Raw genomic sequence first — 57,671 nt, forward strand, 5'->3', positions numbered from 1 at the left:
GTCAGGAATGAATAATTAGATGAATTATATTAAAGGTTTAACGCAGCAAAAGCTGTCCCTTTTGCTTGCGCTCTATCTCGGCATCTTGTTGAATTTGCCGATTTTTTATCGCCGTTTTGACGGCTTCTTAACGAAATCCTCGCTCTCTGATTGGTTGTCTGCGGTCGCAGAAGTGACGGCGGCAGTGCTGCTGACCTTCTTCCTGATGCGCTTGTTGTCGCTAGGGGGGAAGTGGGCCTATCGCGTTTTGGCCAGCTTGTGTGTGGTGATTTCTGTCGCTGCGGCCTATTACATGGCCTTCTTTAACGTCGTGATTGGCTATGGCATCGTCGCTTCGGTGATGACGACTGACGTTGACCTCTCTAAAGAGGTGATTGGTGTCCATTTTGTGTTGTGGATGGTGCTGGTCAGTGCTCTCCCGTTGCTGATGATTTGGCGCAATAATTTGAGCCAAACCTTGATTGAACAGCTGAAAACGCCGGGTCAGCGTCTAAAACCTACCGTGATTTTATTGTTGAGCGTGGCGCTGGTGTGGCTGCCAATTCGCTATTTCGACAAGCTGCAGAAGGTCAATGAAGAGATCACCAATATTGATCTGCCGAGTTATGGCGGGGTGGTGGCGCACTCTTATTTGCCTTCCAACTGGATTGCCGCATTAGGGCTGTTTGCCTGGACCAAAGTCGATGAAGAGATGGATGGCGCAGAGCTGCTGGATCCGGCCAAAAAGTTCACCTACGTCGCACCTCCGGGTATTGATGATACCTATGTGGTCTTCGTGATTGGTGAAACCACGCGTTGGGATCATATGGGTCTGCTGGGTTATGATCGCGACACCACGCCGAAGCTGTCGAAAGAGAAGAATCTGGTGGCGTTCCGTGGAGAATCTTGCGATACCGCGACCAAGCTGTCACTGCGCTGTATGTTTGTGCGCGAAGGCGGCACCATGGATAACCCCGGACGCACGCTGAAAGAGCAGAACGTTTTTGCGGTGATGAAAGAGCTGGGCTTCACCTCTGAGCTGTTCGCCATGCAGAGTGAAGTGTGGTTCTACGATAACGCCGATGTGAATAATTTCTCGTTCCGCGAGCAGATTGGTTCTGAGAAGCGTAATCAGGGCAAGGCGGTGGATGACATGTTGCTGGTGCCAGAGCTGCAAGCGTCGCTGCAACGCTTCCCGAAAGGTAAGCATGTGGTGGTGTTGCACACCAAAGGCTCTCATTACCTTTATTCACAGCGTTATCCGCGCAGCTTCGCCCGTTATCAGCCTGAGTGTATGGGCGTGGATGAGACGTGCAGTAAGGCGCAGTTGATTAACGCTTATGACAACTCGATTTTGTATGTAGATACCATGCTGGATAGCGTGCTCGATCAGTTGCGCGATAAGAAGGCGATTGTGTTTTATGCCGCTGATCATGGTGAGTCGATCAGCGAGAATATGCACTTGCACGGCACCCCGCGTGAGATGGCACCGCCGGAGCAGTTCCGCGTACCGATGATGGTGTGGGCTTCTGACAAATATCTGGCGGATCCGACCAACCGCAGCAATTTCGAGCGCCTGCAAGCGCAGCAGCGCGTAGGGAAAACCCATCGTCATGTTGAGTTGTTCGATACCATTTTAGGCTGTCTTGGCTACAGTTCGCCGGATGGTGGGATTAAAGCGGCGAATAACTGGTGCCAGGCACCGGCGGCGACGCCAGCTAAAACGCTGTAAGTGTTTTCTGGAACGTGTTGAGCGGCAGGGGTTTTTGCCCTGCTGCTTGCTTTCCAGGCGATCGGGCGGATTTTACGGAAAAGGGATTGACGCTCCCAAGGGGGAGCAGTAATATTCGCCCCCATCGGCGAGTAGCGCAGCTTGGTAGCGCAACTGGTTTGGGACCAGTGGGTCGGAGGTTCGAATCCTCTCTCGCCGACCATATTTAAGAAACCTGCTTGAAAAAGCAGGTTTTTTTTCGTCTGTCGATCGCGGAGCCGGTGCTGTTGGGGTGATATTCGATCCTGTGCGTGTTTTCAAAAGCCAAACCGGTGCAGTCAGGATGAAATACGGGGCCGCTGCGTAAAGTCGCTGTCTCGTCCCTGATCGCTCGGCACACGCCATCCTTGGCGTGTGACGCTTTACTCCGCGGCCCCGCATTCCCTCCTTCATTTGATTCCATGCGTGCTGTTAAATGAAAACATGCTGCTGCTTATGTGTGCGCTGCTTTTCAAAACAGCGGCACAATTGCTGATGAGCGATGGGAAGGCGGCTCGGGGAGCAAAGCGTCCGCCGCAGGACAAAAATGCCGGGAGCATTTTTGCACAACGCGAAGCGTTGCCCGCTTGCGGGCGAGCCCCAAGGATGGGGCGAGTACATGCGGCGGTAGAGGCTACAGGGATGTATTTACGCCGTCTTTGCGATCGAGCCGCCTTCCCTGAGCAACGCAGGTAACCAAAAGCAATAAAACCTACTATTGCCCTTCCCATCCAAATAACCGCCACTACCCATCATTATTCCCACTTTACCGACTCAACCCCACACCCAATCAACCCTACAAGCTTAATTCGCGACACATTCTTCTTATGACCGCTTTTTGCTTTTTGCTGATTTCTTATGCCATTACGCCAGCATATTTCGCTGCCTGAACGTCATAACGCACGGGGAATCGTTCAGATAATCGACATTTACCAATAAGTTTTGTGTGTTTTTTAGCGGTGATAATCACTGTCATTTGACTGCATAGCCAGATAATCACGCGGCATTGAGCGCTTTATCACCTTTTTTAATTTTGGCTCTGCGCAATAACCCTGTTTTTTATCGTTGCTTGCACTTACTCACACTCTGTGTAAATAACCCCACCTTGTATTGACGTTCTTTGCAACTGTTGACAAATTGATGCGTCAATAAGGTGTAGAGACGGCGTTGCTTTACCGGTTCCACGGCGTAAGCGCAGCACATAATAACCGCTCACATTTTGGTCACCTTTAAATGACCTGCCCGAACCGCATAAAAAAATCAGAGGTCGGGCGACGCACACAACATCACATCACAATGGAGCAAAACATGATCAACTCCCTGGCTAAATCCAGGATGCTGAAGGTCGGTCTCAGCCTGATTGCTATGACCGTTGCCGCGGGTGTCCAGGCGAAAACCCTCGTTTATTGTTCAGAAGGTTCGCCGGAAGGCTTCAACCCACAGCTCTTCACATCGGGTACCACCTACGATGCGAGCTCCGTACCGATCTACAACCGCTTGGTTGAGTTCAAAACCGGTACCACTGAGCTGCAGCCGGGTCTGGCAGAAAAATGGGACGTCAGCGCGGACGGTAAAACCTATACCTTCCACCTGCGTAAAGGCGTGAAGTGGCAAACCACCAAAGACTTCAAGCCAACCCGTGAATTCAACGCCGACGACGTCGTGTTCTCCTTCGAGCGTCAGCTCGACAAAAACAACAAGTACCACGGTGTTTCTGGCGGCAGCTACGAATACTTCGAAGGCATGGACATGCCTAAGCTGATCGAGAAAATCGAGAAAGTTGACGACTACACCGTACGTTTCACCCTGAGCCGTCCTGAAGCGCCGTTCATTGCTGACCTCGGCATGGACTTCGCCTCCATCCTGTCAAAAGAGTATGCCGACAACATGCTGAAAGCCGGTACGCCAGAGAAACTGGATCTCAATCCAGTGGGCACCGGTCCATTCGTGCTGCAGCAGTACCAGAAAGACTCACGCATCCTGTATAAAGCGAATCCAGACTTCTGGGGCACCAAGCCGAAGATTGATCGCCTGGTGTTCTCCATCACGCCTGATGCGTCTGTGCGTTATGCCAAACTGCAGAAGGGTGAGTGCCAGGTCATGCCGTATCCAAACCCGGCTGACATCGCCAGCATGAAGAAAGATGACAAAATTAACCTGATGGAGCAGCCTGGTCTGAACGTCGGTTACCTGTCATTCAACACCGAGAAAAAACCGCTGGATAACGTGAAAGTGCGTCAGGCACTGACCATGGCGGTGAACAAACAAGCCATCATTGACGCTGTTTATCAGGGCGCTGGCCAAGCCGCGAAAAACCTGATCCCACCTACCATGTGGGGCTACAACGATGCGGTGAAGGACTACGCTTACGATCCTGCTAAAGCGAAAGAGTTGCTGAAAGAAGCCGGCATGCCGGATGGTTTCTCCATCGACCTGTGGGCGATGCCGGTACAGCGCCCTTACAACCCGAACGCCCGTCGTATGGCGGAAATGGTTCAGGCTGACTGGGCGAAAATTGGCGTGAAAGCCAAGATCGTGACCTTTGAGTGGGGCGAGTACCTGAAACGCGCCAAAGCCGGTGAACACCAGACCGTGATGATGGGCTGGACCGGTGATAATGGAGATCCGGATAACTTCTTCGCCACCCTGTTTAGCTGTGCCGCCGCAAAAGACGGTTCTAACTACTCACGTTGGTGCTACAAGCCGTTTGAAGATCTGATTCAGCCAGCACGTGCAGAAGCCGATCACAACAAACGTATTGAGCTCTACAAACAGGCTCAGGTTGTGATGCATGACCAGGCACCAGCGCTGATCATTGCTCACTCTACCGTGTATGAGCCAGTGAGCAAGAAAGTGACCGGTTATGTGGTTGATCCATTAGGTAAACATCACTTCGAAAACGTCGATATCCAGGAATAACCTTTCGGATTATCGCGGTCAGGACCAGCGCTGCTGGTCCTCGGGCGGCACCTTTGCCGCCCGGTCTCCGCACTTTTTTTCCGGCTAATTTCTTATATTGAAGCGCTTCTTGCGTCGCGATCGGCTTTGTCGATGGCGTGTTGTGAGCAATGTAGTCCCTGGCGGCAACGTCACGGGAAATGACTGAGAATCCGGCTTATGCTGCAATTCATACTCCGACGTCTGGGCCTTGTCATCCCAACGTTTATCGGTATTACCTTACTGACCTTTGCGTTTGTCCATTTGATCCCCGGCGACCCGGTGCTGATCATGGCGGGCGAGCGCGGTATCTCTCCTGAACGTCATGCCCAACTGATGGCCCAGTTTGGCCTCGACCAGCCCATGTGGAAACAGTACATCACCTACATCAATGGTGTGCTGCACGGCGACCTCGGTATCTCGCTGAAAAGCCGCATTCCAGTATGGGATGAATTTGTTCCCCGCTTCAAAGCTACGCTGGAGCTTGGTATTTGCGCCATGATCTTCGCTGTTGCCGTGGGTATTCCAGTCGGCGTGTTGGCGGCAGTAAAACGCGGTTCGATATTTGATCACACTGCAGTAGGCATCTCCCTGACCGGCTACTCGATGCCAATCTTCTGGTGGGGCATCATGCTGATCATGCTGGTGTCGGTGCAGCTCAACCTGACGCCGGTGTCGGGGCGTGTTAGTGACACTATTTTCCTTGATGACAGCCATCCACTCACCGGTTTTATGCTGATTGATACGCTGCTGTGGGGTGAAGAGGGCGATTTCAAAGATGCGGTGATGCACATGATTCTGCCCGCCATCGTGCTCGGCACTATCCCGTTGGCGGTGATCGTGCGTATGACGCGCTCCTCGATGCTGGAAGTCTTGGGTGAAGACTACATCCGTACCGCTCGCGCCAAAGGCTTAACTCGCATGCGCGTGATTGTGGTGCATGCCTTACGCAACGCCATGTTGCCGGTTGTCACCGTTATCGGTTTGCAGGTCGGCACCTTATTGGCCGGTGCGATTCTTACCGAAACCATCTTCTCGTGGCCGGGACTCGGTCGCTGGCTGATCGAAGCGCTGCAACGCCGTGACTATCCGGTGGTGCAGGGCGGCGTGCTGCTGGTGGCGATTCTGATCATCGTGGTCAACCTGCTGGTTGATCTGTTGTACGGCGTGGTGAATCCGCGCATTCGACATAAGAAATAAGGGGGAATCATGTCTGCTGTTGATCCCGCAAGCGTAACTGCTGCACCGAAGCCGATGACCCCGATTCAGGAATTCTGGCACTACTTCAAACGTAATAAAGGCGCAGTGATTGGCCTGGCTTACATCATTCTGATGCTGTTAATTGCGCTGTTTGCCAACTTACTGGCACCGCATGCACCGGCTGAACAGTTCCGTGACGCGCTGCTGCATCCGCCTGTGTGGCAGGACGGGGGTAGCTGGAAGTTTATACTCGGCACGGATGACGTCGGCCGTGATGTGCTGTCGCGCTTAATGTACGGCGCACGACTGTCGCTGCTGGTCGGCTGCATGGTGGTGGTACTGTCGCTGATCCTCGGCGTGATATTTGGCCTGATGGCCGGTTACCTCGGTGGTGTGGTGGATGCGGTGATTATGCGCCTGGTCGATATCATGCTGGCGCTGCCAAGCCTACTGCTGGCGTTGGTGCTGGTGGCCATCTTCGGTCCGTCGATTGTGAACGCCTCGCTGGCGATTACCTTCGTGGCATTGCCGCACTATATCCGTTTAACTCGTGCTGCGGTGCTGGTGGAAGTGAACCGCGACTACGTGACCGCTTCCAGCGTGGCGGGGGCCGGTACGCTGCGCCAGATGTTCGTCAATATTCTGCCTAACTGCCTGGCACCGCTGATCGTGCAGGCATCATTAGGTTTCTCCAACGCCATTCTTGATATGGCGGCGTTGGGCTTTCTCGGTATGGGGGCGCAACCGCCCACGCCGGAGTGGGGCACCATGCTCTCCGACGTGTTGCAGTATGCGCAAAGTGCCTGGTGGGTGGTCACCTTCCCTGGAGCGACCATTCTGCTCACCGTGCTGGCATTCAACCTCATGGGCGATGGTTTGCGTGACGCACTCGACCCGAAACTCAAGCAGTAAAGAGGCACCGAGATGGCATTATTAAATGTAGAAAAACTGTCGGTGCACTTCGGCGACGAAAAAACACCGTTCCGTGCAGTAGACCGCATCAGCTACCAGGTTGAACAAGGCCAGGTGGTGGGGATTGTGGGTGAATCTGGCTCCGGTAAGTCGGTCAGCTCGCTGGCGATAATGGGCCTGATTGATTATCCCGGTCGTGTGATGGCGGAAAAGCTGGAATTTAACCAGCGCGACTTGCAGAAGATCTCTGAAAAAGAGCGCCGCCAACTGGTGGGCGCGGAAGTGGCGATGATCTTCCAGGACCCGATGACCAGCCTCAATCCGTGCTACACCGTGGGCTTCCAGATTATGGAAGCGCTGAAGGTGCATCAGGGTGGCAGCAAAAGTACGCGTCGTCAGCGTGCTATCGACTTGCTGGATCAGGTCGGTATTCCCGATCCGGCATCGCGTCTTGATGTCTATCCGCATCAGTTATCGGGCGGTATGAGCCAGCGCGTGATGATCGCGATGGCGATCGCCTGCAAACCTAAGCTGCTGATTGCTGATGAACCGACGACGGCGCTGGATGTGACCATTCAGGCACAGATTATCGAGCTGCTGCTGGATTTGCAGAAGCAAGAGAACATGGCACTGATCCTGATTACGCACGATCTGGCGCTGGTGGCCGAAGCCGCCCAGCACATCATCGTGATGTATGCCGGGCAGGTGGTAGAAAGCGGTAAGGCGGTAGACATCTTTAAAGCCCCGCGTCATCCGTACACCCAAGCGCTGCTGCGCGCGTTGCCGGAGTTTGCGGCGGATAAAGCACGCCTGGCCTCGCTGCCGGGGGTAGTGCCGGGCAAATATGACCGTCCAACCGGCTGTCTGCTCAATCCGCGCTGTCCGTACGTCACTGAACGCTGCCGTCGTGAAGAACCTGAACTGCGTGACATTCCGGGTCGCCAGTCTAAATGCCATTTCCCACTGGATGATGCCGGGAGACCGACTTATGAGTCTTGATAACACCAAGCAGGATTACCTGCTGCAGGCGATTGACCTGAAAAAACACTACCCGGTGAAGAAAGGGCTGTTTGGCCAAGAGCGACTGGTCAAAGCACTGGATGGCGTCTCATTCAACCTCGAACGCGGTAAAACGTTGGCGGTGGTGGGGGAGTCTGGCTGTGGTAAATCCACGTTGGGCCGTCTGTTAACCATGATTGAAACGCCAACGGAAGGCCAGCTGTATTGGCACGGCCAGGATCTGCTGAAGCACGATCCACAGGCGCAAAAACTGCGTCGCCAGAAAATTCAGATTGTGTTCCAGAACCCGTACGGCTCACTCAATCCACGCAAAAAAATCAGCCAGATTCTTGAAGAACCGTTGGTGATCAACACCTCGTTGACCAAAGCAGAGCGCCGGGAAAAAACGCTGGAGATGATGGCGAAGGTAGGCCTGAAAACCGAGCACTACGATCGCTACCCGCATATGTTCTCGGGTGGACAGCGTCAGCGTATCGCGATTGCGCGTGGTTTGATGCTCGACCCGGACGTGCTGATTGCTGATGAGCCGGTATCCGCGCTCGACGTTTCCGTGCGTGCGCAGGTGCTCAACCTGATGATGGATTTGCAGCAGGATTTGGGTTTGTCGTATGTGTTCATTTCCCACGACCTGTCAGTAGTAGAGCATATTGCGGACGAAGTGATGGTGATGTATCTCGGTCGCTGCGTTGAGAGGGGCAGTAAAGAGGCTATCTTTAGCAACCCACGCCACCCTTACACCCAGGCATTGCTGTCAGCGACGCCGCGTCTTAATCCTGATGAGCGTCGTGAACGCATCAAACTCACTGGTGAGTTGCCTAGCCCGCTCAATCCGCCGCCGGGTTGTGCCTTTAATGCACGCTGCCGCCGTCGGTTTGGCACCTGCGTGCAGTTACAGCCCAAACTGAAGCAGTATGGTGAGCAACAAATTGCCTGCTTCGCGGTGGATCAGGATGAGAACCAGCCGGTTGGTACGCCCTAAATTACCGCCAAAAATGATTAAAGACTCCTTCTGGGGTCTTTTTTTTTATCGCAATACACTTCAGTAAAATTAACGGCTGACCTGTTTCTTAAAAATGGGGCTTGAAATGTATTACGCCGCTGCATCAGTTATGAGTTGGTCCTGATTAGGATATAAAATGTTAAGGCAAATTCCGAATAATGTCAGGGTTATGTGAGCGTTATCACACTGGAGTAAAATCTGTAACTTGGCCCACTTTGAATACATATCAGTAGTTTAGGTTAATATTCATCGCGTTATTATTTCAGTTAATCGATATTAATTAATCTCCGGCCATAAATAACAGCATGCTTTTTGCATCACCAAATTTTCAATCTTTAAGATAAAACTCTTTTGTCGAGTTTGGTGTTTTAATAACCAGAATTCTCTCACCGTCTTTTAATGTGTGTGCTATATTCCAGGAAAATTCCCTCCCGTTTTTACAGGCTCTGATCATGAAGAATTACGACGATCTGCAGCGTTTTAAAGAAAAGACCAAAACGCTTGATATCGCTTTTAAGGATATGTCTGGGCAGTCGCAGGAAGCGGATCACAGTCAATGGGCGATTATTCGCCAATTGGGTACCCATAATGAGCCGGAATTAGGTAGCGGTCAGCGTATTGACCTGCCTCAGCCTCAACCTATTCGTGGTGATGAGTTTGTGGCGCCTGCCCAGCCTGCAGCGGCCGCGCCACTCTCTGGCACCACACGCGGTTTGATTCTTGATAGTCTGGCAGCCACCGCAACAGTTGAATCAATGCCAGCTGTGCCACCGACGGGGGTTTCTTCGCTATACCCACCGGCACCTGCGGCTAAGCCAGCACCTGCTGCGATCGCCCAGGCACCGAAAGCGACACACGTTGAGCGTCAGGCAACCACCTCGCTGTTTCCACCGGCACCCGCTAAACCGGCGGCGGCAAGCGTGTCAGTCCCAGTCACGGCTCCTTCACCGGTTGCAGCCACGCCTGCACCCGTGTTTGCCGCAGCCGCAGAACCAGCACGTCCAGCGCCTGCGCCAACGTTCGCCACACCGGCAGAACCGGCGCGACCTGCTAGTGCACCGTCACGCTTTGGCGCACTGTTCCGCTCTCGTCCAGCGGAACCTGCTCATATTTCTAAAGAAACACCATTAAAACCGCTACTGGAGAAGATTGCGCTATGCCGTTAGTTTGTGTGTGCTCGCCAAAAGGGGGAGTAGGGAAAACCACTATGGCGGCCAACCTTGCATGGAGTCTGGCGCGAGCCGGCAGCAAGGTGTTGGCAATCGATTTCGATGTCCAGAACGCATTGCGCCTGCATTTTGGTGTACCGCTGCATGATGGCCGTGGTTTTGTCGCGCGCTCTGAAGAGCAGGCGGACTGGAGCCAATCCATTCTCACCACTGGCGGTAATATTTTCGTCATGCCTTACGGTGATGTGACGGAAGAGCAGCGTGAGCGTTTTGAAGAGAACCTGGTAAAAGACCCTCATTTTCTGCGTCGTGGTCTGGACACGGTATTAAATTATCCGGGGCTGGTGATTATTGCCGATTTCCCTCCGGGTCCAGGCCCAGCGCTTAAAGCTATGCAAGCATTAGCCGATATGCATTTAGTGGTGATGCTCGCGGATACCGCCTCTGTTTCTCTGCTGCCGCAAATTGAAAATGACCGCATGATTGGTCAGCCACTAAATAATAAGCGTGGTCATTATTTCGTATTAAACCAGAGTGACAATCGCCGTAATATTAGCCGTGAAGTCACTGCGTTTATGCAGCAGCGATTGGGCGAGAACTTATTGGGCGTCGTCCACCGTGATGAAAGTGTCGCGGAAGCCAATGCCTCGCAGCAGTCAGTGTTTGATTTCAGCCCTGCTTCTGCGGCGGCGTTTGATATCGAACTAGTGGCGAAACGGGTGGCAAATATCTTGAATGTGACCGTGGGTAACGGTGAAGTTCAGGCACCTATTCGCAGCCATTATTAACAGTCTGGCGTTGCCAGACAGAAATAATAACAACACAGCTTCTTCAGGGTGAATCATGAGTAAAATCGGGTTTTACCTGCTACTGCTGGTGCTCGCACCAGTGGCCGCGGTAATCATCATCACGCCTATGGACAGCCAGAAACAATATATCTTTGGCTTAATCAGCATCGGGATGATGTTCTTACTAGGCTTCAGCAAAAGCCGCAAAATAACTGTTGTCATGGTTATCCTTTCTGCGCTGATGTCGACCCGATATATCTGGTGGCGCACCACGGAGACGCTGCAGTTTAATTCTGAGATTGAAGCCATTCTCGGCATCGGCCTATATCTGGCCGAACTGTACGTCTGGCTGATTCTTATTCTTGGCTTCCTGCAGACCACCTGGCCATTAAAGCGCACCATTGAACCGCTGCCGGAAGACACCAGTCTGTGGCCGACGGTCGATATTTACGTACCCTCCTACAACGAAAGCCTCGATGTGGTCCGTGATACGGTGCTGGCTGCGCAGTGTATAGATTACCCGCGCGACAAGTTAAAGGTCTATTTGCTGGATGACGGTAAGCGCAGTGAGTTTGCAGTTTTCGCCGCGGACGTTGGCGTGGGTTATATCACGCGTGATGATAACCGCCATGCGAAAGCCGGTAACCTCAACCATGCAATGAAAATCACCAAAGGTGAGCTGATTTGTATTTTTGACTGCGACCACGTGGCGACGCGTGCCTTCTTGCAGGCGACAGTGGGTCCGTTCCTGAAAGATCCCAAGCTGGCACTGCTGCAGACCCCGCACTACTTTTACTCGCCCGATCCGTTTGAACGTAACCTGCGCGCTGCGCGCAGCATTCCGAACGAAGGTGCACTGTTCTACGGCCCGGTTCAGCAGGGTAACGATAACTGGAATGCGACCTTCTTCTGCGGCTCCTGTGCGGTGATTCGCCGCAGCGCGCTGGAAGAAATTGGTGGCTTTGCGACGGAAACCGTGACCGAGGATGCGCATACTGCACTGAAGATGCAGCGTCTGGGCTGGGGTTCCGCGTTCCTTGCGATCCCACTGGCTGCTGGGCTGGCCACAGAGCGTCTGGGCTTGCACGTGGTACAGCGTAACCGCTGGGCGCGTGGTATGACGCAGATTTTCCGCGTCGATAACCCGCTGTTTGGCCGCGGTCTGAAATGGCAGCAGCGTTTGTGCTACCTCAACGCCATGCTGCACTTCCAGTTTGGTCTGCCGCGTGTGGCATTCCTGACTGCGCCGCTGGCGTATCTGCTGTTTAACCTGAACATCATTCACTCGTCGGCGTCGCTGATTTTTGCCTACGTATTGCCACATCTGGTGATGTCGCTCTACGTCAACTCACGCATGAACGGCAAGTTCCGTTACACCTTCTGGGGTGAAATTTACGAAACCGTCATGTGCTTCCACCTTGTGATCCCTACGCTGTTAACCATGCTGGCACCTAAGCGCGGTAAATTTAACGTAACGGATAAAGGGGGCTTGCTGGATCAGGGCTTCTTCGATTTCCACATCGTCCGTCCGCATGTGATTGTCGCGGTACTGCTGACGATTGGTATCGTTGCGGGTGTGGTACGTGCAACGGCACATGATTACTTCGGTGTTGACCCCTATGTTATCGCCCTCAACGTGGGTTGGGCGGTGTTCAGCTTGATCATCCTGATGGCCGCGATTGCCGTGGCACGTGAAACCAAGCAGGTGCGTAAAACTATCCGTATTGAAGTGCAGATTCCCGCGGTGGTCCATTACGCCAGCGGCATTTCTTCACGCACCCAAACCAGTGACCTGTCGATGGGGGGCGCGCAACTGGATGCCCCGGATAATCGCCATGAGCACGATGAAATTGAAGAGATCGATCTGCTGTTGAAATCAGGGGCTATCACCATCCCCGTCAGCAAAATTTCCGGCGATGAAGAGACCATTCGTCTGCGCTTTGGCGATATGCCGCTGGCGCGCCGCCGTGAACTGGTGCGCGTTGTGCTGGCGCGTGCGGATGCGTGGATTCAGCCGGAATACAAGCAGGACAACCCGCTGGTTTCACTCGGCACCATTATTCGTACCGTATTTGAGCTGTTCTGGCTGACCTGGAAAGATCGCCGTGAGAAGCGTAAGCGTGACAACCAGCCAGCAGTGAAAGAGGACAGCGCAGTATGAAGAATTTGACGCAAACGTTGCTGGCAAGCTCGCTGGCGACGGCGCTGATGCTCGCCCCTGCCTGGGCAGAAACGCCAGCGGTGACGCAGGATAGCTCGGCACTGTCCAATGTGCCGCCACCGCAAGGTATTCAAAGCGAGGCCGATACCCAGCTGCAACAGGCCGCAGGTGCCACACCTTATGCGCCGGTAGAAAACGCGCCAGCCAACGATGCCCCCGCTACCCCTGCCGCGACGGATACCCCAGCGGTGACCGATGCTCCAGCACCCGAAATGGTGTTGCCGACGGTGACTCCCGCGGCACCGGTTGCGCCTGCTGCGGCCAGCGCGATGTTAAACCAGCCGGTCAGCAGCACGATTTCAGTGGCGCAGATGGGCCAGCCTCAAGGGATTACCCTGACCGGCGGCCAGCTGCAATCCGGTATCGTGTTCACTTTGCCAAGTGATGAAGTGATCACCAACGCGCATCTCAATCTGTCGCTGCGCGTCTCTGCCGCGCTGGCGGCGCGCAACACCTCACTGCAACTGATGCTGAACGGCCAGCCGTTAGGAACGTTGCCGTTAGGTTCGAGTGACAGCGATGTCAGTGACTATCAGCTGGATATTCCGGCTGCGATGGTGGTGTCGAGCAACAACCTGAGCTTCAAAATCAACGATGCAGACAAATTGCTGTGCGAAAAAGAGAGCGCACAGCAGTACCAGGTCTCGATTCTGCCGAAAACCACGTTGAGCCTTGAAGGCCAGCAACTGAATATCGGCATTAGCCTGCGCAACTTCCCGCGTCCGTTTATGGATGTACAGCGCATGACGCCTGCCAGCGTGGCTTTTGGTTTTGCTGCCAACGTCGCACCGGACAGTGTCAGCGCAGCAGCCTTAGTGGCATCCTGGATGGGGATTCAATCCGACTATCGTGGCATTCGTTTCCCGGTGGTCCGTGGTGATTTGCCTGAACATAACGGCATTCTGGTCGGCCATCCGGGTGACAAGATTGGCAGTGTCACCCTACCTGCCACCAACGGTCCACTGCTGCAGGTGATCGATAACCCGAATAACCCGGTCTACAAGCTGCTTTTGGTGGTCGGTGCTGATGATGCGCAGCTGCGACAGGCGGCGAACCGTTTGACGACCCAGCCGCTGGCGACGGATGCCAGTAGCCTCAACGTGCAGCCACAGCAGATCGGCACGCGTAAGCCTTACGACGCACCGCGCTGGATTAATACCAGCCGTCCAGTCCGTCTGAGTGAGCTGCTGCGTAAAGATCAAAGCCTGACCACCACTGGTATCTGGCACGATGCGCTGAGCGTGAACTTCCGCGCTGCACCGGATCTGTTTATGTGGGATGGCGACACCATTCCCGTGGAGCTGCACTATCGCTTCCCGTCTGAGAGCTGGATTGATGAGAACAACTCGTTCCTCAACGTGATGATTAACGGCACTTTCCTGCGCAATCTGACGGTGAACAAAGTCGGTCTACTGGAGAGCGCCTGGCATCGCTTGGGAGGAGACGCACGTCAAGAGCATTACACCCTGAAGCTGGATCCGTATCTGATTTACGGTGACAACCAGTTGGCGCTCTATTTCAACATCAAGCCGAAAGCGGATGCGCCTTGCGGTGTGCTGCTGAACAATAACATTAAGAGCCGCATTGAAGATGATTCGTGGATCGATCTGAGCCACACACGTCACTTCACTATGCTGCCCAACCTGTCGTATTTCGTTGGTGCATCGTTCCCGTTCTCACGTCTGGCGGACTTCTCACAGACCACCTTGCTGCTGCCGGAAAAACCAACGGATGCCGAAATCTCGACGCTACTGGACATGTCTTCCCGTGCGGGTAATGCCACGGGTGTGCCACTGGTGCAGAACCAGGTTCTGTTTGGCCTGCCGAATGGCGGCACCAATCTGACGCGTCTGCAGCAGAGCGATTTGCTGGCGGTGAGCACCACGCAGAACAGTGAGTTCAATCAGCAGATGTTGGCCAACACGCCATATGAAACCAGCGGCAACACGCTGGGGGTGAAAGATCCCACGACGTGGGACAAGCTGCGTGGCTGGCTGACCGGTGACTGGTATCGCCAGCAGCTGGATGCCGATCGCTACTTCTCCTCCAACGAAGCGTGGCGTGGTTTTGTTAGTTACCGCTCGCCGTGGAATGCGGACCGTTTAGTCGTCATGACCGTCGCAACCAGCGATCAGCAACTGCTGCGTCTGCATGAAGACCTTAACTCGGCGCGCATCAACGCAGGTATTCGCGGCGATACCGCCATCATTACCGATGAGAACGGTATTCGTAGCTTCCGCGTGGGGCCGCAGTTCCCGAGCGGGGAAATGCCGTGGTACATGATGGTGGTGTGGTATGCCAACCAGCACTCCGTGTTGATGGCGCTGGCGGCACTGCTGCTTTCCGCGCTGGTCGGTGGTGGCGCTTGGGCGATGTTGAAACGTCATGCGTGGCGACGTCTCAATCCGAAGGCTGATAGCAAGTCCGGCAAGAAGTAAGGATAAAAACAATGAAAAAAAATCTGTTAAGTGCCGGTATTCGCCATGCCCTGATTTTGGGCGGGGCGCTGACGCTCTCTCAGCCGCTGCTGGCGGCAGAGAGCACCAATCCCGCGTTACAAGCGCTGTTCGATCAGGCCGCTTACTGGCATCAGAAAGCGCATGACGATTTAGCGAAATCTTCGCTGCAAAAAGTGTTGATGGTGGAGCCGAACAACACCCAGGCGCTCTATCTGCTGGCGCTCTATTCACAGCAGAGTGGTAGCACGGCGGAAGCGGCGCAGTGGCGCGCACGTCTTAGCGCGGCCTCGCCGAACGATCCCCACCTCAGCGAATTAGATAATGCGCGTCAGTTGCAAACCATTCCACAGGCGCAGCTGTCCCTGGCGCGCCAGCAGGCACGCAGTGGTAATATCGCCGCTTCGCTGCAAACCTGGCGTAATACCTTTAACGGTAACGAGCCACCACCGAGCGTGGCGGCTGAGTATTACCTGACAATGGCGGGTGACCGTTCTCTGTTACCGCAGGCGGTTGAGGCGTTGCGTCAATTCTCTGCCGATCATCCACAGGATACCGGCGCAAAACTGGCGCTGGGCAAGGCGATGACGTATCAGGAATCAACGCGTCGCCAAGGCATTGATGTGCTGGCGGGACTGGCCGATGGCAATAAAGAAGCCGACCGTTCGCTGCGGCAGGCGCTGATGTGGCTCGGCCCGCAAGCTTCCGATGCCTCGCTGTACCAAACCTGGCAACAGCGCCATCCGCAAGATAACGCGGTGATGGATTACTACCGCAAAAATGTCGGTGGTGCTGAGAAAGGCGCAGGCTTTACGGCGCTTAACAGTGGTGATGTCAGCAACGCGCAAAATAACTTTGAGAAAGTGCTGCAAGCTAACCCACAGGATGCGGATGCCTTGGCCGGTATGGGCTATGTGGCACAGCGAGCCGGGCGTTACGCCGAAGCGGCTGATTACCTGACGCGCGCCGCGCAGATGGGCGGCGATCAAAGCGAAGCCCGCCAGAAACAAGCGTCCGATGCGCGCTTCTATGCCCAGTTGGCGACCGCGCAGCAGGCCTTGAAAAACGGTGATAGTGCGCAGGCGCTGTCACTGAGTGAGCCGCTGACCCAAGCGGAAGGCGAAAAAGGTGTTTCAGCCAAGCTGTTCCGTGCCGACGTGCAGCGCCGCAGTAATCAACTGGACCAGGCGGAGCAGACCTATCGTTCCATCCTGCAGAGCGATCCCGATAACCGCAACGCCAAAGAAGGGTTGTTCTACGTGCTACGTCAGCAGAACCGGAGCGCCGAGGCGAATACGCTGCTGGCTTCTCTGCCTGATAGCGTGCGCCAAAGCGTGGCTCCGCGAGGCAACAGCACCGATCCGATTCGTGCCCAGGCCAAGCGTGAGTTAGCGGCAGGCAACAACAGTGCGGCGATTGCCACCCTAAACAGTGGGATTCAGCGCTATCCAAACGATGGCTGGCTGCGACTAGACCTTGCGCGTATCTACCGTGCCCAGGGCGATAGCATGATGGCAGCCAACATCATGCAACCGGCGATGCGCACGGGCGCCAGCACCAATGAGCTGTATGCGGGCGCATTGAATGCCAGCGAGAGTGGTGCCTGGCAGCAAGCGAGTCTGCTGTTGTCACGCATCCCTAACGGCAGCAAAAGCAGTGATATGCGTGAACTGGCGCAGCGTGTGAACTTCAACCTGCAAATGGCGACGGCGGATCAGTATCTGGCGCAGGGTTCGAATGCGGCGGCGGCCAACACCTTGCGTGCGCTGGCGTCATCGCCTCCGTCCAACCCGGTGGATGCCGGTAACCTGGCCCAGAAGCTGGCGAAAGCGGGCGATCTCACCACCGCTGTTTCTGTGGTGCGCAGCAATATGCAGCGAGGCATTCAGGGCAATGCCGGTGATTATGCAGCACAGGTCGCGGTGCTTAATCAGGCGGGTCTGAATACCGAAGCGCAGAGTTTCCTCAGCAGCCCAGAGCTGCAGGCGCGCAGTACGCCAACGCAGCTGGCGGGGATTCGCAACGGTTACGTGATCAACGAAGTGGATCGTCTGCGTGAGCAGAAACAGTATGCCGCGGCATATGACAAGCTCGTAGGTGCGCTGCAACACGATCCGCAGAACCGTGATTTGATGTTTGCCATGGCGCGACTGTATCAGTCCGGCAAGATGAACAAAGAAGCGGGCGTGGTGTATGACTACCTGATGACGCAGGATACGCCGACGCAAGATGCACGTACTGGGGCCATCAACGTGGCGCTGGCCAATAACGATGTGAACAAAGCGAACACGCTCACACGTGGCCTGCGTAATGAACAGACACCTGATCGCCTGCTATTGCTGGCACGTGTGGCTGAGGCGAACGGCGAACACAGTCAGGCAATGAGCTATTTACGTACCGCACGTGGCCAACTGATTGGCCTGCAGGGTGCCCAAACGGGCAGTGTGCCGAGTGTCGGTGGTTTGGCATTGGCCGACAACCCGTTCATTAACCGCAGTACTTCACCGATTTCGGGTTCGTCATCAGCCTATGGTGCGGTTATGCCATGGCAGTCCTCTCCTGATGCTGCTACAAGCAATGCTTCAGGTGCAACGCTGGCCAGCAATACGCCAGCGATTCAGCAGAGCCAGACACTGCGTCAAATCGACAACATGATGGACGATTTGCAGGAAAAAACCGGTACTTGGGTACAGGGCCAGATGCAGGTACGCGGACGTGATGGTGAATCAGGTCTAAGTAAGCTGACCGAAGCGAAAGCGCCATTAACCTTCTCTACTGTACCGTTTGGCAACTCACGCTTCGATTTCACCATGACGCCTGTTTCCTTAACGGCGGGCAGCGCGGGCGGTGATGCATGGCGTCGTTTCGGCACTAACGCGCTGGTGCAGGGCAATGTGGTAGCGTCTGGCGACGCGAAAATTGACGATGTCCCTTCTTCCTCAACAGATTCGCAGAAAGCGACAGGTGTTGAGCTGAACCTTGCCTTAAAAGGCGACAGCTACAAGATCGACCTCGGCAGCACCCCGCTGGGGCAAGACCTCAGTACTTTGGTCGGTGGCGTACAGTGGTCGCCGAAGTTGACTGATTTCCTGACGCTGATCTTGACCGGTGAACGCCGCGCGATGACTGACAGCCTGCTCTCCTATGTAGGTGTGGAAGATAAAACCAGCGGTAAGCGCTGGGGCCGTGTCACCAAAAACGGCGGTAACGCCTTGCTGAGCTACGATGACGGCGATGCCGGTTTCTACGTCGGTGGTGGCGCGTACAGCTACATTGGCGAAAACGTGGCGAGCAACAACAGCGTGCAGGCGACGGCGGGTGCTTATGTGCGTCCGTTCCACGCTGATGACCGCGAGCTGAAAGTGGGGATGAGTCTGTCGTGGATGGACTTCTCGAAAAACCTCAGCTACTTCAGCTACGGTCAGGGCGGTTACTTCAGCCCGCAAAACTATGCGTCGGTGTCGTTCCCCATCGAATTCACCCGCAAGTTTGACGATCTGAAAGTGAACGTAGGCGGTTCAGTGGGTTATCAATCCTACAGCCAGGATAAGAGTGCTTACTTCCCGAATGACCCGACTTACCAGGCACAGATGCAGAGCCTGGCCGATCAGGGTTACGTGAAGAGTGCCTATTACAGCGGCGACAGCAAAAACGGCATCGGTTATAACCTGCATGCCGGAGCGGATTATAAGATCAACAAAGATGTCACCATTGGCGGCCAGTTAGGCTATGACACCTTTGGCGATTACAACGAGAGCACAGCGAATCTGTACTTCCGTTATATGTTCGGAGACAACTAATGAGTGAGCAAGTAACCGCGCGTATCAGTCATCCACATCAGCCTGGCTGGTTCGATCTGGTCAGCGTGATGATTGAGAGCATGCTGAATAACGCGGGTGAGGAAGCGGAAGGCTTTCTCATTGATGTGGGCGCTTCGTTGGCCGCGCGCTATCCTTTAGCGGAAGCGCGCACCGTGCAAGATCTGGAGCGCGAAATTAATTTGCAGCTGGCGCGCTTCAACTGGGGCTTTACCCAACTGCAGCCGTTGGAAAACGCTATTCTGATTCAGCATCACGCGTTGCCGCAGGGCGACACCAATCTGGATGCTGAACGCTGGCAGTTGGCGCTGAGTGCCGTGCTGTCGGGTGTGTATGCACAGTGGTTGCAGGCACAAGGCGGTAGCGCTGCCGTACCGGTCACATTTGAGAAACTTGACGGCGGTACGCTGCATTATCGATATCAATAGGATGCTGTGATGAGAGTGATGCGGTTCTGGCGTCAATGGATGCTGTGTTTCATGGTGATATTTTTTAGCGCACAGGCGGCCGCAAACGGTTGGAGTACCTTTAAAGGCCGTTTTATGAGCAGCGATGGCCGTATCAGTGATACGGCCAACAATAATGTTAGTCATACCGAAGGCCAAGGCTACGGCATGTTGTTGGCCGTGGCGAACAATGACCGCGCCACCTTTGACTTGCTGTGGCAATGGACACGCAGCCATCTGCGTAACCCGCAAAACGATCTGTTCTACTGGCGCTATACGCCGGGTGCTGCCGATCCCGTCGCCGACAAAAACAACGCCTCGGATGGTGATGTGCTGATTGCCTGGGCGCTGCAACGCGCGGCGCAGAAGTGGGGCGGCGATTATCAGTCAACCTCAGATCGTATTCAGCGCGCTATCGTTAAACAGAACGTGATCACTTTTGGTGGCCACACGGTGATGTTGCCTGGCGCACAGGGCTTCAACAAAAACAGCTATGTAGTGCTGAATCCCTCGTATTTCCTGTTTGCTGCATGGCAGGAGTTTGCTGAGCACAGCCATCTGCGTGTGTGGAATGAGCTGATTGATAACGGGATGGACCTGCTGGGCGACATGCACTTTGGTAAAACGGGGCTGCCGCTGGATTGGGTTGCACTGAACGCCGATGGTTCCGTCGCCCCCGCCGTCGGGTATTCCAACCGTTTCAGCTATGACGCCATACGTATTCCGCTCAATATCTGGTGGTACGATCCACAAAGTTTGCGTCTGGTGCCGTTCCAGCGTGTCTGGCAGGGTTATGGCCGTCAGACCACTCCGGCCTGGTTTGATGTGCTCGCCAATACCCCCGCGCCATATAATATGGACGGCGGCTTGCTGGCGATTCGCGATCTGACCCTGAATCAAACCGGTTATCTCAGTGACCGCTTAGCGCCGGATCAGAACTACTTCTCCGCCAGCTTGCAGTTACTGACTTGGATGGCGTATCAGGAAAAGCGTTAGAAATTTCGCGATAAATCGTGTTGTTTTTACAGATCGCAATGTATTACACAATTGAAAGGGCCGCACTTCGATGAGGAAGTGCGGCTTTTTTATTTAAAATCCGCATACGGCTCAAGCGGTTGTGGTGGCATATCCATATCGCCGTTCCAGCCGCCCATTGAATAACGCATGTAGATTAAGCCGTGGCTCGGGGTGTAATCCTTCGCCTGCTGAATATCCATGGCCAGTCCTACTGACCAGTGTGGCGTGACGCGTCGTTCCACCACCGCTTGCAGGGTGTAACCGAAACCGTTGCCGGAACTGCTGTCAGAAGTCGGATTGGAAGCCAACGTGAAGCCTGGGTTGACAGGGTAACGCTGCTGGCCGTCAGTTTGCGATTGTGACCAGGAAACCGAACCCCCGAGATCAAACGACCAGTTTTCGGTGCGCTGCCGATAGGTGACCGGTACGGAGAGCGAGAAATACTGCTGGGGACTGTAATAGCCGCCTTGGCCGAAGGTGTAATCGCTCAGATCTTTTTGGTAGTGCCACAACATACTATTCAGGCCCACCGTCGCACGACGATTGCCCTCGTTGATGAGCTTGTAGTAGTAACCTGCCATAAGACGTTCACGGCTGTTATCGGCAACGTTTTCACCCGTAATTTGATGGGCGCTGATATCCGCCCACACGCCATTCGCGCCGCCCTGATCATAACTCAGCCCAATTGAACCACCGGTTGCCACCACGCCACCCCAGGTTTTTCCGCCGTTGGCGGCGGGATCTCGCGCACCGGCATACGCCAGCAGCGAACTGGAGATCGGACGGCGGGAGGCGGTGAAAGTCACCCCAAGGTCTTTGACATCGGTTTTCCAGCTTAAGCCACCCACCCAGTTGGTGACTTCAAAGCCCAGTGGCGTAGTGCCTATATCCCCGGACCAACGGTCGTTATGCCAGCCCACACCAATCGCGGTGCCTTCGTCTCGCTGTTTGAAATCACGGCTACAACCACCCGAATTATCATCGTTGCAACTGCCGAAAAATTCGCTGTGACTGCCATTGCTGGTGGCGAAGGTGCCCGCCGAGACCAGCACATGATCGACGCGCACAAAACTGCGACCGTCGGCCAGCGGTGTCTCCGCCTGCATCATGGTGGTGTGCGCGTTAAAATCTGAGATGCCGCCGGTGCCCTTATTGCGCGAATAATCCTGTTCGAGCGTGAAAGTTGTGTCTTGCTGGCGATAAAGGTCAGCGGCATCGCTGCGAATACCGCGTTTCAGCCAGTCATCACTGGCGTCATTACGCGTCAGGCGGGTATAGCTGTCGTTATCCTGCGGCGCGTCGGCGCTGATGCCGCTGGCTGCCATTGCCAGGCGATAATCCTGCTGCGCCGCTTCAGGCTGTTGCTGCTGCGTTTCCAGTCGCGCGGCATCGCGATACACCAGTGCTTTGCTTTGCGACGGAGGTTCTTTGGCGGCACGCGTTTTTAAATCATTAAATATCTGCTGCGCACGTGCCGCATCGCCGCTGTTTTGCCAGGCCAGCGCCACACGGCGACCGCTGTTGATATTTTGCTGCGCCACGCTAGAGGGTAAAGCGTGCAGTGCCTGACGTGCTTGGTCGGTGCGTTTCAGAGCGATGAGTGCTTCGATGCGGCCCAGCGCAGCGTCGTTATTGGTGGCATCCTGCTGCAGCACACGCTGATAACTCGCCAGCGCAGCTTTCGCGTCGCCGCGCTCCAGTGCCCAGTCTGCCAACGTAATATCACGTCGAGTTGAGGCGGGTTGCTGTTGCAGCAACGCCAGCGCAGCGGATTCGTTGCCATTAGCGCGTAGATCGGTGGCGCGAGCGAACACTTTATCCTGTGTTAAACGATCCGCCAGCTCATGCATGTTGTTGTCCCAACGGGTTTCTGGCAGGCGGTGTAGTGCCGCCAGCGCGGCATCATCCTGATCGCCCGATGAGAGCCACAACGCCCACGCATAGAGCGCCGCGGGTTCTTGCGGATGCTGGCGTACCATGGCGTCCATCACCTGCGCGCCTTGGGCTTCTTCGCCACTGCTACGCAGTGCGCCGGCTAAACGGTAAGAGAGCCAAATGTCGTTGGGATTGTCCTGTGCGGCCTGGCGGTATTTCACGACTGCCTGGTGCCACTGGCCCTGTTGCGCCAGCGCATCCGCTTCAGCCCGCAGGCTGTCACTGCGCAACGAACGCAACGTATCCGCGAGCGAACGCTGCTGTGCGGCGGGCAAGGCATTGATAAACGCCATGGCGCGGGCAGGCGATTGCTGTTGATAGAGCGCAGCCAGTCGGCGTATAGCGGTGGTATTGCTACCATCAATACGCAGCGCCTGTTGCCAGTACTGTTCCGCTTGCGCGTCATTTTTGCGCGCCAGAGCGACATCGCCGAGGCCAATCAGTGCCCAGCTGTCGCGGTTATCAATGGCCTGCGCACTGCGGTATTGCCGTTCTGCGCCAGCAACATCGCCTTTTTTCAGCGCGTCATCACCCTGGTTGATCGCCAACCAATAGCGGTTGGTCTGCAGCAGTGACTGCCACTTGCCAATCTGGGTGCTGGCTTGCCCAGCCTGAATGGCTTTCTGCAACCAACTAATGGCTTGCGCGCGATTGTTGGCACGCGCCTGCGCCTGGCCCATAGCCCCCATCAACTCGGCATCATTGGGATTGGCTTTAAGCGCGGCGGCCAGTGCGGCAATCGCATTCGCGCCGCCGCCAGCATCGACCAGTGCCAGACCACGCATACGCTCGCGATAGGCCGGATCGGCTAACAGCTTTTGCTGCCGTGCCAGCTCTTCTTCACCACGCTGTTGTGCATCACCTGATGTAAACACTTGCAGATATTGCTTCAGGCTGGCCACGCTGCGATCGCTGACCGGCTGATTGTGGATCTGTTGCAACCACAGCTCGGAAGCTGCCTCACGCCCACCGTCACGATTGGCGAGTTGACGCAGCTGCGTCAAGGCTTCAGCAGGTTGATTATTATCAAACGCCATGCGCGCCAGTTGCAGCTCTACGCCGATATTGCCGGGATAGCGCTGCTCCAACCCCTGCAACTGACGATAGGCGTTTTGCTGCTGGCCCGGTAAACGTGCAACCAGACGCCAATACTCCAGTTCGGTGTTCACATCGGGAAACACGCCATGGAATAGGGCATCCCAGGCGTTTTTGGCTTCCGCTGTGCGCCCCGCTGTCGCCAGCAAGCGCGCTTGCTGCAACTGTTGTCGCCCTTCTGCGCTCATCAAACGCAAACCGGTTTCAGATTCACGAGTGGCAATATCGTTTGGTGCCACGCTTTTGAGTTCATTCAGCAGCTTTTGCGCTTTGGCCTGATCGCCCTGACGCAGAGCCATGCGGATTTGTGCCGCCAGCACCTGGGGATTGTCAGGATCGATTTTCTCCAGACGATAAAGCGACTGCTGCACCAAATCATATTTGTTGGTGGATTCACCGGTGCGAATCTGCATTAACAGCCAGGCGACCGGGGAAACCTGCGGGCCATCAGCTGCGACGCCGGGGCCCGCAAGGATGCTGGCAATCAGCAGCCCGAGCGGCAGTTTATTCATCATCTTCCAGCTCGGCCAGGCGGCGACGGCTGACCATCCGCATCAGGCGCCATGCCATCAACGCAAACAGTACCACCACGATAGCTGCACAAATCGCCAGCCATACCGGATGCGTCGCCAGCAGGTTCCACAGACGTTCCCACCACGGCAGATGGCCCACGAAGTAGGTATCACCGACGCGTACGCTGGTGACGCCCGATTCACGCACAATGGTGGCAGAACCGAAGATCGCGGCCCGTTTGCCGCTGTCGAGCAGGGCATTGTTGAGCAGGTCCCAGCCACGTGGGCTGTCAGCCAGCAGCGCAACCACGCTCCGCTGATCATTAAAGGGCGACTGGAATCCCACAATGGCGCCCATTGGACCGCGCGAGCTGATCTCCGTCTGGCTTTCGACTTTGCGGTCACTGGCAGAAACCGGTACGTTTTGCGCCGTGATCGGACGCGATGGCATGTTAATCCAGCTGCGTGCCGCCTCGACTAACGCATTGATCTTTTTGTCATCCTGCAGATCCTGCGGGATGCTGCCGATCATCAACACGTCAGCATCGGTGGTTTTGGCTTTGTTCCAGTCATCACTCATTTGCACGCGCAGTGCCGGATAGCCGGTCTGTGCGCCGATGGCACCCAGCGCATTCAGCATGGTGCCCACTTCGCCGTTGTCGGGCTTCGGCTGCACTAACACCAGTGTCTGCGCCAGATCGGCATAGCGGCTGTAAGGGAAGCCGGCATTGGCATAAGCGTTCAGCGACGGCATCTCGATGTAATGGCGATAGCCGGAGAAATCGATGCTGGAGTTATCGTCGATGACCACATGATGGCCGACAGCGGTAACGGTCTCACAGCGACCATCGGCCGTGCCGCCAATAAAGGTGTTGGCGTAGTCAAAATTGAAGCGTAACTGGTTCACCACACCGAGACGCAGTGCAGGAATCGTTAACTGACGACTACTGTCCTGTAAGCCTTGCAGCAAGGGGATATGCATAATCTGCTGTCCGGCGGTATCTTTCGGCGTCAGCGGATAATCCTGCATGAACTGATTATTCAGATGCACCGCCAGGCGCGAACCGTCCTGCTGTATCGGTGAGGTGTAGCGGTAGATCAGATCCATATCGATGCCGCGCGCGCGCACCAGGAACAGGTCAGGCGGCAGGTTAAGAGTCAGGCTGATGGGGTTAGGTTGTAGGCCATCAGCTTGTAGCTGGTTCTGATACTGCGTCAATTCAGCAAAGGTGGTGCGGCGGTCGGTACGCACCCAGTTTGGGGCATCATAGGCCTGGCGGGGTTCCAGCAATTTCACGCTGTCGATGGTTGAGGTGTCACCACGCAACAGCAGTTCGCCCTGCGCGATACCTTCTACCGCCGTCAGCAGGTCGTTATCGTCGCGACCTAAAACCAGCAGCATTTTTTCATACGGGTTATCAGGCTGGCTCACCATCACCACCGTCGGTTTCTCCACCGGTGGCAGGTCTTTCAGGAAGTCAGGGCGATTATCGTTGGTGGCGAACACCACCGCATGTTGCTCTTTAGGAAGCTGGTTATAGAGCACCGGGAACGACTGACCACGCCACTGCGCTTTGCTGCCGAACCAGGACGCGAGCATACCTGCGGCACGCTGCTGCACCAGGTTTGGCGCGGTACTGAAGACCATGGGCAATTGCAGCGGACGGCTGTCACGCGCATCGAAGAAGGGTTCAGGGAAATGTGAAAGGTCATTCTTCAGCGGCAGTTTTTGCAGCGTCAGATCGAGTTTGCTCTCTTTACCGATATCCATCCAGATGGTGCTGTTGGCGGGGTTTTCACACACGTTAGCATAGTGCCCAACCAGCTCCAGGCGCACGCGGTTGAAGTCACCAATGAAGCGCGGATCGATAGCCAGCTGGGTTTGATTCTCTTTGCCGAGTTGGTCCGCCGTGACCGTGACCAGCCCAACCAGTTCGTCGTTGAGATAGACCTTGAGCTGCGACAGCATGGGGATCAACGCCGGTGAGGGGCGGTAGTTGAGCGTTAACAATGCGCGCGTGACCACTTCATCACTGCGCACCCCAAACTCAATCTGGCTGGTGGGTTCCGTCCCGCGCAGCGTCATACTGCCCGGCGGTGGCGCGACCTGGTTGAACAGCAACTGGCTGTCACGCAGCGGCGCATTGGCATCAAACGGTTGACTGACCACCGGCAACGGCGTCTGTGCGGCGGCGCGAGGTGCTTCGGGCGCAGTGGGCTGCGGTGCAGCAGCCTGCGCCAGCGTTGCAGTACCCAATAGCAGGGCGGTGAACCAGCTCAGTTTTCTCGTCATGGTTATATCATCAACTTAGGTGAAATCGGTTTTGATTGCCGCAGGTGCGCGGCTAGTGCCCTGTGGCAGCAGTGAAGCCAGCCAGCTCACCAGCATCGTCAGGGTGCGGAAAATACGGCGTAGCGGGGCAGGGCCATACTCTGCCAGGCGCAGATAGCCTTTGAATCCCAGTACCATGATGTCGGCCAGGCTCTGTACCGGTTTGTCTTCCGGGAAGCCGTCCTGCCAGAGCGCCCAGGTATCGGCACGGGCGAAGGTGCACTGGATAAATTCGATATGCTGGCGCGTGGAAAGCTGATGCAGACGAATCCCCGCGCGGCGACCAAACACACGCTGTACCTGGCAAGGGAAACTGAACTCTTGTTGGCCTCGGCGCAGTAACAGCCAGACGGGTTCATCTTCCTTTAACGCATCGGCTTCGCGAAGTTCAACGCCAACTCCGCCGTCGGAGTAGTCACGTAACGTGCAGGGCACCATGTGACCATCCTGACGTGCGATGGCGGCCGGCATGGCGATCTCCACACGGTGTGCTTCTCGAATCTGGCGTGCCTCTACGGAGACCGCCACGGCGCCACCCAGAATAATCATGTTGTAAGCCACCCACACCAGGCTCACCCAAATGGTGAGCATCTCATTGGCGGGGCCGTACGCCATGCGCCAGAAGGCCATAACAATGCCAGCAATGTTCAGCAGCACCAGCATCATATAGGGTTTGGTGATCACCCAATCGAGATGACGCTCTTCAACCAAACCGCCTTTTGCGGTGACGTTGAATTTCCCTTTATGCGGGTTGAACAGCGCGACGGTGGTAGGACGAGCGATATACCACGCCAGTACGGTTTCATAGACTTCACTCCAGAACGAGTGACGCCAGCGCCCCTGAATCCGTGAGTTGGTCAGGCTGGTGTGCACCATATGCGGTAAGACGTAAATCGCAATCGCCAGCGCGGGCGCATAGATGATGTAGGCGTGGCACAGCAGAAACGCCAACGGAGCCAGCAGGAAGATCAGACGAGGAATCCCGGCCAGGAAGTGCAGCATGGCATTGGCGTAGCACAGTCGCTGAACCAGTTTTAAGCCTTTGCCAAACAGCGGGTTATCCAGACGGAAAATTTGCACCATACCGCGCGCCCAGCGAATACGCTGACCGATGTGCGCCGACAGGCTCTCGGTAGCCAGTCCCGCGGCTTGTGGGATACGAATATAGGCAGAGGTGTAACCCTGGCGGTGCAGGCGCAGCGAGGTATGCGCATCTTCGGTGACGGTTTCCACGGCGATGCCGCCAATCTCATCCAGCGCGGTACGGCGCAGCACGGCACACGAGCCGCAGAAAAACGCCGCATCCCAGGTGTCGTTCCCATCCTGCACCAGACCGTAGAACAGCGAGCCCTCGTTAGGCGTTTGACGGAAGCGGCCAAGGTTGCGCTCGAACGGATCGGGCGAAAAGAAGTGGTGAGGGGTTTGCAGCATGGCTAAGCGGTGATCTTTCAGGAACCAGCCCATGGTCAGCTGCAGGAAAGATCGCGTGGGCACGTGGTCGCAGTCGAAAATCGCCACGTAGTCACTGCGACAGGCCACTTTCAGCGCATGGTTGATGTTGCCCGCCTTGGCATGCTCATGGGTCGGGCGCACCACATAATTAACGCCCACGCTAGCGGCAAACTCGCGGAACTCCTCACGCGATCCGTCATCAAGGATATAAATGTTGAGCTTATCCTGTGGCCAGTCGATGCCCATCGCTGCGTAAATGGTGGGTTTCACCACACTGAGCGGCTCATTATAGGTGGGCACCAGAATATCGACGCTCGGCCAGGAGGTCATCTCCGGCGGCATGGAGACCGGTTGGCGGTTAAGTGGCCACAGCGTCTGGAAATACCCTAAAACCAGAACCGTCCACGAATAGGTCTCGGCACCGATCAGCAGCAGGCCAAACGTCAGGCTGAGTGGATCGTCCCAGTTCAGCGTTTCGGTATAGCGCCACCACAAATAGCGGCAGGAGATGGTGAGGGACAAGACGATCAGCATGATGGTCGAGAGGCGCCCCGGCACGCGGCGTACCATCATGGCCAGGCCCCACAATAGCAATACAAAAACAAACTGGGTGGTAATACCAAACGGCTGCGAAATGCAGAGCAGCGCAAGCAAACTGGCAACAATCGCGGCGGCAATAAACATCAACTGACGGACGGGTGCGGGCAATTTTTGCAACCCTTGCTCGGCGCGCAGATGCAGGCCCGTTTTTGCCAGTTGTTCAGGCACGCGACCCAGCCACTGATAGAGTTGCTGACGCCAGCGAAATAGCGAGCTGAACGCATTGAGGCGCTTACGTTCGCTGCGCGCACTGTTGTCGAGCGGGAGCACCAGCAGTAGCCACAGGCTTTGCAGCGCGTATCGCAGCACATCTAATGGGCGCGGTCGCAGCGGTGAAATCTGCGGATAGTAGCGTTGGCGCTGCTGTAGGATACGTTGCCAACCGGGGGTTTCCAGCCGCAGCAGCGACCAAGCGAGAATACACCACAGCAGATGCAGGGTGACGGTGAAAAATCCCGCGCCGTGTAGGCGTGCCGAACGGGCTCGGCGTTGCAACGCCTGCCACGCTTGGGGTACGAACAGCCAGCGCAACGGATTCACGCGGCACCGCCAGCAACATTAAGCAGTAACCAGTTCGCCAGCGTATTCACCTCTTCACTGGCCAGCGCGTGGGGGCGGTATTCGCCCACCGGCTGTTTCATCATCAGTGCTTCGGCCAGCGCCTCATCACGGTGAATGACCTGCGGGATGAGATTTTTCAGCGTACGTAGCCATAGCTGATGCAAATCCTGTTGTAACTGGCTGTTGGCATTGAACTGATTGATCAGAAACAGGGTTTGCGGCAAGAAGCGCGGGTGATGCAGCCGCAGCTGACAGTTTGCATCCAGCGACAATACCTGCAGCAGACGATCGGCAGCCATCGCGAAGGATCGTTGCCAAGGTAATAGATCCGCAGGAAGGTCGAAGATTAGCCAGCGATACTGTGATTTCAGCGCCGGTAGCGCATTGAGCAGCGGCGCCGCAAATTGTTCGTCAACGGACTGCAGACTTAAGGTTTGCTGAAGGCTCAGCGTGCCAAAGGGTAGGAAATCGAGCCCGGATTGATAGCGCTGCGCGCACTGCGACCACGGCTGCTGTTCCAGCAGTGCCGAGACCCAGCCTTGTGAGTGGCTCAGCGGAAGGTTGAAGTGAGCAGCGAGTTGATTTGACGAAGAAAAATCGATAACCAGTACCGATTCCTGCAACCTGTTGAGTGCCCAGCCGAGTGCCGCACTGAGCGATGTCGCGCCACAACCGCCGCGCAAACCTTGTAGGGCGATGACCGGCATTAGCGTTCCTGCTCCTGTGCAGCGGTTAATTCACGCAGCAGCGGCCAGCGCGTCAGTAGGCTATTCAGCCGCTCTTCGCGAGCAATATCAATGTAATGAAAGGCCTTTAGAGAAAAGGCTTCGCTCAAAGCATTAATGTCATCCTGATCTTCACTGGTGGAAGCGATCAGCGCAAAGGCATTTTCAGTTTTCATTACTTTCTTGCCATCAATAACAGCAACGGGGGAATGTGATTTTATTTTTTGTAAAGTCTAAACCTGAAGAAAAGCCAACACCATGTCAAAATCAGTATGATTTGAGATAGCGCAGGTTTTATTTATTTCAACAGTTTCAATTGTCGCCGTCTATATTAAACTAGCCTGGATTGTTCTGATCGCGAAACAAATATGAAAAATCTCTATGCGCTTGGTCTACAACAGGTTCAGCAGGAATTAACGACACTGCAAAATCCAGGTTTTTATTGGATCACCAGTCAACGTCAGGAAGATGCACGATTGCTGCTGCGTCAGGTGGTTAGCCATCAGCAGGCCGCTACACTGGTCAGCGCTGATGAGAAGCCGCAGTCGCTGCTCACCCCCGATCCTGTCTCCGGCCCGGTGCGGATTCCACTGTTCTCTTTACCTGCGAACAAAGCCAGTTTACAGCGTCTGGAGAGTGATTTTGCCCGCATACTGAATAGCCGTAGTGGCTTAGTGCTGTTTTACAGTCATGCCGCGTTGTGGAGTAAATTATCCGAGGATGAACTCACGGATTGGGTTAAACGAATGCGGCGTTTGTTAATCAAAAAGCAGGCCACATTGCTGTTGATCACGTCAGGAGCATCCATTCTTCACTTACGTAATCATCTACAACGTTATTTTCGTCAACTTGATGGTGTTGCACATTTAGATTTTCAGCAGGACAGTTGGCAATATCGAATTAACTGGTGGTACTCCGCCGACAAATTACTGGCCGATCGCGCTATCCGATTTCGATGCGAAGATAATCAATTCATTGCGGCCAATGAGGCAGAACAAAATATTCCTCTTAGCCTGAATGATGAAAATCAGTTTCTTGCGCAAGAAGCCGTGCTCGAAGGTGCGCCACCGCTCTCCAGCCAGTGGCAACTGTTCAGCGACAATGAAGGCGTATTTTCCCGCGCTCAACAGGCGAATGCGGCAACGGTCATCTTTAATCTGGCCCATAACCAAGACATCAATACACTGGCCAAGATGGTCCACAGTTTGCGTCGTTCACGAGGGAATGCGCTAAAGATTGTGGTACGCGAAATCAGTACCAGTCTTAGGTATAGCGATGAGCGCCTGCTGCTGGCGTGTGGGGTGACGGCCATTGTACCCACAGCGGCAAGTTTGTCCCGCTTTCTCACCACACTGGAAGGGATTCAGGGGCAGCAATTTACTCGCCACGTGCCGGCCAACCTTGCGGGATTAATGCAGGCGTTACAGCCACTGCAGCAGAAAGGGCTCCTGCCGCTGGAGAATTTCTGTGCGGCAGTGCAGCAGTTGATGAGTAATACGTTGCTACCGGAAAATGATAAAGGCTTGATGGTGGCGCTGCGCCCTGTGCCGCAATTAAAGCCCGAACAAGTTTTAACGCTCTGTAAGCCACGCCGTTTCGGCGATCTGGTGACGTTGGTCAATGAGCGCATCTATTTATTTCTCTCGTCCTGTCGTTTCAACGATCTGGATATTGCACTGAAGTCGATTTTTTCGCTGCCGCACGATGAGTTGTTCAGCAACCGGGTAGTGTGGTTTGAGGACAATCAGATCCTGTCGGAAGTGCATAAAATCCGCCAGCTGACGCCAGTGGCACAACGTGAAGCGCCGATGGTGACGATGCAGGTAGCACAAACCCATCAGACACCTGACGAGACCCAGCGCCGCGCACAAACCCCACAGCCGATTACCCTCAACCTGGATGGAGATCGCCACTGATGACACTGATGGATTGGGTGCAGGTGGCGATCCTGCTGTTATTGATTTTACTGTTCCTGAAATCCTTGTTCGTGCGCTGGTTACCGCGCAGCAGCACCAGTTTGCTGATGCGTCTGTTGCCGCTGCGTGCGCTGAAATCGGAAGGGCAGTGGCAACGCAAACCCGCTAAAACGGATACGAAACCGTAATGAGTGATAACAAACCTTCGACGCTGCACGGTTCGTGGTGGCGCGGTCTCGGTGGCTGGAATTTCTACTTCCTGATCAAGTTTGGTCTGTTGTGGTATGGCTATCTGAATTTTCATGCCTTAAGCAATTTGGTGTTTCTGGCGTGGTTACTGTTCCCACTGCCTTCTCGTCGTCTGCATCGCATCCGGCACTGGGTTTCTGTGCCAATAGGTTTTGCCCTGTTTTGGCATGATACCTGGCTGCCGGGGCTGGATTCGATCATGAGCCAGGGCAGCCAGCTGGCGGGATTCTCAGCCGCTTACCTGCTCGATCTGCTGGAACGCTTTATTAACTGGGAGATGATCGGTGCTGGTTTCGTGCTGCTGGTGCTGTATATGTTTGTTGCCCAGTGGATTCGCGTCACTGTTCTGGTGTCGTTGATGCTGATTTGGCTCAACGTTTTAACCATTGCAGGCCCCGCAATGAACTTGCTACCAAGCAAAGCGGCTACGCCGGAAGTGGCGCTGAATGACAAAGTTTCGACCGCCAAAGCGCCGGATGGCCTCGACCAATCGGCACCCCCTACCAGTGCCAATCTGACCGCCTGGCTTAACCGCTTCTACGACAGTGAGCGACAACGTGTGACGCATTTCCCGGATGCGCTCCCCGCGGACTCACAGCCGTTTGATATCCTGGTGATCAACATCTGCTCCTTGTCCTGGTCGGATATGGATGTGGCACACTTGCGCGACCATCCGCTGTGGAAGCATTTTGATATTGTGCTGAACAACTACAACTCTGCCACCGGCTACAGTGGCCCGGCGGGGATCCGTTTGTTACGTGCCAGCTGTGGCCAGACCTCGCACACCAATCTATATAAACCCACCGATCAGCGTTGCTATCTTTTTGATAATCTTGCCAAACTTGGGTTTAAGCAGGAGTTGATGATGGACCACACTGGCGTGTTTGGTAACTATCTCAAAGAGCTGCGTGAAGAGGGTAACTTACAGGCACCCCTGATGTCGCAGGCGGGTATTGCGCCAGAGTTAACGTCATTTGACGGTTCAACGGTGTTCAATGACGGACAGCTTATGCAGCGCTGGCTGGATGACCGCACCAAGAGCAGCGATGCACGTAGTGCCACTTTCTATAATCTCATCCCCTTGCATGATGGTACGCGTGAGTTAGGCAGCACACGCACGGCGGAATGGCAGCCACGCGCTAAAGTGCTATTCGACCAACTGGATACTTTCCTGACTAATCTGGAAAAATCAGGCCGTCGCGTCATGGTATTGGTGGTGCCGGAGCACGGTGCAGCGCTGCAGGGCGATAAAATGCAAATGTCAGGATTGCGTGATATCCCGAGCCCAAGCATTACCCATGTTCCGGTGGGGATTAAGTTTGTGGGCATGAAGGCACCGCATCAAGGGCAACCGCTGACCATTGATACACCGACCAGTTTGTTGGCGATATCGGAGATTGTTTCACGTGTGGTGGATGGCCAGGTCTTTAACGCGCCGAATGTGAATATGTCAGTGCTGACGGATAATTTGCCGCAATCGCCCGTGGTCTCGGAAAACGATAATGCGGTGGTGATGATGTATCAAGGCAAGCCCTGGATTCGACTCAACGGAGGAGACTGGGTCGCTTATCCGCAGTAGCACCGGATGAAAATGGCGGCATAAATGCCGCCATTTTATCAAGTGTGGTGTGTGAAACGACCAGCACACCGGTTTGTCTCTTTTCTTAGCCACTTTTCGACTTTATCCCGGCGCAAATAAACACTGACCTGCGATATACTCGCAACGCATTTTATCTAAATACACGGCGTTAGACGCCGGGAGAGGTTTTGTTGCGCGTCAGTCGCTCGTTAACGATAAAACAGATGGCAACAGTGTCCGCTGTGGCAATGGTGACCATCAGTATTTTTATCGTCATTCAACTTTTTCACTTTGTGCAGCAGCGCAGAATTGACTACGCCCAGCAGATGGAGAATATCGCGCATACGGTGCGTCAGCCGCTGTCAGAAGCGGTGTTAAAAGGCGATATTCCGCAGGCCGAACATATCCTCAATACGCTGAAACCCGCGGGTATTTTGTCGCGCGCCGATGTGGTGCTGCCCAATGCGTTCCAGGCATTGCACGCGGACTTCGTACCCGATAAGCCCGTCCCTCTTTTTGTGGCGCGTCTGTTTGAGTTACCCGTACAAATCACCTTACCGCTCTATTCTGTCGAGCGCACTGGCTTACCAAAGCCGATTGCTTATCTGGTGCTGCAAGCCGATTCATCACGCGTTTATCAGTTTCTGCTGAGTACGCTCTCCACCATGATCACCACCTATTTGCTATTGGCACTGATTCTCTCGGTGGCGATAAGCTGGTGCATCAACCGGCTGATTGTTCATCCCTTGCGCAACCTGTCGCGTGATTTGCAAGAGCTGCCACCGCAAGCCATTCTCACGCACAAGCTCGATTTACCGCAAAACCATCGAGATGATGAAATTGGCATGCTGATCCGCAGTTACAACCGCAATCAGCAGGTGCTGGAGTCGATTCATGATGAGATGAGTCGTATGACCACCCATTTTGCGGTCACCGATCTGCCCAATCGTGCGCTGTTCCTGGCGTTACTGGACCAGCACATCAGTCATCGCCATCGTCGCCAGCCTTGGGGCTTGATGGTGATTCGCATTGAAACCTTGCAAGAAGCCAACGGCGTGCTGAGTGATGAGCAGCGCGACACCCTCATGTTGACGCTGGTGGAGAAAATTCGTAGCACGGTTGACGACCACACGCTGTTGGCGCAAACCGGGCCGAGCGACTTCGCACTGTTAATGAAACGCGCGCACAACCCATTCCGGGCGATGCGTCTGGCGCGTAATTTGATGATTCGCATCAATCAGCCAGTGAACCTTCACCAGTTACAGCTGCGTCCTAATGCCAGTATTGGTCTGGCGTTACATGACGACGATTTGGTCAGTGCCGGAGAACAACTCGATCGCGCCACTTCCGCAATGATGTCAGCGCGTCATCAGGGCAAAAACCAGGTCCTGTTCTTTGACCCCGCGCTGACCGAACGGGCGCAAAAACGTTTAACACAGGAGCACGATATCTTGCAGGGATTACAGGATGATCAGTTCGCGCTCTACCTTCAGCCGCAAATCAATATGGAAACCGGCGAACTGGCGGGTGCTGAAGCGCTGCTGCGTATGCGGATGCCGGATGGTAGCTATGGGTTATCTGAAGAGTTTATTGCCAGCGCAGAAGAGATTGGTGTGATTTCAGCGATTGGCCGCTGGGTGTTTGAGGAGGCGTGCCGCATTCTTGCCGGGTGGCAGAAGCAGGGCATTAATATCCCACTCAGCGTCAATATCTCCGCTGTACAGCTGCGTGATGCCAGCATGGTCACCCATTTACAAGGCTTGTTGGAACGCCATCGTATTGCGCCGGGTAATTTCGTGCTGGAGATAACCGAAACCGCGCAGATTGGTGATGCGGAACAGGCAATACAGTTGCTGCGTTCACTGCAGCAAACCGGTGTTGCTGTTGCTCTGGATGATTTTGGCATGGGTTACTCCAATCTCAATTACCTGCACCAGTTTAAAGCGCTGCCGGTGAACAAGCTGAAGATGGACCGCAGTTTTGTTGCTGCACTGCCTGATGACGACACCATGGTCCGCATCGTGGCGGCGATTGCCGATATCATCCATCTGGATGTCATTGCCGAAGGTGTAGAGACCGAAGAGCAACGTGATTGGCTACTGGCGCGTGGAATTACGATTGGTCAGGGTTACTTATATGCTGAGGCTCTCCCTTTACCTGTCTTTAATCAGCGCTGGCTTTCCCGTTCGTCACATCCTGAATAATCACCTGATTAATTGATTTTCCTTGTGAAATCACCGTCAGATGGCTTGCTGAAGCGTTTCAGTTCATAGTTAGAGTTTTGTAACTTTTGTAAGGAATGTAAGGGTATATTAATCCTGTTAACTGGGTGTTATTTTCCCGCAATCGGTAAGGTTATACGCTTCCAGGCGGCTTGCCGCATGCGTTTTCCATAATAACGACGGTGAATGCCGTCTATACCTGGACACCTGTTATGAAACTGTTCAAAAGCCTCTACTTCCAGGTGCTGGTTGCCATTGGCATCGGCGTCCTGTTAGGCCACTACTATCCTGAGTTAGGCGCGCAAATGAAGCCGCTTGGCGATGGCTTCGTTAAGCTGATCAAGATGATCATCGCCCCCGTGATTTTCTGTACGGTGGTGACCGGTATTGCCGGCATGGAGAGCATGAAAGCAGTTGGACGTACGGGCGCTGTCGCGCTGCTCTATTTTGAAATTGTCAGCACCATCGCGCTGATCATCGGCTTGGTTGTGGTCAACGTGGTACAGCCGGGTGCGGGCATGAACGTCGATCCGGCCACGCTTGATGCCAAAGCCGTGGCGGTTTACGCCCAGCAGGCGCAGGAGCAGGGCGTCATAGCCTTCCTGTTGGATATCATCCCAGGCAGTGTGATCGGTGCCTTCGCCAGCGGTAACATCCTGCAGGTGCTGTTGTTCGCCATCCTGTTTGGTTTTGCCCTGCATCGCTTGGGTAACGCCGGGACCGTGATGTTTAACGTCATTGAGAGCTTCTCGAAAGTGATCTTCGGCGTGATCAACATGATTATGCGCCTCGCGCCTATCGGTGCCTTCGGTGCCATGGCCTTCACCATTGGTAAATACGGTGTCGGTTCGCTGGTGCAGTTGGGCCAGTTGATTGTCTGCTTCTACATCACCTGTGTGCTGTTTGTGGTGGTGGTGCTTGGTTTGATTGCACGTTGGGCCGGTTTCAACATCTTCAAGTTTGTCGCTTACATCAAAGAAGAACTGTTGATCGTGCTGGGGACTTCTTCATCTGAATCTGCGCTGCCGCGTATGCTGGATAAAATGGAGAAGTTAGGGTGTAAGAAATCGGTCGTGGGTTTGGTTATTCCAACCGGCTACTCATTTAACCTGGATGGCACCTCGATCTACCTGACCATGGCGGCGGTATTTATCGCGCAGGCAACCAACGCCCATATGGATATCTTCCACCAGATCACCTTGTTAGTGGTGCTGCTGCTCTCTTCTAAAGGTGCAGCAGGGGTAACGGGCAGTGGCTTTATCGTGCTGGCGGCGACCTTATCTGCGGTAGGTCATCTGCCGGTTGCCGGTCTGGCGTTGATTCTCGGTATTGACCGCTTTATGTCCGAAGCACGTGCACTGACTAACCTGGTCGGTAACGGAGTGGCGACAGTGGTGGTGGCGAAGTGGGTAGGACAGCTGGATGAACAGCAGATGAAAGCGACGCTTTCTTCAGCGAAAAAGGTGAATAACGCCTCACAAACCAGCGTCTAATCGTCTATTTACGCTAATTTCCCGAGAAATGCCCGCTGTCGCTTGCCCTGACAGCGGGCATTTGCATAATAAACCCCATTGATTTTTTTCCCGATTTTTTACCTCGTTGCGCGACATCCTGACCATCCTGTGGTCAAAGAGTCTGTTCTTCAATAAACGTGGCGGCAAACTGCCGCGTCGGTCATCTCAGAGATGACCGCACATGTCGCGATAACGAGCGTTGATCTGTTTGAGTAGGGGTTCACATGCAGGGCACCAGAATTCGGCTTTTGGTTGGCGGATTGATCCTTGCGGCATCCGGCTTCGGCGCACACGCCGAAACACTCCAGCCCGATCCCGCGTGGCAGGAAGGCAAACTGGACAATGGTTTTAGCTGGCAGCTACTGACCACGCCACAGCGTCCAAGCGATCGCATTGAGTTGCGTTTGATTGTTAACACCGGTTCGCTGGTGGAGAGCGCGCAGCAAACGGGCTTTAGCCACTTATTACCCCGTCTGGCGATGGTGCATAACGCCGCGCTGGATACCAATCAGCAACGGGCACTCTGGCAGCAGGCCATGGATCCACAGCGCCCTCTGCCACCGGCTATCTCGTCGTACGATTACACGCAATATAATTTGAGCTTGCCCAACAACCGTCCTGAGTTGCTGAAAGAAGCATTGAACTGGCTGGCGGCGACGGCAGGTAAAATGAGCATCAATGAGCAGGTGATCTCCACCGCGCTCAGCGCGTCCGACCCTATCGCGACTTGGCCATCCAACACCCAAGACGTGTGGTGGCGTTATCGCCTGAAAGGCTCATCAATGTTGGCGCACGACCCAGGTGAGCAGCCGCGCGCTCCGGTGGATATCGCGCAACTGACCAGTTTCTATCAGCAATGGTACACGCCGGATGGCATGACGTTGTATGTCGTCGGAAATGTTGATAGCCGCAGCATGGCGGAACAAATCAATAAAGCCTTCTCACCGTTGAAAGGTAAACGTGTCGCGCCTGCTGCGTTGCCAACCTTGTCACCGCTGCCGCATCAGGCGGTCAATCTGGTGAATGGCGGGATGAATCAAGATCGCCTGTCGTTGGTGTGGGATACGCCATGGCAGCCGATTCGTGACTCACAAAATCTTCAGCATTACTGGCAGAGCGATCTGGCGCGTGAAGCCCTGTTCTGGCATGTGCAGCGTGCGCTTGCTGACAGTAAAGCGCAAAGCGTGCAGGTTGGTTTTGACTGCCGCGTGCTCTATCAGCGCGCGCAGTGCTCCATCAACATGGACAGCCCCAATGCCTCGCTGCCGCAGAATATGAACCAGGTGGCGAAAGAGTTGGCAGCGGTGCGTGATAAAGGTTTGCCGCAAGACGAGTTCGATGCCCTGATGGCGCAGAAGCTATTAGAGCTGAACAAGTTATTCGCTACCTACGCGCGCACAGACACGGATATTTTGATGGGCCAGCGTTTACGCTCGCAGCAAAACGCGGTAGTGGATATCGCCCCGGAGCAATATCAGAAACTGCGTCAGGCGTTTCTTAGCGAGTTAACGCGCGATCAGCTTAATCAGGAGCTGCGTCAGCAATTATCGCAAGAGCTGACCATGGTGCTGATTCAACCGCAGGGTGAAGCCGAAACCAACGTGAAGATGCTGCAAGAAGGCTGGGACAAGGTGATGAAGGTGCCAGATGCGCCTGCCGCTCCGGCTGCGACCGATGATGCAGCGAAAACGGATGGCAGTGCCAGTGTCCCTGTGGAGCAGCAGGCACCTCCTTCTTCCTGAGGTCAGCCCATTGTCGCGAGCCTCTTGCGCGCCAGTCTGTGTAGGCGTGCAAGGGCCGCGTCTGCAATATTACGTAGCGGTGCGATTTATCTCGCACCCTTGAAGCAATGGCGTCGCTGACCGGGGCGCAATACATTGCACCGTTACGATGACATCACCTTTCTACGTCTTTGCTCGCAGCCACTCGGTGACCAGCATCGGCCAACTGGCCAGCGGTAAATCCGCCACGCCACGAATGCCAAATCCGTGGCCACCTTTCTGATAGAAGTGAATTTCCACTGGCACCTTGTGTTCACGCAAGGCACTAAAGAACACCATGCTGTTATTCACGGATACCGCCTCATCATCGCTGGCATGAATCAGCAGCGTAGGGGGCGTTTGTCCATGCACGCGCGTTTCCAGCGAGTAAGCATCAATCATCTTCTGATCTGGCCATGCGCCCAGCAGGCGGGTGCGCGAGCTTTCGTGCGCCAGTCCCTCCCGCATACTGATCACCGGATAGAGCAGGACCATTGCATCCGGTCGCGGTGAGAAGTTGTCAGCATGATCCTGCACCGGGTAGATTTTTTCGCCGAAGCGAGTGCCGAGGCTGGCAGCCACGTGGCCGCCAGCGGAGAAGCCCATCATCACGATGTATTTACCGTTCATGCCGCGCTGTGCCCGTTCACGCAGCACGCGCACCGCACGCTGGGCATCAGCCAGGGGGGCATCTGGCCCTTCATGATGGCCATCGTAGGGTAAGCGATAGGTCATGACGGCCAGCGTGTAACCCATGGACGTAAAGAACGTGGATAGCGCACTGCCCTCGCGATCAATCAGTACGCGTTGATAACCGCCACCGGGCGCAACCAGCAGCGTAATACCGTTTGAGGTTTCAGGATGCCAGATCGCCATTTCAGGGCAGCGCACGCCGGTGGCGGCGCGGTCATAAGGCTCATACTCTTTGGCGAGATCGACGATCTGTGGTTGAGCGCGCGAGTCACTCGCGCCTGGCGCATCACCGTGCGGCCAGATATTGATGATTTCTGTGTGCATAAATCAGTCCTGAGCGAGTCGTGTTGTCGTTTTTTTTGTTCGCGGCCGGTGTCACAGCATCCTGCTGTTATTGATTAAAACATGGTCTGTTTTCGCACTGACGTCCAGCCGAAAACCGCCTATTTCGCGAGTTTAGGACTATGCCTGGCGGCGGGTTGAGTTGTCGTAATTGATTGAATTTAAATTGGAGTTATTAATAATTTTGAAGTGAAAGAGGCGAATGGTATCCGCAGAGGCATCACTGGCGATGTTGAAGAAAATTAGCAGTGAAATATGCGTGATTAACGCAAATTTTTCTCTGCATTCATTAAGGCCTGATTATGGTTTTATGGTTAATTGCAGAAGGTTTGGGCGCGGCACGATTTTTCGTGCGCATCTGAAGCGACAGTGCCACAGACAGATGCGCAAATTATTGCCTCGCGATTTTTCAGTGCGAGATTTATTTCAACGGCGGCATTGCCGCCAAGGGAATAATCGCACCGCGGTGCTGGATCACCGTGCTGGCCGTCAGGTGGCCGCGTGCGGCAGCATCTTCTGCACTGCCACCGGCCAAACGCACAGCCAGATAGCCAGCGCTGAACGAATCGCCTGCGGCTGTGGTATCAATCACTTTCTCTTTCGATAGTTTAATCGCCGCGACTTCACGCAGTGGCTCATCGCCAATCGCCACTAAACAGGAGTCTGCGCCGCGCTTGATGGCAATCTCCTGCACGCCGGCTTCACGGGTGCGTGCAATGACGGCTTCCAGTGGCTGTTCGCCCCACAACAGATGTTCGTCATCCAGCGTCAGGAATGCCATGTCGGTGTGACGCAGCATCTCGGCATAGGCCTGCTGTGCACTGGCTTTGTCAGCCCACAGGCGCGGACGATAATTGTTGTCGAAAATCACTTTTCCGCCGTTTTGACGACAGGCACTGAGCAGCGCCATCAGCTTCTCGCGGCTGGCAGTCGGCAGGATCGCCAGGCTGATGCCGCTCAGATAGAGATAATCGTGCTGAGCCAGCTGTGCGCAAATCGCATCGGATTCCGGGCTGTCTAGCCAGAAACGTGCCGCAGCGTCATTACGCCAGTACCAGAACGTACGCTCGCCGTGATCGTCAGTTTCAATGAAGTACAGGCCAGGCATCTTATTATCGAGTCGCTGAATCAGCTGGGTTTGCACCTGCTCCTGCTGCCAGGCGGCGATCATCTGGTCACTGAAGCTGTCGGTGCCCAGTGCGGTGACATAGTTTACCTGGAGCTGCTGGCTATCTGACTGACGCGCCAGATAGACCGCGGTGTTCAGCGTATCACCGCCAAACCCGCGTTTAATGTTCTCGCCTTTTTCGGACAACTCAATCATGCATTCGCCAATAATGGCGATGTTCTTCTGCGTCATGGTTTTCGGCCTGTAGTGAATTCTGCCCACGAGTCTCGCGTCTGGTATGGCAGCTGTCAATGATTTTCAAAACGATGTTTTAATTTAGCTTAAGGGGCTGATTGGCCGCGTCAATGACGATTTAACGGACAAAGCGCCGTCTGTTTTGCCGATTAAGCCTGAAACGCGCTGATACACTCAACTGCTCGTGTGGCTGCTGAGACCAATAAAGTTATCCCGTTGATAGCCGATACTTGCCGCTGGGATGTTATTTGCAGGCACCCACCACCAACCAGGAAAAAACCATGGTGATGAATAATTTAAGTCATCGGCTGCCTTTTTCAATTGAACTGGAGCAACAACAGGAAACGCGTCTCTTCTGGCAGCAGTGCCAACGATTCTATACTTTCCAGCCGATCTACCAGGTCTCCGGCCATTTACTGGCTATTGAATTACTGACTGCGGTGACCCACCCATCCGCACCAGAAAAAAGGTTGTCGCCCGAAACCTATTTTGACGCGCTGAATATCGCGCAGCGCCTCGACGTCGTCGAAGAGCAGCTTGAGCTGCTTTTACAATGGTCGCATTTCTTTACTCAGCGTCAGCTGGTGGCCTCGGTCAATATTGATGGCCCTACGCTTATGGCGATACAGCAGCATGCGCAAATCCGTCAGCTCATCACCCGGCTACCTTGGGTGCGCTTCGAACTGACGGAACATCATGCGCTGCCGCAAGAAGAGATGGTAGCGAAGATGCCAGAATTGGGTCCGCTGTGGCTGGATGATTTTGGATCTGGCATGGCCAACTTCTCGGCGCTGACTGAACTACGCTACGACTATATTAAGCTGTCACGCGAGCTGTTTATGCTGCTGCGTTCCACTGATGAAGGCCGTTCACTGTTTTCCATGCTACTGGCCTTGATTAACCGTTATTGCAACGGCGTGATCGTGGAAGGTGTGGAAACCGAAGAAGAGTGGCAGCAGGTGCGTAACTCACCCGCGATGGCCGCACAAGGCTATTTCTTCTCTCGTCCAGTGCCCTTCAGTGAGTTGGAATCCATGGCGCTTGAGCTTCCCTGATCCCGTTCCCCTACGTCTCGACTACAGTTAATTGAGACGTGGAAGGGCAAGGAGGAAGCATAATGTCACGTACAGGAAAAATCCTGAGCTGGGTTATCGGGATTTTCGTATTACTGATTGTGGTGGTCGTGGTGATTATCGCCACCTTTGACTGGAACCGCCTGAAACCTACGATCAACCAAAAAGTCTCAACTGAACTGAATCGTCCTTTCGCTATTCGCGGCGATCTCGGTGTGGCATGGGTGCGTAACCGTGAAGAGCCCGGTTGGCGCAGTTGGGTGCCGTGGCCCCAAGTACATGCCGACGACGTCATGCTCGGTAATCCACCTACGATTCCTGATGTCACTATGGTGCATTTGCAGCGCGTTGAAGCCACAATTGCGCCGTTGGCTTTGCTGCATAAACAGGTTTATCTGCCCTGGATTAAGCTGCAATTGCCGGATGCACGCTTGGTGCAAACTGCTGACAAAAAGAACAACTGGACCTTTAATCTCGCCAGCAGTGAAAACAGCGATCCCAATGCGCCACCTTCCGCCTGGTCCTTCCGCCTCGACAACATCCTGTTCGACAAGGGGGAAGTGCGTTACCGCGATGCCATCAACAAGGCCGATGTGACGGTCACGATTAACCCACTGGGCAAACCTGTTCCTTACGCGCAAGTCGCTGGCGGCAATGACCAGCAGAAAGGTGCGTGCGATTTCGTGTTTGGCTGGCAGGCCGATGGAACTTACAACAATCAAAAACTGGAAGGTGACGGTAAGATTGGCGGCATGCTCTCGTTGCGCAGTAAAACCACGCCATTCCCACTGCAGGTGGATGTGCGCAACGGCACCACACGCGTACGCGTGGACGGCACCTTGCAGGATCCACTCAACCTCGGTGGTTTGGATGTGCGCCTGCGTTTTTCTGGCGATACGCTGGCTAATCTTTATGGCTTAACAGGCGTGTTGTTGCCAGATACGCCGCCGTATGAAACGGATGGTCATCTGATTGCCCGCTTCAATGATGCCAAAGGGCCACTGTTCCAATATGAGAAATTCAATGGGCATATCGGTGACAGTGATATTCATGGCTCGCTGACATATCGTCAGGCAAAACCGCGACCCAGCCTGACCGGTGAATTAAGTTCGAACCAGCTGCGTATGGCGGACTTGGGTCCGTTGATTGGGGTGAATTCCGGCAAAGGCAGTGAAAAGACGGAGAAGGCCAAAGCACAACGTGGTGAAGCCTCAACGCAGCCTGCGGACCGCGTGTTACCGCATGACAAGTTCGACACCAAAAGCTGGGATGTGATGGATGCGGATGTGAAGTTTAGCGGCAAGCGTATTGAGCACAGCAGTAAGTTACCGCTCAGCGATCTCTATACCCATCTGCAATTGAAAAATGGCGATCTGCTGTTAGATCCGCTGCGCTTCGGCATGGCCGGTGGCAGCATCAACTCCACCATTCATCTGGAGGGTGATAAGAGCCCGATGCGCGGTCGTGCCGACCTGCATGCACGTAAGCTACAGCTGCGTCAGCTGTTCCCTGATGTCACGGCCATGCAGCGTAGCCTGGGACAGTTGAATGGGGATGCCAGTCTCAGCGGCACCGGCAACTCGGTCGCCGACTTGCTCGGCACCAGCAATGGTGAGCTGAAACTGTTGATGAACGATGGCTTGATCAGCCGCAGCTTGATGGAAATTGCCGGACTGAACGTCGGTAATTATGTGGTCGGTAAGCTGTTTGGTGATGATGAGGTACGCATCAACTGTGCGGCCACCGATCTCAACATTCGTCAGGGATTGGCCACGCCAAAAGTGTTCGTGTTTGATACCGAGAACGCGGTGATTAACGTCACCGGCAGCGCCAACTTTGCTAACGAACGACTGGATTTGTCGATTAACCCGGAGAGTAAAGGCATTCGCATCATCACGCTGCGTTCACCGCTCTATGTGCGCGGCACGTTCAAAAATCCGGATGCGGGCGTGAAAGCAGGGCCGCTAATTGCACGCGGTGCAGCGGCCGTCGCCTTGGGTGCCGTTGTGGCACCGGCCGCAGCGCTGTTGGCCCTGATTTCACCCAGTGATACCGATGCCAATCAGTGCAGCAACGTGCTACAGCAGATGAAAAGTAAGAAGTGATCAGTTACGCCACAGCACTTTGATGATGTGGTAACCAAAGGCGGTTTTCACCGGTCCGTAAGGTTGCAGTAGCGGGCAGGAGAAAACCGCCTTATCAAAGGCGGGTACCATTTGGCCCTTACGAAACTCACCCAGATCGCCACCGTTGCGGCCCGAGGGGCAAGTGGAGTGTTTTTTCGCCAGTTGCTGGAAGTTTGCGCCCTTTTCCAGTTGGGCCAGCAGGGATTTGGCCTGTGCCTCATCCTTGACGAGGATGTGTAAAGCCGCCGCGGTTTTCGCCATGATGGTGTCTCGAGATGTATGTATAATGTGCGGCGCATTATAGCTTAATGCTTTCCCCGTTCTTCTGATTTAACTGAGTGAAATTCCGTTATGCGTTTAAACCCCGGCCAACAACGTGCTGTCGAATTTGTCACCGGTCCCTGTCTGGTGCTGGCCGGTGCGGGCTCCGGTAAAACTCGTGTTATCACCAATAAAATCGCCCACCTGATCCGCGAGTGCGGCTATCAGGCGCGCCATATCGCTGCAGTGACCTTCACCAACAAAGCCTCACGTGAGATGAAAGAGCGTGTGGCGCAGACGTTAGGGCGCAAAGAGGCGCGTGGCCTGATGATTTCTACCTTCCACACGCTGGGGCTGGAGATCATTAAACGCGAATACAAAGCGCTGGGGATGAAAGCGAGTTTCTCACTGTTTGACGATCAGGATCAGCTGGCGCTGCTTAAAGACCTGACAAAACAGTGGTTGGAAGAGGATAAGACGCTGCTGCAGCAGCTGATCTCCACCATCTCAAACTGGAAAAATGATCTGGTTGATCCGCAGGGCGCGGCCGGGCTGGCGAAATCGCAACGCGACCAGATCTTCGCTCACTGTTATCAACTGTATGATCAGCATCTAAAATCCTGCAACGTGCTGGATTTCGACGACTTAATTGCATTGCCCACGCTGTTGTTGCAGCGCAATCAGGAAGTCCGTGAACGCTGGCAGCAACGCATTCGCTACTTGCTGGTGGATGAATACCAGGATACCAACACCAGCCAATATGAGCTGGTGAAACTGCTGGTGGGTAGCCGAGCACGTTTTACCGTGGTGGGAGATGACGACCAGTCGATCTACTCATGGCGTGGTGCGCGTCCACAAAACCTCGTGCTGCTGAAAGAGGATTTTCCGGCACTGGAAGTGGTGAAGCTGGAGCAGAATTACCGCTCAACGCAGCGCATTCTCAAGTCCGCCAATATTCTGATCGCCAATAATCCGCATGTGTTTGAGAAGCGCCTTTTTTCCGAACTGGGTGAAGGCAGTGAGTTGAAGGTGCTGAGTGCTAACAACGAGGACCATGAGGCCGAGCGTGTGGCGGGCGAACTGATTGCCCATCACTTCATCAACAAAACGGCCTATAAAGATTATGCGATTCTCTATCGCGGTAACCATCAGTCGCGCGTGTTTGAAAAGCAGTTGATGCAGAACCGTATTCCGTATCGCATTTCTGGCGGCACCTCATTCTTCTCGCGCCCAGAGATCAAAGATCTTCTCGCTTATCTGCGCGTACTGACCAACCAGGAAGATGACAGTGCTTTCCTGCGCATCGTCAATACACCACGCCGTGAGATTGGCCCAGCCACGCTGCAAAAGCTGGGTGAATGGGCGACATTGCGTAATAAAAGTTTGTATCACGCCAGTTTTGATATGGGGCTGGAGCAAACGCTGAGTGGTCGCGGTTTGGAGCATCTGCAACGTTTCACCCACTGGCTGAATGAGATTGTTCAACTCACCGAACGTGAGCCGGTCAATGCCGTGCGTGACCTGATTCGCGGTGTCGATTACGAAAGCTGGTTATTCGAGACGTCACCCAGCCCTAAAGCCGCTGAAATGCGCATGAAGAACGTCAACACGCTATTCCAGTGGATGACGGAAATGCTGGAAGGTGACGAATTGAACGAGCCAATGACGTTGGCGCAGGTGGTGACGCGCTTTACGTTGCGCGACATGATGGAACGCGGCGAGAGTGACGATGATAGCGACCAGGTACAGCTGATGACGCTGCATGCGTCGAAAGGGCTAGAGTTTCCGTATGTCTATCTGGTCGGTATGGAAGAGGGGTTGCTCCCTCATCAAAGCAGTATCGACGAGAACAATATCGAAGAGGAACGTCGCCTGGCATATGTCGGCATTACCCGTGCGCAGAAAGAGCTGACGTTTACCTTATGCCGTGAACGCCGTCAGTATGGCGAACTGGTACGCCCGGAACCCAGCCGTTTTCTGCTGGAGTTGCCACAGGATGATGTGGTGTGGGAGCGCGAGAAAAAGGTGATCAGTGCCGAGGAGCGGGTGAAAACCGGTCAGACGCGCGTCGCCGGTTTACGCGCGATGCTGGAGAATGCGAAGAAGGGGTAAATTCCCTGCCGTTCATTCAGGCCAGCCCTCAGGCGAGAACCGTCGCGAGCGTAGCGGAGGCAAGGCGAAAAGTTCCCGGCAAAAGGCCGTAAATGAGCATTTGACGGGAGCTTTTCAACGCAGCATCAGCAAGCGCAGCAGGTTCGATCAAGAAATAGTCAGTAGCCAGTGTACGTATGACTGGTAATGACTTTCCTGCTCCAGCAGCTCGGCACGCAGCGGATGCGCGTCTAGCCAACCGGCAGGCAGTGTCAGATGCAGCGCATCATCATCCGCCTGTAAACGGACCGCAGGTAGCGTGTCATCACGACGGCGGCTAGAGAAGATCAGCGCCAGACGCAGTAAACGGCTAAGGCGCTCCGCCATGCGTGGCGGGACGGCATTCTGCTGTGTCAGTAGAGCCAGGTCGATACTGCCGCTTTGGTTTTGCAGCAAGCAAGCCAGCATTTTTTTCTGTGCGGGGGTAAAACCAGGAAGATCGAGATGGCGAATCAAGTAAGCGGCGTGCTGAGGGGCCTGACGGAAATCGACGCTGAGGCCAATTTCGTGGATCGAACAGGCGCTGAGCAGCAGATCGCGACATCGGTTATCCAGCTTCCAGACGCTGCTCACCTGACGGAAAAAGCTCTCGGCTAGCTGACGCACTCGGCTCGCTTGTTCCACGTCGATGGAGAAGCGACGCTGCACGTTTTGCAATGTACGGCTGCGGATATCACGATCGATAGGCAGGTGAAGCATGCCATACACCAAACCTTCGCGCAGTGCCCCACCGGCCAACGTCATACTGTCAATGCTGAGCTCTTGGAAGATGGCGATGAGAATCGACAGCCCGCTTGGGAACACCAGCGCGCGCTCTAACGTCAATCCTTCAATCTCCAACTCTTCCAGCTTGCCGCACTGAATGGCGCGTTGTTTTAACTGCTGCAACTTACTCAGGGTGATGCGTTCATCCATGCCCTGCGCCACCATGATTTCCTGCAAAGCCTGCACCGTGCCGGAGGCTCCGACACAAATCTGCCAGCCTTTTTCGCGCAGCGCAGCGGCGACGGGGCGAATCATCTCACGTGCCGCCAGTTCAGCTTGCTCGAAATTCTCTTTTGCCAGATGGCGATCGCTAAAGAAACGCTCCAGCCAAGTGACACACCCCATCGATAAACTAAACAGCGTGGTGGCATGCGACCCTTCGCCCGTTACCAATTCGGTGCTGCCGCCGCCGATATCGACCACTAAACGCTGATCGGAACCCCCAGTGGTGTGAGCAACACCTTGATAAATCAAGCGTGCTTCTTCTTCACCGCTGATAACGTTCACCGGGCAGCCCAGGATATCTTCAGCGCTGGTCAGAAAATCCTGCGCATTTTCAGCAATGCGCAGCGTGGCGGTTGCAACCACGCGGATTTGCTCAGGGGGAATGTCCTGCAATTGTTCAGAAAAGAGTTTCAGGCATTGCCAGCCGCGCTGCATCGCCTCTGTAGAGAGCTGATTGGCTTTGTCCAGGCCGGCAGCCAGACGGACTTTGCGCTTTATTCGCGCAACGGTCTGAATACTGCCGGACACTTCGCGCACCACCAACATATGAAAGCTGTTAGAGCCTAAATCAATCGCAGCATAAAGTGACGATGCGCTTAGCATGGTGTGCTTAACTCGGACGTTTACGGTTGTTATTGCGCGGTGCGCCGCTCCGACGATTACTGTTGTTTCCGCCACGGCGTGGGCCGTTTCCTGAACGACTGCGTTGCAGACGTTTCGGCGGTGGCAGCTCACTCATCAGGGCTTCGCTGTTGTACTTGCTCACCGGAATCCCGTGGCCAATGTACTCTTCGATTGCGGGCAGATTCAGCGCGTACTCTTCACAGGCCAGGCTGATGGAGTGACCGCTGGCACCCGCGCGACCGGTACGGCCAATACGGTGTACATAGTCTTCGCGATCGTCAGGCAGATCGTAGTTAAACACGTGGGTCACAGCAGGGATATGCAGACCACGCGCGGCAACATCGGTAGCGACCAGGATATCCACATCACCTTTGGTGAAGTCGTCGAGGATGCGCAGACGTTTTTTCTGTGCCACATCACCGGTCAGCAAACCCACGCGGTGACCATCGGCAGCCAAGTGGCCCCAGATGTCTTCACAACGGTGTTTGGTGTTGGCAAAAATGATGGCACGATCTGGCCACTCTTCTTCCACCAGGGTTTGCAGCAGGCGCATCTTCTCTTCGTTAGAAGGATAGAAAAGTTCTTCTTTGATGCGGTGGCCGGTTTTCTGCTCAGGCTCCACTTCCACATACTCGGCGTTGTTCATGTGTTCGAACGCCAGTTCACGTACGCGGTAAGAAAGCGTTGCAGAGAACAACATACTCAGACGCTGGGTGGCCGGCGGCATGCGGCGGAACAGCCAACGGATGTCTTTAATAAAGCCGAGATCGAACATGCGATCGGCTTCATCCAATACCACGACCTGAATGGCGCCGAGGTTGATATGATTCTGTTTAGCGTAATCGATAAGACGACCGGTGGTGCCCACCAGAATATCGACGCCATCAGCTAACACTTTCAGCTGTTTGTCGTAGCCATCACCGCCATAAGCCAGACCGAGCTTCAGACCGGTCGCTTGCGACAGCGGCTCAGCATCGGCATGAATCTGCACGGCAAGTTCACGCGTTGGGGCCATGATCAGCGCGCGTGGCTGATTAATCTGGCGGCCTTCAGCGGCTGGATGAGAAAGAAGATGATGAAACGTTGACGTCAGGAACGCCATCGTTTTGCCGGTACCGGTTTGCGCCTGACCCGCAACATCACGCCCTGAAAGCGCAAAAGGCAGTGCCAACGCCTGAATAGGCGTGCAGTTAGAAAAGCCTTTTTTATCAAGGGCTTCAACTACCTGTGGGTGCAGGGCGAAGTCGGAAAACTTCTGTTCAGTTAAGTGTGTTTTGCTCATAGTGTGGTAGAATATCAGCTTACTAGCGCTTTACGAAAGCGTATCCGATGAAATAAAGTCAACCTACGTTGGTATAATTTACGCCAATTCGCCAGGCACAATCTTTGGAGTTAAACATGAGCAGCGATAAAATCGTTCACTTGACCGATGACAGTTTCGAGACTGACGTGCTAAAAGCCGACGGTGTCACTCTGGTAGATTTCTGGGCTGAATGGTGTGGTCCTTGCAAAATGATCGCCCCCATTCTCGACGAAGTCGCAGAAGAGTACGACGGTAAGCTTACCATCGCCAAGTTGAACATTGATGACAACCCGGGCACGGCACCAAAATATGGTATCCGTGGTATCCCGACACTGCTGCTGTTCAAGGACGGCGAAGTGGCTGCCACTAAAGTTGGCGCGCTGTCTAAAGGTCAGCTGAAAGAGTTCCTGAACGCCAACCTGGCCTAAGCTCAGCACGGTGTTGTTCCGCAGTGGTGAATTTTTTCGCCACTGCTGGACGTCTCCTTTCAGGCGTGTTAAGTTGACCTCACTGCATTACGCACTTACCTTGTAGTTTGCATCTTAAAGTTTTCCCTTGTCAGACCCTGCTCGCATTGAACGTTATCGTGGTTTGGCAATCTGATGACTAGCACATTCGGCATCACCTTTCGACCGTCTCTTCGTTTCCTATCGCCACACCTGACGATAATCGTCGAGTAAAGTTGAAAAAGAGCCATTAACAGGCATGGAATTTTTGCCATACCACTCACGACAATCTTTTCGAGAATTACCCCGAGTTTAAGAACCCTCACTATGAATCTTACCGAATTAAAGAACACGCCGGTTTCTGAGCTGATTACCCTCGGCGAAAATATGGGTCTGGAAAACCAGGCACGTATGCGCAAGCAGGATATTATTTTCTCTATCCTCAAGCAGCATGCGAAAAGTGGCGAAGATATCTTCGGTGACGGTGTGCTGGAGATATTGCAGGACGGATTTGGTTTCCTCCGCTCTGGAGACAGCTCCTACCTCGCCGGTCCCGATGATATCTACGTTTCTCCCAGCCAAATCCGCCGCTTCAACCTCCGCACTGGTGACACCATTTCTGGTAAAATTCGCCCACCAAAAGAGGGTGAACGTTACTTTGCGTTGTTGAAAGTTAACGAAGTTAACTACGACAAGCCGGAAAACGCGCGTAATAAGATTCTGTTCGAAAACCTCACGCCGCTGCACGCAAACAATCGTCTGCGTATGGAGCGCGGTAATGGCTCAACTGAAGATCTGACCGCACGCGTACTGGATCTGGCATCGCCGATTGGTCGTGGTCAGCGTGGTCTGATCGTGGCACCACCGAAAGCCGGTAAAACCATGCTGCTGCAGAACATTGCACAGAGCATTGCGTATAACTATCCGGATTGCGTGCTGATGGTGCTGCTGATTGACGAGCGTCCGGAAGAAGTGACCGAGATGCAGCGTCTGGTGAAAGGCGAAGTCATTGCATCCACCTTCGACGAACCGGCTTCACGCCACGTTCAGGTTGCTGAGATGGTGATTGAGAAGGCGAAGCGCCTGGTCGAGCACAAGAAAGACGTTATTATCCTGCTTGACTCCATCACCCGTCTGGCGCGTGCCTACAACACCGTTGTACCGGCTTCCGGTAAAGTGTTGACCGGTGGTGTTGACGCTAACGCCCTGCATCGTCCGAAGCGTTTCTTCGGTGCAGCACGTAACGTGGAAGAGGGCGGCAGCCTGACCATCATCGCGACCGCACTGGTTGATACCGGTTCGAAGATGGATGAAGTGATTTACGAAGAATTTAAAGGTACAGGTAACATGGAACTGCACCTGTCACGTAAAATTGCTGAAAAACGCGTATTCCCAGCGATTGATTACAACCGCTCCGGTACCCGTAAAGAAGAACTCCTTACCACGCAGGAAGAGCTGCAGAAAATGTGGATCTTGCGCAAGATCATCCATCCAATGGGTGAAATTGATGCGATGGAGTTCCTCATCAATAAACTGGCGATGACCAAAACCAACGATGAATTCTTCGATATGATGAAGCGTTCATAAGTTGGCGAAAGTGAATCGTTAAGCGAAGCGATTCGCGCGCACAATTTGCCAGGATTTATTGCTAACGCCACGTCTTAACGTGGCGTTTTTCATTTATGAGCATTACGATTAGCCCAGTCAGGAAGCAATATGATGATTGTGCCGTAGAAGTGCTGGTTTTTTCAGCAGTCAGTCTTATGGTAGGCATAATTCGGACAAAGGATATACGGCAATGGCAAGGATCTTGCTAATTGTTGTCGATGATTTTAGCTGAGAGCGTTAATGTGAATTTACTCACTATGAGTACTGAGCTGGGTTTAGTTTTTATTTTTACCTTAGTGTTCCTATTTTTTGCTCGTAAAGCAGCTAACAAAATTGGGTTGGTGGATACCCCTAATTCAAGAAAACGACATCATGGCGCCATTCCGTTAGTGGGAGGGATTTCCGTCTATGCCGGGATCTGCTTTGCTTTTGCCATTTCAGATTATTATCTGCCCCATGCTGGCCTCTATTTGAGTTGTGCCGGGGTGCTGGTACTGGTCGGTGCGCTGGACGATCGCTTCGATATCAGCGTTAAAATTCGCGCGGTTGTTCAGGCTGCTGTTGCCATTGTGATGATGGTGGGCGCGAAGCTGTATCTGCTGAGCCTGGGGTTTATTATCGGCCCTGTTGAGCTTGTCGTCGGTCCCTTCGGCTATGTATTAACACTGTTTGCCGTCTGGGCCGCGATTAATGCCTTTAACATGGTCGATGGCATTGATGGCCTTCTGGGTGGGCTGTCCAGCGTGACCTTCGCCGCCATGGGCATCATCCTCTACTTTGACGGGCAAACCAGCCTTGCGATGTGGTGTTTCGCCATGATCGCCGCCACCATCCCCTATATTTTGCTCAATCTGGGTCTGATTGGCCGTCGCTATAAAGTGTTTATGGGTGACGCCGGCAGCACCATGATCGGCTTTACCATCATCTGGATCCTACTGGAAACTACGCAAGGCCTTAGCCATCCGATTACCCCAGTGACCGCGCTGTGGCTGATTGCCATTCCACTGATGGATATGGTGGCGATTATGTATCGCCGTCTGCGTAAAGGCATGAGCCCATTTTCGGCAGACCGTCAGCACATTCATCATCTCATCATGCGCGCCGGCTTTACCTCTCGCCAGGCCTTTGTCCTGATTACGGTTGCCGCAGCGATTCTGGCGGGTATTGGTGTATTGGGTGAATACCTTGCCTTCATCCCGGAGTGGGTGATGCTGGTGTTGTTCCTGATGGCATTTTTCCTTTACGGCTATTGCTTGAAACACGCCTGGCGCGTGGCACGCAAAATCCGTCGCATTAAACGTCGCTGGCAAAGCAGTGGCGAAGATAAAAAATAAATTACCCGATCAGTACCCGGATAAGGACTTTTGTTATGACCTCTGTGGTTGTGGAGAACGAACTCGATGTGCGCGGCTTGGGCTGCACACTATGGCGCGGTAAGCGCTGGATTATCGGCTGTGCGCTGGTGTTCGCCGTGCTGGCATGGCTGGCTTCAATGCTCATGAAACAGGCGTGGAGCACCACGGCGGTAACCGATCGCCCCACGGTGAATATGCTGGGCGATTTCTTCGTACAGCAACAATTCCTCAATAATCTTGATGTGCGGACCAACACCCTTAACCTCAACACGCCCGCACCCACGGTGATGGATGAGGTTTATCAGGAGTTCACCATGCAGTTGGCCTCCTGGGATACGCGCCGAGATTTCTGGCAGCAGACGGATTACTACAAAAGTCGCAAAAGTGGCAATGCGCATAACGATGCCGCGCTGCTGGACGATTTGATTACCAATATCCAGTTCACGCCAGCCGATCCAGCACACAATACGCTGGATAACATTAAGTTGATTGCCGAGACGGCCAGCGATGCCAACAACCTACTGCGTCAATATATCGCTTACGCCAGTGAACGTGCCGCACGCCATCTGAATACTGAACTGAAGGGGGCCTGGCAGGCACGCAGTGCGCAATTGCTGGCGCAGGTTAATCGCCAGCAGGAAGTGGCACAGGCGGTATTTGATCGCCAACGTCAACGCATTGAGCAGGCACTGAAAGTGGCCAGCGAGCAGGGCATCAAAGAGAACCGAGCCCCTGTAACGGGTGAAGCATTACCAGACAGCGATCGCTTCCTGCTGGGACAGCAAATGTTGCAAGCACAACTTGATACGTTGCAGGCCAGCGGACCCGCTTACGATTTAAGCTATGATCAAAACAGGGCGATGCTGGGTACGTTACAGGCAGGTGCGCGTTTGGATAAACCGTTCCAGACTTATCGCTACTTGCGTACACCGGAAGAGCCGGTATCGCGCGATAGTCCGCGCCGTTTGTTTATGATGATTATGTGGGGCGTCATCGGCGCGCTGGTGGGTGCAGGCGTCGCGCTGGTTCGCCGTCCGCGTCCAACGTCACCTATCAGCCATTAAGAGAAGCCACGTGAAAGTTCTGACCGTATTTGGCACGCGTCCTGAGGCGATCAAAATGGCTCCGCTGGTGCAAGCGCTGGCGCAGGATGACGCGTTTGAAGCACGCTTATGTGTCACCGCGCAGCACCGTGAAATGCTCGATCAGGTATTGCGACTGTTTAAACTGCAACCTGATTATGATCTCAACATCATGCGCCCGGAGCAGGGGCTGACGGAGATCACCAGCCGTATTTTGCAGGGAATGAAAACGGTGCTCGCCGATTTCCAACCTGATGTGGTGCTGGTGCACGGTGATACTACAACGACGTTCGCTGCCAGCCTCGCGGCGTTCTATCATCAGATTCCGGTGGGACACGTGGAAGCGGGGTTACGCACCGGGAACCTGATGTCTCCGTGGCCGGAAGAGGCCAATCGCACGTTAACGGGCCACCTGGCCAGCTACCACTTTACGCCAACTGAAAATTCGCGGCAGAACCTGCTGCGCGAAAACCTGCCCGATACGCGTATTTTTGTCACCGGCAACACCGTGATTGATGCTTTGTTGTGGGTACGCGATCGCGTATTAGATGATGCCGATCTCAATGCGCGCTTAGCGGCACGTTATCCGTTTCTGGACGCTGATAAGAAACTGATCCTGGTGACGGGCCATCGTCGGGAGAGCTTCGGCGGAGGGTTCGAGCGTATTTGCAGCGCGCTGGCGCAGATTGCGCGTCAGCATCCACAGACACAGATTGTTTATCCGGTGCACCTCAATCCGAATGTCAGCGAGCCGGTGAACCGCATTCTCAGTGGGATCGACAATATCATTCTGATTGAGCCGCAAGAGTACTTGCCGTTTGTCTGGCTGATGAACCGATCCTGGTTAATCCTGACCGATTCTGGTGGCATACAGGAAGAAGCGCCATCGCTGGGCAAACCGGTTCTGGTGATGCGAGATACCACCGAGCGCCCAGAAGCGGTTGATGCGGGTACGGTGAAATTGGTGGGGACTGACGTGAGCAAAATCGTCGCTGAAGTCAGCCTGCTGCTACAGGATGATGAGGCCTGGCAAGTGATGAGCCGCGCGCATAATCCTTATGGCGATGGCCAAGCCTGTGCGCGCATTTTGCAGGCATTAAAACAACACAGAGTATAAAGATGAGTTTTGAAACCATTTCCGTTATCGGACTGGGCTACATTGGGCTGCCAACGGCAGCTGTTTTTGCCTCAAAGGGAAAGCATGTTATCGGCGTGGACATCAATGTTCACGCGGTAGAAACCATTAATCGCGGCGATATCCACATAGTTGAACCCGAATTAGGGGATGTGGTGCGTGAAGCCGTACAGGCGGGTCATTTGCGTGCCACCACGCAAGCGGAAGCGGCAGATGCCTTTCTGATCGCGGTGCCAACTCCCTTCATGGGCGATCATCAACCGGATCTCAGCTACGTCAGGGCGGCGGCATTGTCGATTGCGCCTGTGCTGAAAGCGGGCGATTTGGTGATTCTGGAGTCCACTTCACCTGTAGGCGCGACGGAGCAAATGGCTGAATGGCTGGCTGAAGCGCGTCATGATCTGCGCTTCCCGCAGCACGGTGACGACTGCAACGTGCATATCGCTTATTGCCCTGAGCGCGTACTGCCTGGGAAAGTGATGGTTGAGTTGCTGGAAAATGATCGGGTGATCGGTGGCATGGCGCCAGCCTGTTCGGCCCGCGCTAGCGATCTCTACCGCATTTTCCTGCGCGGCGAATGTGTTGAAACCAACGCGCGCACGGCTGAGATGTGCAAACTCACCGAGAATAGCTTCCGTGACGTCAATATTGCTTTCGCCAATGAGCTATCGCTGATTTGTGCCGAGCAAGGGATTAACGTGTGGGAGCTGATTGCCTTGGCAAACCGCCATCCACGCGTCAACATTCTACAGCCTGGTCCTGGCGTTGGTGGACACTGTATCGCCGTCGATCCCTGGTTTATCGTGGCGCAAAATCCGGACTTGGCGCGTTTGATTCGCGTCGCGCGTGAAGTGAATGATGCAAAACCCACTTGGGTGCTGGATCAGGTCAAACAGCAGTTGGCGGAGTGTCTGACAGCCTCGGGTAAACGTGCCAGCGAAGTGACCATCGCCTGCTTTGGTCTGGCTTTCAAACCTAATATCGACGACTTACGCGAAAGCCCAGCCATGACTGTGGCCCAGCTGATTGCCGAATGGCACAGTGGTTGCACGCTGGTGGTGGAGCCACATGTGTCGAAAATCCCTACCCGGCTGGCTGATGAAGCGACCCTGGTTTCCATCGAAGATGCGCTACAGCAAGCAGATATCCTGGTCATGCTGGTCGATCACGCGCAGTTCCGTGCGATTCCGATGAACCAAATAACGCAGCCGTGGATCGTCGATACTAAAGGTGTCTGGCGATAACTTCACAGGAGCTTCTCCATGCCCGTCCGCGTCAGTATTGATCCCCTTACGTGGGAGAGCGAATTCTTTGGCGTAAACAGTGCGCGTGTGGCGCTGGATGGCGAGATGACTTTGCCAGATGCGTTACAACAGCCTTATACGTTATGGCAGGCTAAAGTGCCGGCCGAGCGCATTGAGGTGATTGATGCCCTGAGTCAGCAAGGTTTTCAGCTGGTTGAAGGTGAAGCCGACCTCGCAATCAATATTAAGCGGACTGAACGGCAGGTGGGTGTGCGTATTGCGCGTGAAGCGCAAATTCCGGCGTTGCGCGATGTTGCCTCTCAGGCATTTCGCCAGAGCCGCTTCCGTGCACCCTGGTTCGATCCGGATGACAGCGGGCGTTTCTACGCGCAATGGATTGAGAATGCCGTACGCGGCACCTTTGATCATCAATGCTTAGTCGCATGCGATGAAACCGGTGCATTGCAGGGATTTGTCTCGATGCGTGAAGTGGAAGGTGATGCACGTATTGGTCTGCTGGCAGTGCAGCCCGAAGCACAAGGCAAAGGCATTGGTCAGCGCTTATTGCTGGCGGCGGCAGATTGGGGCCGTGTACGTCAGCTCGAACGCCTGCGCGTGGCAACTCAGCTCAGTAACCTCACAGCCATGCGCCTCTATTTACGCAGCGGTGCTCGGCTCGAAAGCACCGCTTACTGGTTCTACAGGAAAGC

Annotated in this window: 39 protein-coding genes and 1 tRNA gene (1 of these 40 cut by a window edge); 30 read left to right on the forward strand and 10 right to left on the reverse strand. The window is 54.5% G+C overall.

The features are described 5' to 3' along the window. Positions 1–19 precede the first annotated feature (19 nt). The 14 genes from eptB (at position 20) to F3J38_RS19835 (ending at position 20,692) form a co-directional block, all read left to right on the forward strand. Complete coding sequence (gene eptB, locus F3J38_RS19770; RefSeq protein ID WP_167141191.1) at positions 20–1,711, forward strand: kdo(2)-lipid A phosphoethanolamine 7''-transferase; 1,692 nt, start codon at positions 20–22, stop codon at positions 1,709–1,711. Positions 1,712–1,836: 125 nt separating this feature from the next. Beyond that, positions 1,837–1,913, forward strand: a tRNA-Pro gene (locus tag F3J38_RS19775). Positions 1,914–3,037: 1,124 nt separating this feature from the next. Beyond that, the gene (dppA, locus tag F3J38_RS19780) at positions 3,038–4,648 is read left to right on the forward strand and encodes a dipeptide ABC transporter periplasmic-binding protein DppA (RefSeq protein WP_167141193.1); all 1,611 of its coding nucleotides are present in this window, start codon (positions 3,038–3,040) and stop codon (positions 4,646–4,648) included. A gap of 198 nt (positions 4,649–4,846) precedes the next feature. Further along, a complete protein-coding gene (gene dppB, locus F3J38_RS19785) occupies positions 4,847–5,866 on the forward strand; it encodes a dipeptide ABC transporter permease DppB (protein ID WP_167141195.1) in 1,020 nt (339 codons plus the stop codon). A gap of 9 nt (positions 5,867–5,875) precedes the next feature. Next, complete coding sequence (gene dppC, locus F3J38_RS19790) at positions 5,876–6,778, forward strand: dipeptide ABC transporter permease DppC (protein ID WP_167141197.1); 903 nt, start codon at positions 5,876–5,878, stop codon at positions 6,776–6,778. A 12-nt stretch (positions 6,779–6,790) separates the two neighbouring features. Then, on the forward strand, positions 6,791–7,777 hold the full coding sequence (dppD, locus tag F3J38_RS19795; RefSeq protein ID WP_167141199.1) for a dipeptide ABC transporter ATP-binding protein: 987 nt from the start codon (positions 6,791–6,793) through the stop codon (positions 7,775–7,777). Further along, positions 7,767–8,777: a dipeptide ABC transporter ATP-binding subunit DppF gene (dppF, locus tag F3J38_RS19800; RefSeq protein ID WP_084933104.1), complete on the forward strand. Its 1,011-nt coding sequence runs from the start codon at positions 7,767–7,769 to the stop codon at positions 8,775–8,777. The genes dppD and dppF overlap by 11 nt, the downstream gene beginning before the upstream one ends. A gap of 473 nt (positions 8,778–9,250) precedes the next feature. Beyond that, entirely contained in the window at positions 9,251–9,964 is a 714-nt protein-coding gene (gene bcsO / locus F3J38_RS19805; RefSeq protein WP_167141201.1) for a cellulose biosynthesis protein BcsO, read from the forward strand. Next, the gene (bcsQ, locus tag F3J38_RS19810) at positions 9,955–10,755 is read left to right on the forward strand and encodes a cellulose biosynthesis protein BcsQ (RefSeq protein WP_167141203.1); all 801 of its coding nucleotides are present in this window, start codon (positions 9,955–9,957) and stop codon (positions 10,753–10,755) included. The genes bcsO and bcsQ (F3J38_RS19810) overlap by 10 nt, the downstream gene beginning before the upstream one ends. A gap of 55 nt (positions 10,756–10,810) precedes the next feature. Further along, positions 10,811–12,916 carry a UDP-forming cellulose synthase catalytic subunit gene (gene bcsA, locus F3J38_RS19815; protein WP_167141205.1) on the forward strand — a complete coding sequence of 702 codons (2,106 nt, stop codon included), beginning with the start codon at positions 10,811–10,813 and terminating at the stop codon, positions 12,914–12,916. Further along, positions 12,913–15,414, forward strand: a complete 2,502-nt coding sequence (gene bcsB, locus F3J38_RS19820) for a cellulose biosynthesis cyclic di-GMP-binding regulatory protein BcsB (RefSeq protein ID WP_167141207.1) — start codon at positions 12,913–12,915, stop codon at positions 15,412–15,414. The genes bcsA (F3J38_RS19815) and bcsB (F3J38_RS19820) overlap by 4 nt, the downstream gene beginning before the upstream one ends. Positions 15,415–15,425: 11 nt before the next feature. Next, positions 15,426–19,232, forward strand: coding sequence for a cellulose biosynthesis protein BcsC (locus F3J38_RS19825; RefSeq protein ID WP_167141209.1), 3,807 nt, complete (start codon positions 15,426–15,428; stop codon positions 19,230–19,232). Continuing rightward, positions 19,232–19,678, forward strand: coding sequence for a cellulose biosynthesis protein BcsD (gene bcsD / locus F3J38_RS19830; RefSeq protein ID WP_167141211.1), 447 nt, complete (start codon positions 19,232–19,234; stop codon positions 19,676–19,678). The genes F3J38_RS19825 and bcsD overlap by 1 nt, the downstream gene beginning before the upstream one ends. Positions 19,679–19,687: 9 nt before the next feature. Next, positions 19,688–20,692, forward strand: coding sequence for a family 8 glycosyl hydrolase (locus F3J38_RS19835; protein WP_167141213.1), 1,005 nt, complete (start codon positions 19,688–19,690; stop codon positions 20,690–20,692). A gap of 89 nt (positions 20,693–20,781) precedes the next feature. Here the strand turns inward: F3J38_RS19835 and bcsC are convergent, their stop codons facing one another. From bcsC to bcsR, 5 genes are read right to left on the reverse strand one after another with little or no spacing between them, the layout of a single operon-like run. Further along, a complete protein-coding gene (bcsC, locus tag F3J38_RS19840; RefSeq protein ID WP_205298344.1) occupies positions 20,782–24,255 on the reverse strand; it encodes a cellulose synthase complex outer membrane protein BcsC in 3,474 nt (1,157 codons plus the stop codon). Next, on the reverse strand, positions 24,248–26,548 hold the full coding sequence (gene bcsB / locus F3J38_RS19845) for a cellulose biosynthesis cyclic di-GMP-binding regulatory protein BcsB (protein WP_167141217.1): 2,301 nt from the start codon (positions 26,546–26,548) through the stop codon (positions 24,248–24,250). The genes bcsC and bcsB (F3J38_RS19845) overlap by 8 nt, the downstream gene beginning before the upstream one ends. Before the next feature lie 15 nt (positions 26,549–26,563). Continuing rightward, positions 26,564–29,179: a UDP-forming cellulose synthase catalytic subunit gene (gene bcsA / locus F3J38_RS19850; RefSeq protein ID WP_167141219.1), complete on the reverse strand. Its 2,616-nt coding sequence runs from the start codon at positions 29,177–29,179 to the stop codon at positions 26,564–26,566. Further along, a complete protein-coding gene (gene bcsQ / locus F3J38_RS19855) occupies positions 29,176–29,907 on the reverse strand; it encodes a cellulose biosynthesis protein BcsQ (RefSeq protein ID WP_167141221.1) in 732 nt (243 codons plus the stop codon). Before bcsQ (F3J38_RS19855) ends, bcsA (F3J38_RS19850) begins: the two co-directional genes overlap by 4 nt. After that, on the reverse strand, positions 29,907–30,101 hold the full coding sequence (bcsR, locus tag F3J38_RS19860) for a cellulose biosynthesis protein BcsR (RefSeq protein ID WP_167141224.1): 195 nt from the start codon (positions 30,099–30,101) through the stop codon (positions 29,907–29,909). Before bcsR ends, bcsQ (F3J38_RS19855) begins: the two co-directional genes overlap by 1 nt. A 192-nt stretch (positions 30,102–30,293) precedes the next feature. Between bcsR and bcsE the strand changes: the two genes are divergently transcribed. The 6 genes from bcsE to F3J38_RS19890 all read left to right on the forward strand — a co-directional run bounded on the left by bcsE (position 30,294) and on the right by F3J38_RS19890 (position 39,147). Then, on the forward strand, positions 30,294–31,841 hold the full coding sequence (bcsE, locus tag F3J38_RS19865) for a cellulose biosynthesis protein BcsE (RefSeq protein WP_167141225.1): 1,548 nt from the start codon (positions 30,294–30,296) through the stop codon (positions 31,839–31,841). Beyond that, entirely contained in the window at positions 31,841–32,029 is a 189-nt protein-coding gene (gene bcsF / locus F3J38_RS19870; RefSeq protein WP_167141226.1) for a cellulose biosynthesis protein BcsF, read from the forward strand. Before bcsE ends, bcsF begins: the two co-directional genes overlap by 1 nt. Beyond that, positions 32,029–33,669, forward strand: coding sequence for a cellulose biosynthesis protein BcsG (gene bcsG / locus F3J38_RS19875; protein WP_167141228.1), 1,641 nt, complete (start codon positions 32,029–32,031; stop codon positions 33,667–33,669). The genes bcsF and bcsG overlap by 1 nt, the downstream gene beginning before the upstream one ends. A 191-nt stretch (positions 33,670–33,860) precedes the next feature. After that, on the forward strand, positions 33,861–35,873 hold the full coding sequence (gene hmsP / locus F3J38_RS19880; protein ID WP_205298346.1) for a biofilm formation regulator HmsP: 2,013 nt from the start codon (positions 33,861–33,863) through the stop codon (positions 35,871–35,873). A 230-nt stretch (positions 35,874–36,103) separates the two neighbouring features. Continuing rightward, a complete protein-coding gene (locus tag F3J38_RS19885; RefSeq protein ID WP_167141232.1) occupies positions 36,104–37,384 on the forward strand; it encodes a dicarboxylate/amino acid:cation symporter in 1,281 nt (426 codons plus the stop codon). A 245-nt stretch (positions 37,385–37,629) separates the two neighbouring features. Further along, positions 37,630–39,147 carry a M16 family metallopeptidase gene (locus F3J38_RS19890; RefSeq protein ID WP_167141234.1) on the forward strand — a complete coding sequence of 506 codons (1,518 nt, stop codon included), beginning with the start codon at positions 37,630–37,632 and terminating at the stop codon, positions 39,145–39,147. Between the two features lie 162 nt (positions 39,148–39,309). Here F3J38_RS19890 and F3J38_RS19895 read toward each other — a convergent pair whose 3' ends face one another. Both F3J38_RS19895 and kdgK read right to left on the reverse strand, forming a co-directional pair. After that, a complete protein-coding gene (locus tag F3J38_RS19895) occupies positions 39,310–40,182 on the reverse strand; it encodes an alpha/beta hydrolase (RefSeq protein ID WP_167141236.1) in 873 nt (290 codons plus the stop codon). Between the two features lie 439 nt (positions 40,183–40,621). Beyond that, positions 40,622–41,560, reverse strand: a complete 939-nt coding sequence (kdgK, locus tag F3J38_RS19900) for a 2-dehydro-3-deoxygluconokinase (RefSeq protein ID WP_167141238.1) — start codon at positions 41,558–41,560, stop codon at positions 40,622–40,624. A gap of 284 nt (positions 41,561–41,844) precedes the next feature. Between kdgK and pdeH the strand changes: the two genes are divergently transcribed. Together pdeH and F3J38_RS19910 are read left to right on the forward strand one after the other, a co-directional pair. Then, positions 41,845–42,618 carry a cyclic-guanylate-specific phosphodiesterase gene (gene pdeH / locus F3J38_RS19905; RefSeq protein WP_167141240.1) on the forward strand — a complete coding sequence of 258 codons (774 nt, stop codon included), beginning with the start codon at positions 41,845–41,847 and terminating at the stop codon, positions 42,616–42,618. A 62-nt stretch (positions 42,619–42,680) separates the two neighbouring features. Beyond that, positions 42,681–44,741, forward strand: coding sequence for an AsmA family protein (locus F3J38_RS19910; protein ID WP_167141242.1), 2,061 nt, complete (start codon positions 42,681–42,683; stop codon positions 44,739–44,741). Here the strand turns inward: F3J38_RS19910 and ppiC are convergent, their stop codons facing one another. Continuing rightward, positions 44,742–45,023: a peptidylprolyl isomerase PpiC gene (gene ppiC / locus F3J38_RS19915; protein ID WP_034827827.1), complete on the reverse strand. Its 282-nt coding sequence runs from the start codon at positions 45,021–45,023 to the stop codon at positions 44,742–44,744. A gap of 90 nt (positions 45,024–45,113) precedes the next feature. On the opposite strand from ppiC, the gene rep reads away from it, so the two are divergent. Continuing rightward, complete coding sequence (gene rep, locus F3J38_RS19920; RefSeq protein WP_167141244.1) at positions 45,114–47,135, forward strand: DNA helicase Rep; 2,022 nt, start codon at positions 45,114–45,116, stop codon at positions 47,133–47,135. Between the two features lie 147 nt (positions 47,136–47,282). On the opposite strand, the gene ppx is transcribed toward rep, so the two are convergent. After that, positions 47,283–48,767 carry an exopolyphosphatase gene (ppx, locus tag F3J38_RS19925; protein ID WP_167141246.1) on the reverse strand — a complete coding sequence of 495 codons (1,485 nt, stop codon included), beginning with the start codon at positions 48,765–48,767 and terminating at the stop codon, positions 47,283–47,285. Positions 48,768–48,774: 7 nt separating this feature from the next. Continuing rightward, positions 48,775–50,070 (reverse strand): ATP-dependent RNA helicase RhlB, encoded by a 1,296-nt coding sequence (rhlB, locus tag F3J38_RS19930; protein WP_167141248.1) that lies wholly within the window; start codon positions 50,068–50,070, stop codon positions 48,775–48,777. 116 nt (positions 50,071–50,186) lie between these two features. Here rhlB and trxA point away from each other — a divergent pair, with 116 nt between their 5' ends. The 7 genes from trxA to rffC all read left to right on the forward strand — a co-directional run. After that, complete coding sequence (gene trxA / locus F3J38_RS19935) at positions 50,187–50,519, forward strand: thioredoxin TrxA (protein WP_084933172.1); 333 nt, start codon at positions 50,187–50,189, stop codon at positions 50,517–50,519. A gap of 345 nt (positions 50,520–50,864) precedes the next feature. Continuing rightward, complete coding sequence (gene rho, locus F3J38_RS19940; RefSeq protein ID WP_034827837.1) at positions 50,865–52,124, forward strand: transcription termination factor Rho; 1,260 nt, start codon at positions 50,865–50,867, stop codon at positions 52,122–52,124. A gap of 278 nt (positions 52,125–52,402) precedes the next feature. Next, positions 52,403–53,479: a UDP-N-acetylglucosamine--undecaprenyl-phosphate N-acetylglucosaminephosphotransferase gene (gene wecA, locus F3J38_RS19945; protein ID WP_167141250.1), complete on the forward strand. Its 1,077-nt coding sequence runs from the start codon at positions 52,403–52,405 to the stop codon at positions 53,477–53,479. 35 nt (positions 53,480–53,514) lie between these two features. After that, positions 53,515–54,564, forward strand: coding sequence for an ECA polysaccharide chain length modulation protein (gene wzzE, locus F3J38_RS19950; RefSeq protein ID WP_167141252.1), 1,050 nt, complete (start codon positions 53,515–53,517; stop codon positions 54,562–54,564). Positions 54,565–54,574: 10 nt separating this feature from the next. Beyond that, entirely contained in the window at positions 54,575–55,699 is a 1,125-nt protein-coding gene (gene wecB / locus F3J38_RS19955; RefSeq protein WP_167141253.1) for a non-hydrolyzing UDP-N-acetylglucosamine 2-epimerase, read from the forward strand. Positions 55,700–55,701: 2 nt separating this feature from the next. Beyond that, entirely contained in the window at positions 55,702–56,961 is a 1,260-nt protein-coding gene (gene wecC, locus F3J38_RS19960) for a UDP-N-acetyl-D-mannosamine dehydrogenase (RefSeq protein WP_167141255.1), read from the forward strand. 18 nt (positions 56,962–56,979) lie between these two features. Then, positions 56,980–57,671, forward strand: partial view of a dTDP-4-amino-4,6-dideoxy-D-galactose acyltransferase gene (rffC, locus tag F3J38_RS19965; RefSeq protein WP_167141257.1) — the 5' portion only. It continues 7 nt past the right edge of the window; the window shows 692 of its 699 coding nt (coding positions 1–692); the start codon lies at positions 56,980–56,982; its stop codon lies off the right edge, out of view.

It is taken from the genome of Candidatus Pantoea formicae (assembly GCF_011752625.1).
GTDB lineage: Bacteria > Pseudomonadota > Gammaproteobacteria > Enterobacterales > Enterobacteriaceae > Pantoea > Pantoea formicae.

Bases quoted from the DNA above. Each gene is read 5' to 3' on its own strand.
- eptB (WP_167141191.1), top strand. From the start codon at position 20: ATGAATTATATTAAAGGTTTAACGCAGCAAAAGCTGTCCCTTTTGCTT.
- dppA (WP_167141193.1), top strand. From the start codon at position 3,038: ATGATCAACTCCCTGGCTAAATCCAGGATGCTGAAGGTCGGTCTCAGC.
- dppB (WP_167141195.1), top strand. From the start codon at position 4,847: ATGCTGCAATTCATACTCCGACGTCTGGGCCTTGTCATCCCAACGTTT.
- dppC (WP_167141197.1), top strand. From the start codon at position 5,876: ATGTCTGCTGTTGATCCCGCAAGCGTAACTGCTGCACCGAAGCCGATG.
- dppD (WP_167141199.1), top strand. From the start codon at position 6,791: ATGGCATTATTAAATGTAGAAAAACTGTCGGTGCACTTCGGCGACGAA.
- dppF (WP_084933104.1), top strand. From the start codon at position 7,767: ATGAGTCTTGATAACACCAAGCAGGATTACCTGCTGCAGGCGATTGAC.
- bcsO (WP_167141201.1), top strand. From the start codon at position 9,251: ATGAAGAATTACGACGATCTGCAGCGTTTTAAAGAAAAGACCAAAACG.
- bcsQ (WP_167141203.1), top strand. From the start codon at position 9,955: ATGCCGTTAGTTTGTGTGTGCTCGCCAAAAGGGGGAGTAGGGAAAACC.
- bcsA (WP_167141205.1), top strand. From the start codon at position 10,811: ATGAGTAAAATCGGGTTTTACCTGCTACTGCTGGTGCTCGCACCAGTG.
- bcsB (WP_167141207.1), top strand. From the start codon at position 12,913: ATGAAGAATTTGACGCAAACGTTGCTGGCAAGCTCGCTGGCGACGGCG.
- F3J38_RS19825 (WP_167141209.1), top strand. From the start codon at position 15,426: ATGAAAAAAAATCTGTTAAGTGCCGGTATTCGCCATGCCCTGATTTTG.
- bcsD (WP_167141211.1), top strand. From the start codon at position 19,232: ATGAGTGAGCAAGTAACCGCGCGTATCAGTCATCCACATCAGCCTGGC.
- F3J38_RS19835 (WP_167141213.1), top strand. From the start codon at position 19,688: ATGAGAGTGATGCGGTTCTGGCGTCAATGGATGCTGTGTTTCATGGTG.
- bcsC (WP_205298344.1), bottom strand. From the start codon at position 24,255: ATGAATAAACTGCCGCTCGGGCTGCTGATTGCCAGCATCCTTGCGGGC.
- bcsB (WP_167141217.1), bottom strand. From the start codon at position 26,548: ATGACGAGAAAACTGAGCTGGTTCACCGCCCTGCTATTGGGTACTGCA.
- bcsQ (WP_167141221.1), bottom strand. From the start codon at position 29,907: ATGCCGGTCATCGCCCTACAAGGTTTGCGCGGCGGTTGTGGCGCGACA.
- bcsR (WP_167141224.1), bottom strand. From the start codon at position 30,101: ATGAAAACTGAAAATGCCTTTGCGCTGATCGCTTCCACCAGTGAAGAT.
- bcsE (WP_167141225.1), top strand. From the start codon at position 30,294: ATGAAAAATCTCTATGCGCTTGGTCTACAACAGGTTCAGCAGGAATTA.
- bcsF (WP_167141226.1), top strand. From the start codon at position 31,841: ATGACACTGATGGATTGGGTGCAGGTGGCGATCCTGCTGTTATTGATT.
- bcsG (WP_167141228.1), top strand. From the start codon at position 32,029: ATGAGTGATAACAAACCTTCGACGCTGCACGGTTCGTGGTGGCGCGGT.
- F3J38_RS19885 (WP_167141232.1), top strand. From the start codon at position 36,104: ATGAAACTGTTCAAAAGCCTCTACTTCCAGGTGCTGGTTGCCATTGGC.
- F3J38_RS19890 (WP_167141234.1), top strand. From the start codon at position 37,630: ATGCAGGGCACCAGAATTCGGCTTTTGGTTGGCGGATTGATCCTTGCG.
- F3J38_RS19895 (WP_167141236.1), bottom strand. From the start codon at position 40,182: ATGCACACAGAAATCATCAATATCTGGCCGCACGGTGATGCGCCAGGC.
- kdgK (WP_167141238.1), bottom strand. From the start codon at position 41,560: ATGACGCAGAAGAACATCGCCATTATTGGCGAATGCATGATTGAGTTG.
- pdeH (WP_167141240.1), top strand. From the start codon at position 41,845: ATGGTGATGAATAATTTAAGTCATCGGCTGCCTTTTTCAATTGAACTG.
- F3J38_RS19910 (WP_167141242.1), top strand. From the start codon at position 42,681: ATGTCACGTACAGGAAAAATCCTGAGCTGGGTTATCGGGATTTTCGTA.
- ppiC (WP_034827827.1), bottom strand. From the start codon at position 45,023: ATGGCGAAAACCGCGGCGGCTTTACACATCCTCGTCAAGGATGAGGCA.
- rep (WP_167141244.1), top strand. From the start codon at position 45,114: ATGCGTTTAAACCCCGGCCAACAACGTGCTGTCGAATTTGTCACCGGT.
- ppx (WP_167141246.1), bottom strand. From the start codon at position 48,767: ATGCTAAGCGCATCGTCACTTTATGCTGCGATTGATTTAGGCTCTAAC.
- rhlB (WP_167141248.1), bottom strand. From the start codon at position 50,070: ATGAGCAAAACACACTTAACTGAACAGAAGTTTTCCGACTTCGCCCTG.
- trxA (WP_084933172.1), top strand. From the start codon at position 50,187: ATGAGCAGCGATAAAATCGTTCACTTGACCGATGACAGTTTCGAGACT.
- rho (WP_034827837.1), top strand. From the start codon at position 50,865: ATGAATCTTACCGAATTAAAGAACACGCCGGTTTCTGAGCTGATTACC.
- wecA (WP_167141250.1), top strand. From the start codon at position 52,403: ATGAGTACTGAGCTGGGTTTAGTTTTTATTTTTACCTTAGTGTTCCTA.
- wzzE (WP_167141252.1), top strand. From the start codon at position 53,515: ATGACCTCTGTGGTTGTGGAGAACGAACTCGATGTGCGCGGCTTGGGC.
- wecC (WP_167141255.1), top strand. From the start codon at position 55,702: ATGAGTTTTGAAACCATTTCCGTTATCGGACTGGGCTACATTGGGCTG.